Origin of the sequence: Pseudomonas sp. NPDC077451, assembly GCF_044543345.1 — a bacterium.
Classification (GTDB): Bacteria; Pseudomonadota; Gammaproteobacteria; order Pseudomonadales; family Pseudomonadaceae; genus Stutzerimonas.
Genome location: NZ_JBITVX010000007.1, coordinates 1 through 56,675, shown reverse-complemented (window position 1 = coordinate 56,675; position 56,675 = coordinate 1). Strand labels below are relative to the sequence as shown.

Below are 56,675 nucleotides of genomic sequence, written 5' to 3'. Positions count from 1 at the left end.
GCCCGTAGAGTTCCTGGCCTTTATGAAAGACAGGTGTTTCCGGCGAGTTCAGGTATTTCGGCTTGTCATCCCCCAGCACCCGTCCACCAAAGGCAATGACGCGCCCTCGACTGTCGCGGATCGGAAACATCACCCGGTCGCGGAAACGGTCGTAGCTCCGGCCGGTTTCAGCGTTTTCGATTAACAGTCCGGCGTCGATCATGGCCTTCTGCTGAAGGGCATCGCCACCCAGGTGCTTCATCAGGTTGTCCCAGCCGGGCGGGGCAAAGCCGAGGCCGAAATCCCTAGCAATGACACCTGACAAGCCGCGTCCTTTCAGGTATTCCACCGCGGCTTTGCGCGCCGGGTGACCCTTGAGGGACTGTCGATAGTAATCGGCGGCGGATTCGAGCAAGGGATAAAGCGGCGAGTCCACGGGCTGGCGTGGTTTGCGCCCCGGTCCGCTTTCTTCGCGCGGCACTTCCATGCCGGCGCGCTTGGCCAGCTCCTCGACCGCCTGGGGAAATTCCAGGCTGTCGTGATCCATGATGAAGCCGAGCGCGTTGCCGCCAGCGCCGCAACCAAAGCAGTAGTAGAACTGCTTGTCCGGGCTGACGCTGAATGAGGGGGTCTTTTCCTTGTGAAACGGGCAGCAGGCGGTGTAGTTCTTGCCCGCTTTTTTCAGTTGGATGCGCGAACTTACCACCTCGACGATGTCGGAGCGGTTGAGTAGGTCATCAATGAATGATTGCGGGATCAAGCCGGCCATAGGGGTATGAGAATACGCTCGCAGTGTTCAGGCCGGAATGAAAAAAACTCCGGCATTTCGCCGGCTGGCGAAGCGGAGTCTCCTTCAAATGCAAAGCCCGGCATTGGCCGGGCTTGATGCAGCGTCAGCAGTACTGGATCAGTACAGGCGAACGCTACGGCGCTGTTCGCGCTGCACTTTCTTAGCGTGACGCTTGACTGCGGCAGCAGCTTTACGCTTGCGCTCAGCAGTAGGCTTTTCGTAGAACTCACGGCTGCGGACTTCGGCCAGAACACCGGCCTTTTCGCAAGAACGCTTGAAGCGACGCAGAGCTACGTCGAATGGTTCGTTCTCTTTAACTTTAACGTTGGGCATCCAGGACGTACCTTCACTTGTTTACCGGTTACAACGCGCTTCGGCAAATATCGCGAGCACGCTGGTTTTAAGGGTTGCGGATGTTAACGCCTTGACGCGTGGAATGCAAAGCCCCCTTATCGAAAAGCGCTGGTCGGTCGCTGGCCCCGGCGATTAATATGCGCGGCTTCATTCGCTTCTTTGGAAAGGTCGTGCCCATGCTGGTTCTGGGGCTGGAAACTTCATGTGACGAGACCGGTGTTGCACTGTATGACAGCGAGCACGGCCTGTTGGCCGACGCGCTGTTCAGTCAGATCGATCTGCACCGCGTCTATGGAGGCGTGGTGCCAGAGTTGGCGTCGCGTGATCACGTCAAGCGGATGTTACCGCTGATCCGTCAGGTGCTCGAAGAGGCCGGACGCGAATCCAGCCAGATCGACGCGGTGGCGTATACGGCCGGCCCCGGCCTGGTGGGCGCGCTACTTGTTGGCGCTTCTTGCGCGCAGGCGATGGCGCTTGCCTGGAGTGTGCCGGCAATCGGCGTGCACCATATGGAAGGACATCTGCTGGCGCCGATGCTCGAAGAGCAACCGCCGGCGTTTCCCTTCGTCGCGCTGCTGGTTTCCGGTGGGCATACCCAGTTGGTCCGGGTAGACGGCATTGGTCGCTATGAACTGCTGGGCGAGTCGGTGGACGACGCCGCTGGCGAGGCTTTCGACAAGACGGCCAAGCTGATGGGGCTGCGCTATCCGGGCGGTCCGGAGATCGCAGCGCTTGCCGAGCGCGGCACGCCAGGTCGGTTCACTTTTCCCCGACCAATGACAGATCGGCCCGGGCTGGATTTCAGTTTCAGCGGCCTCAAGACGTCCACCCTGACGACCTGGCAGCAACGTCAGAGTGCCGGCGATGATGGCGAGCAAACCCGCTGCGATATCGCTTTGGCGTTTCAGCAGGCCGTGGTCGATACGCTGACCATCAAATGCCGGCGCGCGCTGAAGCAGACGGGGTTGCACAGCCTGGTCATTGCCGGTGGTGTGAGCGCCAACATTTCGCTGCGCCAGAGTCTTGAAGCGATGCTCGCTGAGCTGAAGGGGCGCGTGTTCTATGCTCGGCCACGTTTCTGCACCGACAATGGGGCGATGATCGCCTATGCTGGCTGCCAGCGTTTGCTTGCTGGTCAGCACGAAGGCCCTGAGATTTCGGTACAGGCGCGCTGGCCAATGGAAACGCTTCCGGCGATTTGACGCCGGTTAGCTTAAAAATGTCGCTCTCTGCCTTTAGACAGGTCGCGCAGGTTGTTACGGTGACGCCAGGCGACGAGCGCGGCCAGCAATGCCATAGGCCAGAGCGCCGTCGGTTGCATCCAGGCAAGAAAGGGCAGGCAGAGCGGTAGTGCGACCAGTGCGGCCAGTGAACTGGTGCGTGACAACGTGAAAACAGCCAGCCAGATGAGCAGCGCCAGTAATGCCGTTGCTGGATGCAGGCCAAGCAAGACGCCAGCGGCTGTGGCCACGCCTTTGCCGCCACGAAAGCGGAAATACAACGGATATGAGTGGCCCAGTACTGCGGCGAGACCGATCCAGGCTTGTTGCTCGATGGCCAGGCCTAGCGCTGCGGCGAGCAGCACTGGCAGCAAACCCTTGAGTAGGTCACCGAACAGGGTGCTGATGGCCAGGCCTCTACCGGCCAGTCGCAGCATGTTGGTGGCGCCGGGATTGCCGGAACCGCCGGCGCGTGGATCGGGTGCGCCGGTCAGGCGGCTGAGTAGAATGGCGAATGAAAGCGAGCCGGTCAGATAGGCGAGCAGTGCTAATTGCCAGAACATGGCATTCATCCGGGGCAAGGAGCTCCTGAGTCTAACGGCCTGTCATGAAGTTGTCGTGCCGAGGGAGAACGTTGCGTGGATACAGTTTTCATCGAAGGGCTGGAAGTGGATACGCTGATCGGCGCCTATGATTGGGAACGCGGCATTCGACAATGCTTGCGGCTGGACCTGACCCTCGGCTGGGACATCCGTCCCGCCGCCCGGAACGACGAACTGGATAAGGCGCTGGACTATGCCAAAGTGACTGCCGCCATCGATTGTTTCGCTCAAGCGTCACGCTTCGAGCTGGTAGAAACCTTTGCCGAACGCCTGGCTGCTGCCCTGATGAGTGAGTTCGGCATTCCCTGGTTGCGGCTACGGGTGACCAAACCGGGCGTCAACCCGCGCGCAAAGGCGTTGGGTGTGGAGATCGAACGCGGATGCCACTGACTCGCGTACTGCTGGGGCTCGGCAGCAATAGCCGCCGTGAACGGAACCTGACTGCCGGTCTCGATGCGCTGGAAAAGCTGCTCGGAGACATGCGCTGTTCACCCGTTTTTGAAAGCCTTGCAGTGGGCTACAAGGGTGACCATTTCTACAACCTTGTGGTCTCCGGTAGCACCGAGCTGCCCCTGATGGAGCTGGACAGACGGCTCAAGTTCATCGAAGCGGACAACGGTCGCTACGCGCCGGACCGCAAAGGTCTACCACTGGATATCGATGTGTTGATGTATGGCGATCTGCAGGGCAATTTTCATGGCTTGCAACTGCCGCGGCCGGAGACACTTAAAAACGCTTTCGTGCTCTGGCCGCTGGCCTTGCTGTCGCCGGACGTGATGCATCCCGAGGCCGGGCGGTGCTTCGCTGAATTGTGGCGGGAATCGGTCATCGAGCAGCAGCTGTGGCCCGTGCGTTTCCAGTGGAAGGGCGAGGAGTTGACGCCAGCGTCGTTGTTGTCCGCCGCGGACCCGCGCTGAATTCGTCTTGCGAAGAGCGCGGGTTCCTCGCGTTTGCAGCACGGCAAGCGCTGATCAGTTGGCGTTGTCTTGATAGAGGCGTTGATATTGGCGGACAGCTTCCAGTCGTTCGCGTTTAAGTGCTTCTCCTAGTTCTGCGCCCTTGTAACCCTGTTCAATAAGCGGTTTCACCTGTACCGCGCGGACATGCTCGGCGGCTCCGCGCAGGTATTCGGCCTGGGGATAGGCGTGCCCCTCGTGACCGCTCTGCGCGTCCATAGCGCAGCAGGCGACGAACTGCTCGAAGCGTTCCGGGCGGCGGTAGATGTCGAAATGCTGCAGCAAGTCGAACAACGTCTGCGCCGGCAGTGACATGGCCTGATGGCCGAGCGAGTAGAATTCGCCGACCAGTCTGGCCAACTCCTGGCAGTCCCGCGGCACTTTGTAACGCGTGCTGACGATGTCAATTGGCGATGTTCTGGCTGTTTCCGAACTCGGCGCATCGAGGTCAGCTGTCTGTCCCAGCGGCATCAGCAGACAGGCCCAGCGCACTGTTAGGGGCTGAGCATGAGCGGCGCATCTGTGTAGCACCTCGAGCGTGTGTTTGCCGGCCTGGGTACCATCCTCGAACGGTAACGTCTCGTCGAATAGCCGGTCGATTTCCGGAAACAGCTCCTTCAAGGCGTCGCAGTCGCGTAGAACCTGCAGGAACACGTCAGGGCGAGGCTCCATCAACGCGCGGGCGATTTCCTTCCAGCTGCGTTCCGGTGTCAACGCCAGTAGTTCCCCTGATTCGGCGAGCTGACGCATCAGCGCCCGGGTTTCGGGCGCCACGCTAAAGCCGAGTTCGGCATAACGCGCGGCAAAGCGCGCCACGCGCAACACCCTTAAAGGATCTTCGGCGAAGGCGGGGGATACGTGCCTGAGCTGGCGGGCTGCGAGGTCGGCCTGGCCGCCGTAGGGATCGATCAGCTGGCCCCGCTCATCCTCGGCCATGGCGTTGATGGTCAGGTCGCGGCGGATCAGGTCTTCTTCGAGTGTCACTTCGGGGCTGGCATAGAAGGTGAACCCGCCGTAACCGCGACCGCTCTTGCGCTCAGTGCGGGCCAGTGCGTATTCCTCACCCGTGACCGGATGGAGGAACACGGGGAAATCCGCGCCCACCGGGCGAAAGCCCTTGGCCTGCATCTCTTCGGCACTGGAGCCGACGACCACCCAGTCCACCTCGGTCACAGGACGCCCCAGCAACCGGTCACGTACCGCTCCGCCGACTTTATAGATTCGCATGCAGTCCTCCATTGCGGCGGAGGATAAACGAATGCCCCGAAGCAGCAAGCTGCGACTGCTCTCGGGTATTCGATCTGAAGTGATGTGTAACCGTCAGATGGGTGGCAGCGCCAGGTTCATACCGGGGTACTTGGCCTCGACATCCGCCTCGACTCTCGGCGGCATGTGGTGCGTGGTGATCAGCTTGTCATCCTGCATCGATTGCAGGTGCACATCGAACCCCCAGAGCCGATGGAGGTGCTTGAGGACCTCATCGGTGGAGCCGCCCAAGGGTTTGCGGTCGTGCTGCTGGTGGCGCAGGGTCAGCGAGCGATCGCCGCGGCGATCGACGCTCCATACCTGCACATTGGGTTCACGATTGCCGAGGTTGTATTGGGCTGCAAGCAATTCGCGGATGGCGTGATAGCCATTTTCGTCATGGATGGCGGGGACCAGCAGCTCGTCCTTGTGGTCATCATCGAGGATGCTGAACAGCTTGAGGTCGCGGATGACCTTGGGCGACAGGAACTGCAGGATGAAGCTCTCGTCCTTGAAGTTGTTCATCGCGAACTTGACCGTGGTGAGCCAGTCACTGCCGGCAATATCCGGGAACCAGTGTTTGTCTTCCTCGGTGGGGTGCTCGCAAATTCGCCTGATGTCCTGGTACATGGCGAACCCCAGCGTGTAGGGGTTGATGCCACTGTAGTAAGGGCTGTCGAAACCGGGCTGATAGATCACGCTGGTGTGGGACTGAAGAAATTCGATCATGAACCCATCGGTCACCAGTCCTTCGTCGTACAGGTCGTTGATCAGCGTGTAGTGCCAGAAGGTCGCCCAGCCTTCGTTCATGACCTGCGTCTGGCGTTGTGGATAGAAATACTGTGCGATCTTGCGCACGATCCTCACCACTTCGCGCTGCCAGGGTTCCAGCAGCGGCGCATGCTTTTCGATGAAGTAGAGAATGTTTTCCTGCGGTTCGACCGGGAAGCGCTGGTCTCGCTGGCGCTCATCTTCTTTCTCACCAAATTTGGGAATGGTCCGCCAGAGATCGTTGATCTGCTTTTGCAGATGCTCTTCACGGTCTTTCTGCCGCCGCCGTTCCTCCTCGGCTGAAATCGGATAGGGACGCTTGTAACGATCGACGCCGTAGTTCATCAGTGCGTGGCAGGAATCGAGCAGGTCCTCCACCGCGTCGATGCCGTGGCGCTCCTCGCACTGCATGATGTACTGCTTCGCAAACACCAGGTAATCGATGATCGAACTGGCGTCGGTCCAAGTGCGGAACAGGTAGTTGCCTTTGAAAAAGCTGTTGTGGCCGTAACTGGCGTGGGCGATCACCAGCGCCTGCATGGTGATGGTGTTCTCTTCCATGAGGTAGGCGATGCAAGGATCGGAGTTGATCACGATCTCGTACGCCAGGCCCATCTGCCCACGGGTATAGGATTTTTCCGTGCTAAGGAAATGCTTACCGTAAGACCAGTGGTGGTAGCCCAGCGGCATGCCTACGGAGGCATAGGCATCCATCATCTGCTCGGCGGTGATGACCTCGATCTGGTTGGGGTAGGTGTCCAGCGCATAGCGCTCGGCGATGCGGCCGATCTCACGGTCGTAGGTACGGATCAGGTCGAAGGTCCATTCCGAGCCGGTGGAAATGGGCTGTCGTTTCATGCTGCTTACCTCAGCTAGCCATGCGCCGCTGGAATAGCTCGCGGAACACCGGATAAATGTCCCCCGCCGTCACCAGCTGCTGCTGGGCGAACGAGTCGCCGAAGGCCTCGGCCACTTGGTTGTATTCGTACCACAGAGCCTGATGTTCGCGAGGGGTGATTTCGACGTAGGAGAAGTACTGGACGAACGGCATGATCTGGTTGATCAAAATGTCCCGGCAAACCGGAGAGTCGTCGTTCCAGTTATCGCCGTCCGAGGCCTGTGCCGCATAGATGTTCCACTCGTTGGCCGGATACCGCTCGGCCATGATCTCTTGCATCATTTTCAGGGCGCTGGAGACGATGGTGCCGCCGGTTTCCCGGGAGTAGAAGAACTCTTCTTCGTCGACTTCCTTGGCGCTGGTGTGATGGCGGATGAACACCACCTCGATCTTGTCGTAGTTCCGCTTGAGGAACAGGTACAGCAGGATGAAGAAGCGCTTGGCGATGTCTTTGGTGGCCTGGGTCATGGAGCCGGACACATCCATCAGGCAAAACATCACCGCTTTCGAGCTTGGGTTGGGATGTTTGACCAGTAGGTTGTACTTGAGGTCGAAGGTGTCCAGAAAAGGCACGCGATGGATGCGCGCGCTGAGTCGTTCGATTTCTTCCTCGGCTGCCTGGATGTCGGTGAAGTTGGCGGGCTCCTCCAGCTTGAGCCGTGCCAGCTCAGCTTTTACCTCGCGCAGTTTGGCGCGGCTGCTTCCGGACAGGGCAATCCTGCGCGCATGGGCCGAGCGCAACGTGCGAACGATATTGATCCGAGACGGATTGCCCTCGTTGCTGATGCCGGCGCGGACGGTCTTGAAGGTATCGGTGCCGGTCAGGTGCCGCTTGACCAGGTTGGGCAATTCCAGATCCTCGAACATGAAGTCGAGGAATTCTTCCTGGGTAATCTGGAACACGAAATCGTCCATGCCTTCGCCGCTGTTGCTGGCCTGGCCAGCCCCTTGGCCGCCGCCACCGCCTTTTGGGCGAGGGATGCGCTCACCGGCGATGAACTCCTTGTTTCCGGGATGCACGATGGTTTGCCGACCGCCACGACCGTGGTGAAGGATCGGCTCATCGGTATCTCGGCCGGGAATACTGATCTGTTCGCCGTGTTCCATGTCGGTAATGGAGCGGCGTCCAACGGCCTCCTCTACGGCTTTCTTGATGTGTCCTCGGTATCGCTGCAAGAAGCGCTGGCGATTGACCGTGCTCTTGTTTTTGCCGTTCAGACGGCGGTCGATCACGTAACTCATACGAGCCCTCCGGGCTGAGCTGGAAGTCGGGAGCCGCGAGCCGGAAGCGTGCTGCTTTGGCTTCCAGCTCCGGCTCCAAGCCCTCAGCTGCTCTTACTGCGATTTACGTACGCGCAGATACCATTCCGAGAGCAGGCGAACCTGCTTCTCGGTGTAGCCGCGCTCGACCATGCGCACGACGAAGTCGTTGTGCTTCTTCTGATCTTCCTTGCTGGCCTTGGCGTTGAAGCTGATGACCGGCAGAAGATCCTCGGTGTTGGAGAACATTTTCTTCTCGATCACCACGCGCAGCTTCTCGTAGCTGAGCCAAGACGGATTCTTGCCGTTGTTGTTGGCGCGGGCACGCAGCACGAAGTTGACGATCTCGTTGCGGAAGTCCTTCGGATTGCTGATGCCGGCTGGCTTCTCGATCTTTTCCAGCTCTTCGTTGAGCGCCATGCGGTTGAGGATCTCGCCGGTTTCCGGATCCCGGTATTCCTGATCCTGAATCCAGAAGTCCGCATAGAGCACGTAGCGGTCGAAGATGTTCTGGCCATATTCGCTGTAGGACTCGAGGTAAGCGGTCTGGATTTCCTTGCCGATGAAGTCAACGTAGCGCGGCGCCAGGTACTCCTTGATGAAGCGCAGATACCGCTCGCGCACCTCGGCTGGGAATTGCTCCTGCTCGATCTGCTGCTCCAGCACGTAAAGGAGATGCACCGGGTTCGCGGCGATTTCATGGGGATCGAAGTTGAACACCTTGGACAGGATCTTGAAGGCGAAGCGGGTGGAAAGCCCATTCATGCCCTCGTCGACCCCGGCCGTATCGCGATATTCCTGCATCGACTTGGCCTTGGGGTCAGTGTCCTTGAGGTTCTCACCGTCGTAGACCCGCATCTTGGAGTAGATGTTGGAGTTTTCCGGCTCCTTCAGGCGGCTCAGGACAGAGAACTGCGCGAGCATTTTCAGCGTATCGGGCGCGCAGTGGGCTTTCGACAGCGAGCTGTTGAACAGCAGCTTGTCATAGATCTTGATCTCGTCGCTCACCCGCAGGCAGTACGGCACCTTGACGATGTAGATGCGGTCGATGAAGGCTTCGTTGTTCTTGTTGTTGCGGAAGGTGTGCCATTCCGACTCGTTGGAGTGAGCCAACAAGATGCCGTTATACGGGATAGCGCCGAGGCCCTCTGTGCTGTTGTAGTTACCTTCCTGAGTGGCGGTCAGCAGCGGGTGCAGCACCTTGATCGGTGCCTTGAACATCTCGACGAACTCCATCATGCCCTGGTTGGCGCGGCACAGCGCGCCTGAGTAGCTGTAGGCGTCGGCGTCGTTCTGCGGAAACTCTTCAAGCTTGCGGATATCGACCTTGCCCACCAGCGCCGAGATGTCCTGGTTGTTCTCATCGCCCGGCTCGGTCTTGGCCACCGCGATCTGATTGAGGATCGAGGGATAGAGTTTGACCACGCGGAACTGGCTGATATCGCCGCCGAACTCCTGCAGGCGCTTGGTGGCCCAGGGCGACATGATCGAGCTGAGGTAGCGACGGGGAATGCCGTAATCCTCTTCGAGGATCTGTGCATCTTCAGCCGGGTTGAACAGCCCCAGGGGCGATTCGAACACCGGCGAACCCTTGATCGCATAGAAGGGTACTCGCTCCATCAGTTGCTTGAGCTTCTCGGCGAGCGATGACTTGCCGCCGCCTACCGGACCGAGCAGATAGAGAATCTGCTTCTTCTCTTCCAGGCCCTGCGCGGCGTGGCGGAAATAGGAAACGATCTGGTCGATGCAATCTTCCATGCCGTGGAAGTCTTCAAAGGCGGGATACCGGCGTATGACTTTGTTGGAGAAAATCCGCGAAAGTCTCGAGTCGGCAGAAGTGTCGATCAGTTCGGGCTCGCCAATCGCCATCAACAGGCGTTCGGCTGCAGTTGCGTAGGTTCCCCGGTCTTCCTTGCACAGGTCGAGGTATTCCTGAAGCGAATACTCTTCCTGACGGGTTGCTTCGAATCGTTGCTGGAAATGGCTGAAAATGCTCATTGACTTCACCTCGGACGATGCTCGGAGCCGGTGTTGTCATCATGCATTCAGGTACGGCCGCCTTACCGGCCTGTGGAGTTCCCCCGAACACCTGATGGTCGAAACTGAGGCCCGGTAGCCGCTGCACGGCTTCCACCTGTTTGGATGGCCTGCACTGAAGGATAGTTCGGATTCGGCAAGTTCAAGGGAGGAGAGGTGTTATTGCCGCTGCGTTTCGTCGGAAGGGAGGCTCAAGGCCGCATTATCTGCGGCCTAGGCTGGGGTGATTTTTTTAGGCGGGATCGCCTTGTTCAGTCTCTTGCGGAAACGCTTGTCGCCAAAGCTCGAATCCGCCGTCAAGGCTGTAGACGTCTGAAAAACCCTGGCCTACCAGATAGGCGGCTGCGCTCTGGCTGGAGTTGCCGTGGTAGCAGACGACTATCAGCGGTTGGTCGAGATCAGCGGTAGCGATGAAGTCTGGCAAGGATTGGTTGTCCAGATGTGTCGAGCCGGTGACGTGACCATTGGCGAAGCTGTTCGGGTCGCGGATGTCGACGATCACGCCGCCTTCGCTGCGCAGCGACTGCGCCTGCTCGGGTGAAATACGTTTGAACTCGGTCATGGCTTGGCCTCACAGTCGCAGCTGTACAGTTCGTTGCTGTCCACATTCATCAGTGTCATGGAATTGCCCCATACGCAGCCGGTATCCAGCGCGTAGACGTTCGGCTCGTCGCAATTGCCTTCCAGCGCGGCCCAGTGGCCGAAAATGATCTTTTCGCCGCGGGTTTTGCGAGTGGGGTGGCTGAACCAGGGCGCGAACCCGGCGGGTGCTGAGTCGAGGCCTTCTTTGGCTTCGAGATCGAGGGTGCCGTCAGCTTTGCAGAAGCGCATCCGGGTGAAATAGTTGGTGATCAGACGCAACCTAGGGATGCCGTGCAGCTCCTTGCTCCACTTGGCCGGCTGGTTACCGTACATGCCGTCGAGGAAGGGTTGCAGCATGGCGTCATCGCGAAGCGCCTGTTCGACCTCGGCCGCACGGCGCAGGGATTTGCTTAGTGTCCATTGCGGTGGGATGCCGGCATGAACCATGGTGACCTGGCGTTCGGCATCGTGGTGGACCAGTTTCTGCTGACGCAGCCAGAAGATCAGGTCGGCTCGGTCGGGCGCATCGAGGATCGGCTGAAGCGTGTCGGACTTCTTCAGCCGCTCGACCTTGTGCGTGACGGCCAACAGATGCAAGTCATGATTACCCAGAACGGTGACACCCGAACTGCCCAGGTCTCGCGCGAAGCGCAATGCTTCCAGCGATTGTGGGCCGCGGTTGACCAAGTCGCCAGCCAGCCACAGGCAGTCGCGTGATGGGCTGAAGTCAACTTGCTTGAGAAGGCAGAGCAAGGGTTCGAGGCAACCTTGCAGGTCGCCGACAGCATAGGTAGTCAATGCAGGGCTCCCGGTACGGCCAGCCGAAACGGCGCGATCGTGGCATCGAAGCGGTGCCCGTCCTCGGCAAGCATTTGATAACTGCCCTGCATTGTGCCGACGCGTGAGGCCATCAGCGTGGCGCTGGTGTAGACATGGCGATGGCCGGGGGCTAGTACCGGCTGCTCACCCACCACGCCTTCGCCGCGCACTTCCTGCACCTGACCGTCTCCATCAGTGATGATCCAGTGGCGTGACAGCAACTGCGCTGTGAGCTCGCCCTTGTTTTCGATGGTTACGGTGTAGGCAAAGGCAAAACGGTTTTGGTCTGGCTGTGACTGGTCTGCGAGGTAGGCCGGGCGGACATTGACGTCGATCCGGTAGCGGAGGTCTTCAGGCATGGTGTGCTCCTTCGCGTAGGTCGCTTTCAGCCGCGGGCAAATAATTGATCCGATAGTCTTACGAACGCGGCGAGGTCCAGCTGTTCCGGGCGCAGGCTGCCATCGACGTCGGCGGCGGCGATCGCATCTGCGTCCAGTAGCCCCTTGAGGGTGTTGCGCAGCGTTTTGCGGCGCTGATTGAAGGCCTGACGAACCACGGTCTCCAGCTGCCGGTGATCGCGCGCCGGGTGCGGCAACACTTCATGCGGGACCAGGCGCACGATGGCCGAGTCGACTTTCGGCGCCGGGTTGAAAGCGCCAGGGCCTACGTTGAACAGATGTTCGACGCGGCAGTGGTACTGCACCATGATCGACAGCCGCCCCCAGTCGCCACCACCTGGCTCTGCGGCGAGGCGCTCGACCACTTCCTTCTGCAACATGAAGTGCATGTCGCGGATCAGGCTGGCGTGATCGAGCAGGTGAAAGATCAGCGGCGTTGAGATGTTGTACGGCAGGTTGCCAACGATGCGCAGGCTGTTTGGCTCCGAGCTTAGCTGGGCAAAGTCGAATTTCAGCGCATCGCCCTGGTTCAGGGCGAAGTTCTCGCGGTCGGCGAATTTCTGTTGCAGGATCGGAATCAGGTCCAGGTCCAGCTCGACCACGTCTAGGTGCGCGCCGCTGTCCAGCAGGCCTTCGGTCAGTGCGCCCTGGCCCGGGCCGATCTCTACTATCCGCTCGCCCGGCTTGGCATGAATGGAGCGCAGGATGCGATGGATAACGCCCGCATCGTGAAGGAAATTCTGGCCGAAACGCTTGCGCGCGCGGTGTTGGTAGTTCTCGGACATATACAGCAGTCTCAGGAGCAGCTGGAAGCGTGAGGCTTGCAGCTGGGAGCGAAAAGGCCCGCAGTTTAGCAGCTGCGGTAGCTGAGGCGAGTGCCCCCGCCGCGGGCCATTGCGGTTCGGAGGCGCGCTGGAAAGTCCGGAAGCGGTTTTTTGTCGACTCGATACCGCTGTTCCGGCCGCTGCGGCCGCCACGCCGATCTGTTTCAGGTGTATGCCTTACGCCCGAACAGGGTGTGCTGCGTGCTGCTTTTAGCTGCCGCTCATCTCATACGCCGTTTCCAGCGCGACTTGCAGGCTGCCGGTGTCGATTCGGCCAGTGCCTGCAAGGTCCAGCGCGGTGCCGTGATCGACCGAGGTGCGTACGATCGGCAGCCCCAGCGTGACGTTGACGGCTGCGCCAAAGCCCTTGTACTTGAGCACTGGCAGCCCCTGATCGTGGTACATCGCCAGCACCGCGTCGCAGTGTTCGAGGTGTTTGGGCGTGAACACTGTATCAGCCGGTAGCGGGCCGATCAGGTCGAGCCCGTCGCGTCGCAGGATTTCCAACGTTGGCTCGATGACCTCGATTTCCTCGCGGCCCAAATGTCCGCCCTCACCAGCATGTGGGTTGAGACCACAGACCAGAATCCGGGGATGGGCAATGCCGAATTTTGCTACCAGGTCGTTGTGCAATATGCGCGTCACACGCTGCAGCCGCTCGGCAGTGATGGCCGCCGGCACCTCCTTGATCGGCAGATGGGTGGTGACCAGTGCAACCCGTAACCCACGTGTGGCTAGCATCATGACGACCTGCTCTGTGCCGGTCAGCTCCGCGAGAAACTCGGTGTGTCCTGAAAACGAGATGCCTGCCTCGTTGATGACGCCCTTGTGCACCGGCGCAGTGATCATGCCGGCAAAGCTGCCATCAAGGCATCCGTTACCGGCACGTGTCAGCGTCGCTAGCACATAGTCTGCGTTCGCCGGGTTGAGCTGGCCGCTTATGGCCGGCGCAGCGAGCGGCGTGTCCCAGACATACAGGCTATTGGCGGTTGCCGGCTGGTTCGGCCAGCTGCCCGGGGCAACGTCGATCAGGGTGATGTCCAGTCCAAGCTCGGCTGCTCGGGCGCGTAGCAGCTCGGCACTGGCGATGGCGACCAAGGCGTGAGGGTGGCTGTCGCGTGCGAGCAGCAAACAGAGGTCCGGACCAATACCGGCGGGCTCGCCGGGCGTCAGGGCGAAACGTTTGGTGGTCATCTCTAGGCCTTTGGGCTGATGAAATGAAGCGGGCCGGCCGATTGGCCGGCCCGCTGAGGCGTCGCTGACGAACATGTCACCGCGAAATCAGAGCTTGATCTCAACGTAGGCTTCGTCGCGAATCTGGCGCAGCCAGTTCTGCAGCTCTTCTTCGTACTTACGGTTGCGCAGCAAAGACAGGGCCTGTTGCTCGCGGAACTCTTCGCTGGCATCTGTGGCGCGGCGTCCGAGCACTTCTAGGATGTGCCAGCCATACGGCGTCTTGAAGGGTTCGGACAGCTGCCCACTGGCGGTGTTGGCCATGACTTCCCGGAACTCCGGAACCAGCGAGCTGGGGTCGATCCAGTTGAGGTCTCCGCCATTCAGCGCCGAGCCTGGGTCTTCGGAGAAGTTCTTCGCCAGATCGGCAAAGCTCTCGCCGGCCTGGATGCGGTCACGCAGTCGCTGGATCAGACGTCGACTTTCTTCTTCGCTGCGGATTTGACTCGGCTTGATCAGAATGTGGCGAACATGGACCTCGTCACGTACCTGAGTATCACCGCCCCGCTTGTCGAGCACTTTTAGCAGAATGAAGCCCGGCGGGGTACGCACCGGCCGGGTGACGTCGCCGACCGACATGCTGCTGACCTCGGTATCGAATGGCGGTGGCAGCTGAGCGGCCTTGCGCCAGCCCATATCGCCGCCTTCCAGTGCGTTTTCACTGGCCGAACGCGAGACAGCCAGTTTGGCGAAGTCGGCGCCTTGCTGAAGTTGCTGGTAGGTATCCATCGCAGTTTTTTCAGCCGCCTGGATCGTCGCCGAATCAGCTGACTCCGGCACCGGGATTAGGATATTGGCCAGTCGGTATTCTTCTGACAGCTGCAGTTTGCCGAGGTCTGAAGCCAAGAAGTTCTCCACCTCTTGGTTCGATACCTGAATACGCTCTGCAATCCGGCGCTGGCGCACCCGGCTGATGACCATTTCGCGGCGAATCTGCTCACGAGCGGTGTCGAGGCTCAGGCCGTCACGCTCGAGGGCCGCGCGAAACTGGTCCAGGGTCATGTTGTTGCGCTGGGCGATGGTGCTCATCGCCTGGTTCAGCTCTTCATCGGAGATACGGATGCCCGAACGTTCACCGATCTGCAGTTGTAGATTTTCGGTGATCAGCCGTTCCAGCACCTGTTGTTGCATAACGTCCGCAGGCGGCATTTCCGCGCCGCGTTTCTCGATGGTCTGCTGCACTTCGCGGGTCCGTTGGTCCAGCTGGCTTTGCATGATCACGTCGTTGTCCACGATCGCGACGATACGGTCGAGCTGTCGAACTTCGGCCGACGCGTACAGCGCAGCAGTTGCGCTGCCCAGCAATAGGGCGCCCGCCAGCAGGGGGCGCAGACAATCAGAAAGCTTGATCTTCACGTTCACGGTAACCTTGTATGCCTTCGTCGAGGAATGTCTCGGTCGAGCTGCCGAACAGGCCGCCGAGTCCCTTGAGGACGATTTGCAGGAAGATGCCGTTGTCCGGCTCATCGTTCTGCGATGGGTTGAGACTGGTTTCGTCGTAATCGATCCAGTAGCGGTTGATCAGACGCAGCTTCCAGCAGCAGCTGTCGTACTCGAAGCCACCAAAGGCCTCCAGTGTCCGATTGCGACTGTAGTCGTGCTGCCAGCGTGCGATCACGCTCCACTGCGGCAGGATCGGCCAGATAGTGGAGATATCGTGCTGGTTGATCTTGTAGTAATCCTCGATGTACTCAGGCGTACCCGGCTCGCCGAAGTCGCTGCCAGACGTCCATTGGCCAGTGGCCTGGTCGAATCGCACCGTGTCGTTGCGATAGCGGTAGCCGAAGTTGACGATCTTTCGCGGGTTGTCAGCCGGCTGGTAGTGGAACATGGCGCTGCCGGACTGCGTCTGGCTTTGGTCCGGATCCCAGTTGAACGTCGAGGTGAAGCGCCAGTCGCGGTTGTAGCGATACATGTACTCGAGGGCGTAGGGCGATACGTCAGAAGACGAGCCTGGACGATCCTTAAGATCAGGTAGCTGCACTTCGCGATCGCGGAAGTAGATGATCTGGCCAACGCTCAAGCGCTGACGCTCCATTCCGTTCGGCTCGATCCAGCGACTTGTAACGCCCAGCGAAAGCTGATTGGCATCGCCGATGCGATCCTTGCCGGAGAAGCGGTTTTCACGCCACAGCGAGGAGTAGCTGAAGGTGTTTTCACCGGTATCGAACACAGGAATATCATCCTGGTCTTCTTCCGGTACGTACAGGTAGAACATCCGTGGTTCGAGGGTCTGACGGTAATCCTTGCCGAACCACTGAGTGTCGCGGTCGAAATACAGGCCGCTGTCGACGCTGAAGATCGGTACGCTGCGATCAGGCGAGTCGTTGAAGTCGCTCACCTGGCGACGGCCGGTATTGTCCAGCGTCAGGTCGTACTTGGTGTGCGCGTATTTCAGCGATGGCCGGACGAAGCCCCAGCTCCAATCGAGCGGCAGGCTGACGCCGGGCTCAATGTGGAGACGCTCGCCCTCGGCACGGTTCAGTCCGGCAAGCCGCGCGTCATACCACAGCTGCTCCGGCGTGCCCGTGTTGCCATCCTGATCCGTGAAATAACCACTGCGCAGGCTGCGCTGGAAACTGACGAATTCGGTGTCGTAGGCAAAACGCAGGCCGCCTGGCTGGAACGGCAATGCGCCGTTTAACGTCAGCTGCGGCAGGCGCTCGTAGGGTGTGATGTCGGCAATGGTTGCACGCTCGTAAGCGTGCACGTTCAGCTGAGCCGTGTAGGACGGCGCGCGGTAAGTCAGGGTGCCGCGCTGATCTAGGTGATCCGGCTGATCGATGCCCAGCTGGGTATCCAGGTCCTGGAAATAGTAGGGATCGCTGATGTCGGTGTAGTCGACCTCTGCCAGCCAGCGCGTGTCCAGGCCGGTACGGTGTTGCCAGCTGTACATCCAGCGCTGGTCCTCGTACTCAGACTGCAGCTTGCGCTCGTCGTTGCTGTCATCCAGGTAGGCGGCGCCAAACTGGCCTTCGCTGCGACGGGTCAGGTAACGGAACTCACCTTCCATTAGCAAGCCGCGATCGGTCATGTAATTGGGGTAGAGCGTGGCGTCGAAATTCGGCGCCAGATTGAAATAGTACGGTGTGATCAGCGACAAACCCGTATCGCTGGATGAACTGATGCTTGGCGCCAGGAAGCCGGACTGGCGGCGGTCATCGATCGGGAAATAGATGTAAGGCGTATAGAACACCGGCACACCCTTGACCCGCAGCGTGACGTTGGTCGCCGAGCCGAAGCCGGTGGCCGGGTTGAGGGTGACGTTGTTGCCTTGCAGATACCAGTCGTTATCGCCGGGTTCGCAGCGGGTATAAGTCCCGTCCTTGAGGCGGATGATCGCGTCCTCGGTACGCTTGGCATAGAGTGCACTGCCGCGGACCTTACCTTCGTGAACCACGTATTCGGCGTTTTCGACCTGCGCTTCACCTGTGTCGAGGAACAGTTCAGCGCGGTCACCGACCATCAGTGCGCCGCCGTCACGCAGACGGACATTGCCTTTCAGCTCGCCGCGGTTCTCCAGCTGGTACAGGCTCGCCTCGTCGGCTTCGGCCTGGATGCTGCCCTGGCGAAGTACCACGTCGCCGGCCAGCGTGGCGATTTCCTGCTGCTGCTCGTAACGGGTTGCTTTGGCCGATACGTAGGTCGGTGCCTCGCTCATCGGCGTGTCGTCGAACTGACCGGGGCGGTTTGGTTCAACATAGGTACCGGCACAGTACGGACCTGTCTCGGCCAGCTGTGCATTGGTCAGCTGATCGCGCGGCACCCAGTCCAGATGACTGTAATCGGCACTGCGCGAGGTCAGTGCCCGGCCCTTGCTTTCGGTGACCAGTTTTGTGGTGGCCGCCTGGCGCTCGGCTTTGCTGGCGCTGGGCTTAGCGCTAGTGGTCTCGCCAGCAGACGTGCCACGATGAGTCGGACGTGGTGGCAGGGTCGGGCTGGCGGCATCCGCTGCGCAATTCCAACCCCCGCCGGCGCCTGGTTGGCAGGCGAACTGTTCGGCTGCGATAACCATGGGCGCCGTTACAGGTTGCAGTGCGAGCAAGCCGCCAGTTACCAATAGAGGGAATTTTTTACGAAAAGCGGGATATTTGACTGCCATCTTGTTTTTTGGTCCGTGCTTGCGGCGAGCCATCGGCCGGGCTGGGCCGCACGCCTCTCGATGGGCTGAAAGTCGGGTAGCCCCGTTCCGTTAACCGGAATCGGGGCCCCCTAAGAACCGTACGTGCGCCTTTCAGCGCATACGGCTCAAGCCTTAAACAAAGCCTCCGAAGAGGCCGGTTTGCACACTGTCAAACCACGAGCATGAAGTTGTTGGTGGCAAATGGGGTGCAATAGTACCCGGTTCCCCAAGGAGTCTCCACCGCCTTGTGAACGGTAGATAACGTGATGGTCGTGCCATCCGGTCTCTTTGGTAATCGGTTGATTGCAAAGCAAACACAGTCCCTTTTGACTCTGGAACAGGCTGGTCACTTGCTTACGGTATTTCAGCTTTTTCAGCATCCGCTCCATTCGCAGTTTCTCGCCCATTTCTTCCATTGAAAGATCGAAGGGGTTGTAGTCCCCGCTCACCTTCTTGTGCCGCTCGATCGGTGTGCTCGCAAGCGAGTACAACGCGATCTCCCGTTTTGTCCCACCTTCGTCTAGTACCGTGGTGGCGAACATCCAATTTCTATCACCGACGGCCCGGAAATACCTCTTCCTGATCCATTCCAATGACTTGTTCGGATGTCGCCGTTTAGCCCAACGCCAGAGCTTCAAAAACACTTTGCTATCCATGCGGCTGTACGCCTGCTTGGCCACCACTGGCTGGTGATACAACGCCCAGCCTCGCAAGATAGGATTCAACAATCGGATTAAATCCTCCTGCCTTGCCGTCTTGCGAGTGTCGATGACTTCCTTCACCTTGCCGTAGAACGCCTTGACGTTCTTCTTGCTCGGCTTGATCAGGAGCTTCCCGCTGTACTTGCGGAAGTTCCATCCCAGAAAGTCGAAGCCTTGGTCGATATGGACGATCTGCGTTTTCTCAGGTGACAACCGCAGCCCGCGTTCCGCCAGGAACTGCTCTACCCAAGGTTTGATCTCGTTTTCCAGAATCTCCGGAGAGTTACCAGTTATCACGAAATCGTCCGCATAGCGCACCACGTTGACCTTCAGCTTCTTGGCCCTTGTCACGCCCAGATATTGCTTGAGCTGTGATTCCAAGCCATCGAGCACCATATTTGCCAATGTCGGCGAGATGATCCCGCCTTGTGGCGTACCGGCATCCGTTGCCTGTAGCTGGCCCTTGTTAATCACGCCAGCCTTCAACCATTTCCGAAGAACCACCTTGTCCGTAGGGACGTTGGCGATCAACCAGTCATGGTTGATGTGGTCGAAGCAGCCGAGTATGTCCGCCTCCAGAATCCATTGGACCGAAGCCTTCTTGGACAGGCAGACGAACAGCTGCCCCATCGCATCCGCCGTCGAGCGTTCGATCCTGAAGCCGTAGCTGTTCGGATCGCCCTTGGTTTCTGCAATGGGCGCCAGTGCCAGCAGATACAACGCCTGCATAGCTCTATCGGTCATGGTCGGGATGCCCAACGGGCGTTCCCTTCCATTGGACTTCGGAATGAACACACGCCGTAAGGGCCGTGGTTGATATCCCCGCCGCTTCAACCCATTTGCCGCTTTCCATTTGGCGTCGGGTGTATCCCAGAGCACGCGGTCGACTCCCGCCGTGCGCTTACCCTGGTTTTCAGTGACTCTCCGTACGGCCAGATGTCTGGCCGACTTCGAGCGGGTCAGCATTCTCTGCAGGGCTTTCACCCTGCGCCATTTGCCTTCCCGACAAGCCTTCGCAATCCGTATCTGCATTCCCCGGACATTCCGCTGAACCCGACACCAGTCGATGTCGTGCCACTGCTGCGGAGTGCCGGAAAGCGCAGACTCGGCCTGTTGGCTGAGCTCTTTCATGCTGCTTTCCTCTCAAGATGGTTGAACCACCCCGAGCGGAAGACACACGCCGGTCCCTGACGGGGAGCGCATATCCCGCCAGGGTTGGTTTGGTAAGACTCGATGGAGCCGAGCCTGAAGTTCGTTGAGATTAGGGTCAGTCAGACGTCATGCGACGAAAGACCACGCAGAAGTCTGCCCGGTTTCCCGTGGGGAGATGTTTCAACCCCTATCCGAACCATTACAGTCCGGCATTCGCTTTCTCTGCGATCCCATACCCGCACCGCCAACAGCTCACCTTGCGGCTCACCTGCCACGAGGGCAGCGATACGGGCTTACCACGTTCCCTATCTGTCACACGACTGGGTTAGGACCTGCCTTTTCACCGGAGGCGGTAATGGCGACGTATCCCCACATCCCACGGAGATAACCGGCCTCGTACCTTTTGGTTCATGCCTATCAGCAGCTTTGGCACGTTTATCCTTACGGTGTTTATCAGCAGTTCACTTGTGTTGTCCGTGCCAGCCAGCCTAGCGCCTCAACCCGATACTGCTCCGAGCATCCACGGCTTGCCTCACGGCAGAACCGCGCCCTTGCGGGGGCTACATTGTCGGGAAAGCTTCATACCCCACCGTTGCCAGTGACGCATGTTTCCCTAGGCTACCGTTGGTCGCACAACGAGTCCGCTACCATTCCCAATGAGGAGTGATTGGACAATGACAGATAGAGCTTTCGCTCATATCTCCGGTGCAGGGGCAAGAACTGCGGAAGCAGCTTGCTCAGGTGGGTATTCCTCCTCATTTAAGGCAGGAGGAACCCCAGCGGGAGTTCTCCCCGCGTGGGTATAGGTACTACAGCCGAAGCTAGAAGTGCTTTTGTCTAAAGTTATTTATCTCGCGCTTGATATCAGGCAGCAAGGCGTAGAGGCCTGTGCCGCCCATTGAAACGAAAATCAGAGCAAGAATGATCAAACCAGACGTTTGCTGATCCATTTCGACCTCCTACAAGTAGGCATCCATCATTTATTTCAATGACCGCTCATGCTTCCGGACGCTCAACGAGCTTAGGTTGAGTCAGTCGCCGCTGCGACCCGTAGCATTTCAGACTCTGCTACGTGGGTATGTTTTGTTTCCCAGAATTAGGCTCTGAGCATTGGAATCCTTGCGGAATCCGCCGAGATGACACGACACCTCGGACCCGGAGACACGCTACGCGTGTCGCACAAGATGCTGGATAATAAAGCATGACCCGCTTATCGGCTAGCGCCGTGGAGAGCCCCTGATATGCCGCAACATGATCAACGTCTGCTGGACCTCAACGCCTGGCTGGAGCCCCATCTACAGGCGCTTTTCGCTCGTCGCGGCTGGGGCGACGTGCCCGAGGTGTCGCTGGTTGCTGCCAGTAGTGACGCCAGCTTTCGTCGTTACTTCCGTTGGGAGGCAGGGCAGCACAGCTTTATCCTGATGGACGCACCACCGCCTCAGGAGAACTGCCAGCCGTTCGTGAGCATCGCGGCAATACTGGCCGAGGCTGGCGTGCATGTGCCCGAAATCCTCGCGGCCGACCTCGAGCGGGGCTTCTTGCTGCTCAGCGATCTGGGTCGGCAGACCTACCTGGACGTAATCGACGGCGAGAATGCTGACGCGCTCTTTGCTGACGCCATTTCGGCACTGCTGACGTTCCAGGCCAACGCCGACCAAGCAGTACTGCCTTCCTATGACGAAGCCCTGCTGCGCCGAGAGCTGCAGCTATTCCCTGAGTGGTATGTGCAAAGGCATCTGGGCCACAGCTTCACTGCGGATGAGCAGCGGCTGTGGGATCAAACCTGCCGTGTGCTGATCGACTCGGCGCTGGCCCAGCCAACAGTGCTGGTGCACCGCGACTATATGCCACGCAACTTGATGCTCAGCGAGCCGAACCCCGGCGTACTGGATTTTCAGGACGCTGTGATTGGCCCGGTCACCTACGACATCACCTCGCTGTTCAAGGATGCCTTTCTCAGTTGGCCGGAAGGGCGAGTGCTTGGCTGGCTGCAGGGTTACTGGGATTCCGCGCGTGCACGGGGGATACCGGTGCAGGAGAGCTTCGCCGAGTTTCATCGCGCCAGCGATCTGATGGGCCTGCAGCGCCACCTCAAGGTCATCGGTATCTTTGCGCGAATCTGTCACCGTGACGGCAAGCCACGCTACCTGGCCGACGTGCCGCGCTTTTTCGCTTATCTCGACATCGTGCTGGAGCGCCGCCCTGAACTGGCCGATCTCAAGCGGCTGCTGCAAGGGTTGCCGCAGGAGCCCGTTGCATCATGAAGGCGATGATCTTGGCGGCCGGAAAGGGCGAGCGCCTCCGGCCCCTGACCTTGCACACACCCAAACCGCTGGTCCGCGCGGGCGGAGTGCCGCTGATCGAGTACCACATCCGGGCGCTGGCCAAGGCCGGTATCGACGAGCTGGTGATCAATCACGCCTGGTTGGGTGAACAGATCGAGGCGTACCTCGGTGACGGTCGGCGTTTGGGCGTCTGCATCCAGTACTCAGCCGAGGGCGAGCCACTGGAGACCGGCGGGGGGATTCATCGCGCTTTACCGCTGCTGGGGGCGGAGCCTTTTATCGTGGTCAATGGCGATATCTGGACCGACTATGACTTTGGTGCGCTGAAGCGGCCACTCGAAGGCTTGGCGCATTTGGTGCTGGTGGACAATCCAGCACATAACCTCAAAGGTGATTTCAGCTTGATCGACGGCTGCATTGGCGACGGGGACACTGCGACGCTGACCTACAGCGGCATCGCCGTACTCAGCCCACAATTGTTTAGCGGGTGCAGTGCCGGTGCGTTCAAGCTTGCGCCACTGCTGCGCCAGGCGATGGCCGTTGGCAAGCTGAGCGGTGAGCATTATCGCGGACGCTGGATTGACGTTGGGACGCATGAGCGTCTGGCTGAAGTCGAACGCACGCTCGAGGCACAGCGCTGAATGTTCTGGCCAATCACGTTGCTAGGCGCACTTGCAGGGTGGCTGCTGGCGAGCATTCCGGGCGCCCTGTTGGGTGCACTGATCGGGCAGGTGCTGGACCGTCGCTTCGGGCTCGACTCCTGGGCGAGTGTTCGCCAACTGCTATCAAGGGCCAAACCGTTGATGCAGGGCAGCGACTTGCTGTTTTTCCTGCTCGGACGCTTGGCGAAAAGCAGCGGGCGTATCAGCGAGGCTCACATCCAGGCCGCCCGCAGTGAGATGCGTCGGCTGCAGTTGAACGCTCCTCAACAACGCATGGCAATTGACGCCTTTTACCGTGGCAAATCTAGTGGGGACGGGCTACGCGAGCCCTTGCAGCGATTAAGGGGGCGGCAGGATGAAGCGAAGGCGCTCCTGCAAGCCTGCTGGCGCATGGCCAGGGCCCAGGGGCAGATCGATGCGCGTGAGCATGAGTTGATCATGCTCTGGGGAAAGTGGATGGGCTGGGATTCGGTGGCCGTGGCGGCGCTGGACCAGCAAGGGGGGCGCCGCCAGGGCGCGCCGAGCAATCCCGGTGGGGCCTACGAGCAGGCATTGCGGTTGCTGGGAGTCCGCGCCGACAGCGAGCCGCAGGCAATCAAAAGGGCCTATCGGCGCCTGCTCAGCAAGCACCACCCGGACAAGCAGGCCGGTGCCGGCGCAACCGCCATCGAGGTGCGCGAGGCAACCGAGCGGACCCGCGAACTGCACCATGCCTACGGTTTGATTCGCGAGCGGCGGGGCTTTCGTTAGTGCGAGCCGGTCGGCGCTTATATTTCTCGCTTGAGCCAGCCGCGGACTCGCCGAACGAGCACTTCCTGATCGGAGGGGCGATCGCCGGTCTGTTGGGGTAAGCCGACTTGGCGATAGGCCGGGTGCTGGATTCGGCGGCTGGCGTTCAGTCGCTCGCGAGCTGTCTGTTGCTCGCTCCCTGCGTCCTTGTAATAGAAGTCGCCGGTGGCCAGCTTGAGGGTCGGCACCAGCTGCGCAAGCGGCTCGTCCTGTCCTTCCGGTTGGCGCGGCTGGATCACCAGCAGATGCCTGACATCCGCTGGCGCCTGTTGCTGAAGATAGCGGGCCGCCCAATAGCCGCCTGTACCCTGGCCTAGCAGCACAATCGCTGCGGGTTGTTTGCTGCGGGCGAAGGCCAGGGCTGCCTCGATGCGTGCAGCGATCTGCTCGGCCTGCTCAGGCTCGGGCGCGGCCGTTTCGGCCGGATCTGGCGCGTCGCCGTCGTCGGCTGCCGGTTCGTCAGGCACTGCTGCGGCTTCTTCAGGCAAATATCCGGCTTCGCTTGGCGGCGTGTCTTCGGTGGGCTGTTCGGGCTCGGGTTCGTCGGCCGGTTGTTCGGGCGCTTGCTCATTGACTGGCGGTAACAGCAAGCCCGGCGAGTCCGGAAGGCTCAGGCTCAGGGTGTGCCAACCGTGGTCCGGCAGGCCACGACGCAGCGGGCCGATGCCGCGCGGCCAGTTGGTGCTTTCGCCCTCGCCAGGCAACAGAACGATGACACCCTTGGGCTCAGCCACATTGGCGGGGCGCCAGAGCGCAACGAAGTCGTCCTTGTCCGCGTTCAGGCTGATGAACTCGCTGGGCGGCAGTTGGCGCAACAGGTCAGCGGCCATGGTCGCGCTGCGAGAGGGCAGCGGCGGGCGATCGATAGCCACCGGAGCCGGCGTGGCTTCCGGTTCGGCAGGCTCCTCAACGGCGTTGACCAAAGAACTGGTGACGATGGTGAACAAGGCGACCGCCAAACCAGTTGAAACGCGAGCTCGAACCATGGGCTTTCCTGATAGACGCCGGCCTGGCGCTGCCGTGGTGCTGGCGCAGGCGGTGCAGATGCACTACAAAAGCGTTTTCGGCACGAATGCCGATCTCGTGAGGCTTATGGTGTCATTTCTGCTGCGTTGTTGCTGCCTGTTGCTTGCGCTGAACGCGATGACCGTACAGGCCTCGAGCGTGCCGCTGAGCGATGCGCAACAGGAGTGGCTGGCGGCACACCAGCAGTGGCGTGTGGGTGTCGTGATGGCGCCGCCTTACGCCGAGTATGACCAGCGCCAGCGTCGCCTGTCCGGCTTCCACGTGCAGTTCATTGAGCGGCTGGCCGCCAGCCTCGGCGTCACCCTGCAATGGCATCGATTCGTCGACGAGGCAGCATTGACTGATGCCATGCGCGCCAACGAGATCGACCTCGCGCCAGGGCTGCGACAGACTCGGGAAGGGCTGCGCATCTGGCGCTACAGCGATCCGTTTCTGAGAGTACCAAGGTTGATTATCGGCGACATAAACGGCCCCCGTGCGATCGATCTAGAGCGTCTGGACAGCAATGATGTGATCGCCCTGGAGGGGCCCGGCGCGGTGGCCGACTACATGCGCAGCAACTACCCGAGCCAGCCGGTGCTGGAAGTCGGTAGCCAGTTCGAGGCACTTCGTCAGTTGCTTGAGGCACGCGTGCGTTTCGCAGTGGTTGATGAGCCGCTCTACGGCCGGCTCTCGCAGCGGGCCGAATACGCATCGCTGGATGTCGTTGGTGATCTGGGCAATCCATTGTTGCTGCGCATTGGTTCCCGCCGCGACAGCCCGGTGATGAGCGCGGTCATCGATCAGGCGTTGCGCAACTTTCCCGCTCGTGAGTTCAGTCAGTTGCAGGAGCACTGGCTGAAATCGCGCAGCATCGACCAATCCCGCCGCATCAGTTACTGGCGCAGCCTCAGCCTACTGTTGACGTTGATGCTGGTGGCTACCGTGACCATGCTGGTCTGGCAGCGCCGCCAGCAGGGGCTTCTGGAGAGCCGGTTGAAATCGGCGCGGCGAGACATCGAGGCGCGCGCCGCGGCCGAAGAGGCGCAGCGGTTGACTCAGTTCTGCCTCGATCACAGTACGGTCGGCATTCTCTGGTTGAACTGGGACAGCCATGTTCGATATGCCAACCAGGCTGCCGTCGAACTGCTCGGGTATGCCTCGGACAGTCTTCTCGACCAGCCCTTGCAAGCGCTGGAACCGGGAATGAGCATGGACGACTGGCTGCAGCTCTGGCGTGACGCCCGCAGCGGTGTGGAGGACCACCGGGTTCACGAATGTGAATGGCAGCGTGCCGACGGCAGCCGGTTCCCCGCCGCAGTGACCCTGAGCTTCCTGCGATTCGGCAGTAAGGAATACCTGGTCGTGTTCCTCGCTGACATCACCGAGCGCCGCCGCGCCAGTGCCGCGCTGCAGGAAAGCGAGGTGCGCCTTAAGGCCATGGCCGGCAACGTCCCTGGACTGGTGTTCCGCCTCGAACGGCAGGACGCCGGTGCGCCGGTCAGCATCGCCTACATCAGCGAGGCCAGCGAGCGCCTGGTTGGCTACTCGGCTGAGCTGTTGTTGCAGCCCGGACGCGGTATCCGCAGCCTGGTCCATCCCGATGACGAGCCGGGTTACTGGAGCAGCCAGCAGCAAGCCCTGGACAGCATGAGCGACTGGTACTGGCAGGGGCGGATCCTGACTCGTTCCGGCGAGATTCGCTGGGCCGATATCCGTGCGTCGGTACGGGGCCAGCTGGAGGGTCGGCAGGTCTGGGACGGTATCGTCTGGGATATCACTGACAACAAGCGGATTGAGCTGGAGCTGGACGCCTCGCGTGCGCAGTTGCGCAAGCTGGCGGCGCACGTCGAGACCGTGCGCGAGGAGGAAAAAGCCCACATCGCCCGCGAGGTCCATGACGAGCTGGGGCAGATGCTGACGGTACTGAAGTTGGAAATCTCCATGTGCGAGATCAGCTTCGCCGAGCTCGATGCCGGCCTGGCGGCCCGTTTGCAGGGCATGAAGCGGCTGATTGCGCAGCTTTTCCAGCAGGTGCGCGACGTGGCGACCGCCCTGCGCCCGCCGATTCTGGACGCCGGCATCGCATCGGCCATCGACTGGCAGGCGCGGCGCTTCGAGGAGCGCACTGGCATCGCCTGCCTGGTGGAAGTGCCGGAATGCCCGCCGCAACTCGGTAATGCCAAGGCCATCGGCTTGTTTCGCATCCTTCAGGAAGCCCTGACCAATGTCATGCGTCACGCCAATGCACAAACCGTGAGCCTCACCCTGCAGCAGCAAGGGGATATGCTGTGCTTGAGCATCAGCGATGACGGCCAGGGGTTCGTGGTTCAGCAGAGCCGCCAGGGACCCTCATTCGGTCTGGTTGGTATGCACGAGCGAGCGCAGATGCTCGGCGGCACGTTGCTGCTGGAAAGCCAGCCGGGCGAGGGGACCTCGATTCACGTCTCGGTGCCCCTGGATGTCCCAGCCGCGCCTGCGGTTCTGATCAGTACATTGGAGAGCTAGCGCCATGATTAGGGTAATCGTCGCCGAGGATCACACCATCGTTCGCGAGGGCATCAAGCAGCTGATCGGATTGGCCAAGGACATGCAGGTGATCGGTGAGGCGGGTAACGGTCAGCAGCTGCTCGACCAGTTGCGGCTGACGCCTTGCGATGTGGTGCTGCTGGACATCTCCATGCCGGGCATCAACGGACTGGAAGCCATTCCACGGATCCGTGCATTGAGCCAGCCGCCGGCGATCTTGGTCCTGTCGATGCATGACGAGGCACAGATGGCGGCGCGTGCGCTGAAAATCGGCGCTGCCGGTTATGCCACCAAGGACAGCGACCCGGCGCTGTTGCTGACCGCGGTGCGCAAGGTCGCTGCCGGCGGCCGTTATATCGATCCGGAGCTGGCTGATCGAATGGTCTTCGAGGTCGGGCTCACTGATTCCCGGCCACCCCATGCGCTGCTGTCCGAGCGTGAGTACTCGGTTTTCGAGCGCCTGGTACATGGCGACTCGGTCAACGACATCGCCGCCAAGCTTGCGCTCAGCAGCAAGACCATCAGCACGCACAAGGCGCGCCTGATGCAGAAGCTGGTCGCCCACTCAGTGGCCGATCTAGTGCGCTATGCCATGGAGCACAAGTTGGTCTGAGCTCGCCCGACCGCCGCCGTGCACGCCTCAACCCAGTGGACTTTGCGCTATGACAGCTGCTCAGTCAGGCCGCTGGCGCAGCAGCCCTTGTAGGGCGATCCCTACATCGGTCTCTCCGTTTGACTGAGTTCAATCACTCCGCTGCGCTGATGTTCGCGGACTGCGCAGGCTCCTAACCTGTGGTCACGGAACAACGGAACACAGGTGCGGCATGCTCGATTCCCAAGCGAACGAAGTACTGGTCAGCTTTCGTGGCATCCAGAAGAGTTACGACGGCGAAGCGCTGATCGTCAAAGACCTCAACCTGGACATCCGCAAGGGTGAATTCCTCACGCTGCTGGGCCCGTCCGGCTCCGGCAAGACCACCAGCCTGATGATGCTGGCCGGCTTCGAGACGCCGACTGCCGGTGAAATTCTGCTCGGCGGCCGTTCGATCAACAAGCTGCCGCCGCACAAGCGCGACATGGGCATGGTGTTCCAGAACTATGCGCTGTTTCCGCACATGACGGTTTCCGAGAACCTGGCGTTCCCGCTAAGCGTGCGGGGCATGGCCAAGCTCGACATCAAGGAGCGAGTCAAGCGCGCCCTGTCGATGGTGCAGCTCGAAGGCTTCCGTAATCGCTACCCGGCGCAGCTGTCCGGTGGTCAACAGCAGCGTGTGGCCCTGGCCCGTGCCCTGGTGTTCGAACCGCAGCTGGTGTTGATGGATGAACCCCTGGGGGCGCTGGATAAGCAGTTGCGCGAGCAGATGCAGATGGAGATCAAGCACCTGCACCAAAGCCTTGGGGTCACTGTGGTCTACGTCACCCACGATCAGGGCGAGGCGCTGACCATGTCAGATCGGGTCGCGGTATTCCATCAGGGCGAAATTCAGCAGATCGATGAGCCGCGGGCGCTCTACGAGCGGCCAGCGAACACCTTCGTCGCCAACTTTCTCGGCGAGAACAACCGGCTGCCGGCACGCCTGGTCAGCCGTGACGGCGACAACTGCACCGTTGAATTGGGCCGCGGCGAACGGGTCGAGGCCCTTGCGGTGAAGGTCGGTGCGCCGGGTACACCGGTCAACCTGTCGATCCGCCCGGAACGGGTCCGCCTCAACGGCGCCAGCGCCAACTGCCCGAATCGCTTCACCGGGCGGGTGGCCGAATTCGTCTACCTGGGCGATCACATCCGCATCCGCCTCGAGGTCTGTGGCATCAGCGATTTCTTTGTCAAGCAACCAATCGCCGAGTTCGATCCCGCCCTGGCAGTTGGCGATGTCGTGCCGATCGGCTGGCAAGTGGAACACGTCCGTGCGCTGGATCCGCTGCAAGCGGCATAAGCAGGGACGAGCAAGCAAGAAAGCTGTCTTCAACCGCATCATGGAGCGAATAACAATGCTGAACTCTCTGAAACTGACCGCCCTTAGCATCGGACTGGTATGCGCTGCCCAGGCCTCGGCGGAAAACCTCACGGCCGTCACCTTCGGCGGGGCTAACAAGCAGGCCCAGATCAAAGCCTTCAACGAGCCGTTCGAGGCCAAGACCGGCCACAAGATCATCGCCGGCGAGTACAACGGCGAGATGGCTAAGGTGAAGGCCATGGTCGATACCAACAGCGTGTCCTGGCACCTCGTGGAAGTCGAATCACCGGAGCTGTCGCGCGGCTGCGACGAAGGGCTGTTCGAGGAAATCGATCCGTCGGTGGCGGGTAATCCGGATGACTTCATCGAGGGTGCCATACAGCCTTGCGGTGTCGGCTTCTTCGTCTGGTCCACGGTGCTGGCCTACAACGCCGACAAGCTTGCCAGCGCGCCGACTGGCTGGGCGGATTTCTGGGATACCGAGAAATTTCCCGGCAAGCGCGGCCTGCGCAAGGGGGCCAAGTACACCCTTGAATTCGCCTTGATGGCTGATGGGGTTGCGCCGAAAGACGTGTACACAGTCCTGGCGACCAAAGAAGGCCAGGACCGGGCCTTCAAGAAGCTCGACCAGATCAAGCCCAGCATTCAATGGTGGGAAGCCGGCGCGCAGCCACCGCAGTTTCTGGCCTCCGGTGACGTGGTCATGAGCAGCGCCTACAACGGTCGCATCGCCGCGGTGCAGGACGAGAGCAATCTCCAAGTGGTTTGGGACGGTGGCATCTACGACTTCGATTCCTGGGCGATGCCCAAAGGTGCGAAAGATCAGAAGGCGGCGCTTGAATTCGTCAGCTTTACCTTGCAACCGCAGCAGCAGAAAGCCTTCTCAGAAAACATCGCCTACGGGCCGGCGAACAAGAAAGCGGTCGAACTGCTCGATCCCAAGCTGTTGAAGAACATGCCCACGACACCCGAGAACATCGCCAACCAAGTGGCTATGAACGTCACCTTCTGGGCCGACTACGGCGAGCAACTGGAACAGCGCTTCAACGCCTGGGCTGCGCGCTAAGCAAGCCTGGCACCCCCTCGCATGGCCGGCCCTGAGGCGGGCCATGCGCCGCCGGAAACTGAAACTTTGCGGAGTCTGTCATGGCGACTGCCATCTCCTTGCCTGTTCCCGATATCGCCGAGCCCAACCTGAAGCGTCGGCTGGCGCGTGCCGAGCGCATGAACCGGTTGAAATCCAAGGCGCTGATCCTGCCATTGCTGGTGTTCTTGCTGTTGACCTTCGTGCTGCCAATCGCCTCGTTGCTCTGGCGCAGCGTCGACAACCCGGAGGTGGTGGGAAGTCTGCCGCGCACGGTCGAGGCGATCGCGGCCTGGGATGGCCGCGGCCTACCGGAGGAATCGGTATACCGGGCCCTCAGCGAAGACCTGCTCGAGGCGAGGCAGAATCAGTCGCTGGGCGATCTATCCAAACGCTTGAATATGGAGCAGGCCGGTTTCCGCAGCCTGATGACCAAGACGGCCCGCGCGCTCCCATTCAAGGAATTGCCAGCGTCCTATAAGGAAGCGCTCGAGACATTCGATGAGCGCTGGGGCGACCCTGCCTATTGGCAGGTCATCCGTCGTAACGACAGTGCGCTCACACCCTACTACCTGCTGGCTGCCCTCGATCACCGCATCGACGACATGGGCGAGCTGGCACCGGTCTCGCCTGATCAGGCGGTGTACCTGGATATCTTCGCCCGCACGTTCTGGATGGGCCTGGTAATCACGGCGATCTGCCTGGTGCTTGCCTATCCGCTCGCGTATTTGCTGGCCAATCTGCCAGCGCGCAAGAGCAACCTGCTGATGATCATGGTGCTGCTGCCGTTCTGGACCTCCATCCTGGTGCGCGTCGCCGCCTGGATCGTGCTGCTGCAGTCGAGCGGCCTGATCAATGGTGCGCTGTTGAAGATGGGCCTGATCGACGAGCCGCTGCAATTGGTATTCAACCGCGCCGGCGTGTACATCGCCATGGTGCATATCCTGCTGCCATTCATGATCCTGCCGATCTACAGCGTGATGAAGAACATCTCGCCGAGTTACATGCGTGCGGCGATCTCGCTGGGCTGTCATCCCTTCGCCAGCTTCTGGCGGGTGTATTTCCCGCAGACGCTGGCCGGCGTCGGTGCCGGTTGCCTGCTGGTGTTCATCATTTCCATTGGCTACTACATCACGCCGGCGCTGCTCGGCAGCCCCAACGACCAGATGGTCAGCTACTTCGTCGCCTTCTACACCAACACCACCATCAACTGGGGCATGGCGACGGCGCTGGGCGGCCTGCTCTTGCTGGCGACCATGTTGTTGTATGTCGTCTACAGCTGGCTGGTCGGCGCCAGCCGGCTGAGGCTGGGTTGAGCATGACGGCGCTTACCCGGCAATCAAAGCAAACCATTCGTTCATCTGGGCAGGAGACCGTTCCATGCTGAGCCCCTACATGTCGCCCATCGAGCGGGTCTGGTTCTACACGCTGCGCATCCTTTGTGCGCTGGTGCTGCTGTTCCTGATCGTGCCGGTGCTGGTCATCGTGCCGCTGTCTTTCAACTCAGGCTCGTTTCTGGTCTATCCGCTGCAGGGATTCTCCATGCGCTGGTACGAGGCCTTGTTCAGCTCGGCGGACTGGATGCGTTCGCTGAAGAACTCGATGCTCATCGCGCCGGCCGCCACGGCGCTCGCGATGGTTTTCGGCACATTGGCGGCGATCGGCCTGACCCGCGGCGAATTCCGCGGCAAGGCGTTGGTGATGACCTTGCTGATATCGCCGATGGTGGTGCCGGTTGTGATCGTCGGTGTGGCCAGCTACCTGTTCTTCGCCCCGCTGGGCATGGGCAACAGCTACTTGTCGCTGATTCTGGTGCATGCAGTGCTGGGCGTGCCGTTCGTGATCATCACGGTGTCGGCCACGCTGCAGGGGTTCAACCAGAATCTGGTGCGCGCCGCGGCCAGCCTGGGCGCCTCGCCACTGACCGCCTTCTTTCGCGTGACGCTGCCGCTGATCGCGCCGGGAGTGATCAGTGGTGCGCTGTTCGCCTTCGCCACGTCCTTCGACGAAGTGGTGGTGACCTTATTCCTTGCTGGCCCCGAACAGATCACCTTGCCGAGGCAGATGTTCAGCGGCATTCGTGAAAACCTCAGCCCGACCATCGCCGCCGCGGCCACCTTGCTGATTGGCTTCTCTATCGCGCTGCTGCTGACCCTGGAGTGGCTGCGCGGCCGCTCCGAGAAGATGCGTACCCAACAACCCGCCTGATCCGGACGCTTCCATGACCCTGCAACTCGATCACCCCGGCCTGCTTCGCCAGCAGGCCTACCTAGACGGCGTCTGGTGCGATGCCGACGAGGGCGGCCGGACCGCTATCTTCAACCCGGCCACCGGCGAACTCATCGGCGAGGTGCCCAACATGGGGCGCGCCGAAACCTGTCGCGCCATCAATGCCGCACAGGCGGCACAACCGGCCTGGCGGGCGCTGACTGCCAAGGAGCGCGCCGCGCGTCTGCGTCGTTGGTACGGGCTGATGCTGGAAAACCAGGAAGACCTGGCGCGCATCATGACGGCCGAACAAGGCAAACCGCTGGCCGAGGCCCGTGGGGAAGTGGCCTACGCCGCATCCTTTCTCGAATGGTTCGCCGAGGAGGGCAAGCGCCTGTACGGCGACGTGATTCCCGCCCACGCCGGCGACAAGCGCATCCTGGTGCAAAAGGAGCCGGTCGGCGTCACCGCGGCGATTACGCCTTGGAACTTCCCCAGCGCGATGATCACTCGCAAGGTCGGCCCGGCGCTGGCGGCCGGCTGCGCCATGGTGCTCAAGCCGGCGCCGCAAACGCCGTTTTCCGCGCTGGCGCTGGCCGTGCTTGCCGAACGCGCAGGTATCCCGGCTGGATTGTTCAGCGTGGTCACCGCCGACGCCGGCATGTCTCGCGAAGTGGGGGCCGAACTCTGCGAAAACCCTGTCGTGCGCAAGCTGTCGTTCACCGGCTCGACAGCAGTGGGCATCAGGCTGATGCAGCAATGCGCGCCGACGCTAAAGAAGCTCTCGCTGGAGCTGGGAGGCAACGCACCCTTCATCGTGTTCGACGATGCCGATCTGGATGCGGCGGTCGAGGGCGCGATGATCGCCAAATACCGCAACGCCGGGCAGACCTGCGTCTGCGCTAACCGGATATATGTGCACGACAGCATTTACGATGCATTCGCCAACAAGCTTTGCGCTGCAGTTGCACGGCTGAATGTGGGTAACGGCACGGAGGAGGGTGTCACCACCGGCCCGCTGATCGATGCAGCGGCGGTGGCAAAGGTGCAACGTCATCTGCAGGACGCCCTCGACAAGGGCGCCACCCTGCTGGCCGGCGGCAAGCCGCACGCATTGGGCGGCACCTTCTTCGAACCGACTCTTTTGGGCGACGTCACCGCCGAGATGGCCGTCGCGCGCGAAGAAACCTTCGGCCCGCTGGCGCCACTGTTCCGCTTCAGCGACGAGGCAGATGTTATCCGCCAGGCCAACGACACCGAATTTGGCCTCGCTGCCTACTTCTATGCGCGCGACCTGAGCCGCGTGTTCCGCGTCGCCGAGGCGCTGGAGTACGGCATGGTCGGCATCAATACCGGCGTGATCTCCACCGAGGTGGCTCCGTTCGGCGGCATGAAGGCCTCTGGCCTCGGTCGCGAAGGCTCGAAATACGGGCTGGATGAATATGTGGAAATCAAATACCTGTGTTTGGGCGGCATTTGACCAGACGGCACAAAACAGGCGTGCAAAATAATGCACGGAGTTTTACTGTAATCCGGACGCTCCGGATGGCGCGGCAGTCGATCATCGTATGCTGCCGCGCTCACCTCCTGGCGTTCTTTCCGACCCGTGCCGACGATGAGCGGCTACCGAGGAGCTTATGAGCAAGACCAACGAATCCCTGATGCAACGCCGTGTCGCCGCCGTTCCCCGTGGTGTCGGCCAGATCCATCCGATCTTTGCCGATCACGCGAAGAACAGCAGCGTGGTCGACGTCGAAGGTCGCGAGTTCATCGATTTCGCCGGCGGCATTGCTGTGCTGAATACTGGCCACCTACACCCGGAAATCATCAAGGCGGTGGAAGCGCAGTTGCACAAGCTGACCCACACCTGCTTTCAGGTGCTGGCTTACGAGCCCTACGTCGAACTGTGCGAGAAGATCAACGCGCGGGTGCCAGGCGATTTCGCCAAGAAGACGTTGCTGGTCACTACCGGCTCCGAGGCGGTGGAAAACGCCGTGAAGATCGCCCGCGCTGCCACCGGTCGCGCCGGAGTGATCGCCTTCACTGGCGCTTATCACGGCCGCACCATGATGACCCTGGGGCTTACCGGCAAGGTTGCGCCGTACTCCGCTGGAATGGGCCTGATGCCGGGCGGCATCTTCCGCGCGCAGTATCCCTGCGCGATCCATGGCGTCAGTGTCGATGAGTCGATCGCCAGTATCGAACGCATCTTCAAAAACGACGCCGAGCCGCGCGACATTGCCGCGATCATCATCGAGCCGGTGCAGGGCGAGGGCGGCTTCAACGTCGCACCGAAGGACTTCATGGTTCGCCTGCGCGCACTGTGCGACGAGCACGGCATCCTGCTGATTGCCGACGAGGTGCAGACCGGCGCCGGGCGCACCGGCACCTTCTTCGCCATGGAGCAGATGGGTGCGGTTGCCGACCTGACTACCTTTGCCAAGTCCGTTGGCGGCGGCTTCCCGATTGCCGGCGTGTGCGGCAAGGCCGAACTGATGGATGCCATCGCCCCGGGCGGGCTGGGCGGCACCTACGCCGGCAACCCGCTGTCCTGCGCGGCGGCGTTGGCGGTACTGGAAATCTTCGAGGAGGAGAAGCTGCTCGACCGCTGCAAGGCGGTAGCCGAGAAGCTCACCACCGGGCTCAAGGTGATCCAGGCCAAGCACAAGGAGATCGGCGAGGTGCGCGGCCTCGGCGCGATGATCGCCATCGAGCTGTTCGAGGACGGCGACCATGCGCGTCCGGCAGCGGCGCTGACCTCGCAGATTGTTGCCAAGGCACGGGACAAGGGCCTGATCCTGCTGTCCTGCGGCACCTACTACAACGTGCTACGTGTGCTGGTGCCGCTAACTGCCGAGGATGAGCTGCTCGAACGCGGCCTGGCGATCATCGCCGAGTGCTTCGACGAGCTGACCTGATCCACCCGAGGCGCGTCGGCATCCGCAACGGATGTCAGGCGCGCCGCAACCCCGACCCTCGGTTACAATGCGCCGCATTCCGCCGTGCTACCCGAGGTCGTCATGCAGCCGTTCGCCATCGCTCCCTCCATTCTTTCCGCCAATTTCGCCCGTCTGGGTGAAGAAGTGGACAACGTCCTCGCCGCCGGCGCCGACATCGTCCATTTCGATGTGATGGACAACCACTACGTGCCCAACCTGACCATCGGCCCGATGGTTTGCTCGGCACTGCGCAAGCACGGCGTCACCGCGCCTATTGACGTGCATCTGATGGTCCGTCCGGTGGACCGTATGATCGGCGACTTCCTCGAAGCCGGCGCCAGCTACATCACTTTTCACCCGGAAGCTTCGGATCACATCGATCGATCGCTTCAGCTGATAAAGGATGGCGGTGCCAAGGCCGGTCTGGTGTTCAACCCGGCCACCCCGCTGGATGTGCTCAAGTACGTGATGGACAAGGTCGACATGGTCCTGTTGATGAGCGTCAACCCTGGATTTGGCGGCCAGAAGTTCATCCCCAACACCCTGGACAAGCTGCGCGAGGCGCGCGCGTTGATCGATGCCAGCGGGCGTGAAATTCGCCTGGAGATCGACGGCGGGGTGAACCCCAAGAACATCCGTGAGATCGCTGCAGCCGGGGCCGATACCTTCGTCGCTGGCTCGGCCATTTTCAACCAGCCGGACTACAAGGCCGTGATCGACCAGATGCGCGCCGAACTGGCGCTGGCCCGCTCATGACTCGCCTGGAGCAGCTCTTCGACGGCCAGCTGCCGCGGCTGGTGATGTTCGACCTGGACGGCACCCTGATGGATTCGGTTCCGGACCTGGCCGCTGCGGTGGACAAGATGCTGATGCTGCTGGGCCGTGAACCTGCCGGCATTGCGCGAGTACGCGACTGGGTCGGCAACGGTTCGAAGGTACTGGTACGTCGGGCTCTGGCCGGTAAGTTGCAGCATGACGGCGTGGCCGATGAATTAGCCGACGAGGCGCTGGCGCTGTTCATGCAGGCTTATTCCGGCGGCCACCAACTGACCACGGTGTATCCCGGCGTTCGGGAATGCCTGGACTGGTTGCGCGAGCGCGACGTGAAACTCTCGATCATCACCAACAAACCGGCGCAGTTCATCGAGCCGCTGCTGGAGGAGAAGGGGCTCGCGGGTTACTTCCAGTGGCTGGTCGGGGGCGATACCTTGCCCCAGCAGAAGCCCGACCCCGCGGCATTGTTGTGGGTCATGAGCCAGGCCGGCGTCGAGCCCGATGCGTCACTGTTCGTCGGCGACTCACGCAACGATGTGCGCGCGGCGAAAGCCGCGGCCGTTTCCTGTGTCGCGCTGACTTATGGCTACAACCATGGCGAACCCATCGCCAACGAGGCGCCGACACTGGTGCTCGACGACCTGCGCGAGCTGGTTGCTTCGATTTCGGGGCTGCGCTAGTGTGGCCCCTATCCCGCAACACCCCAAGACGAGATCAGATCGTGGTGGTCACCCGCAAACAATGGATGAATGTCATCAAGGCCCTGGCCCGTTGGCGCTGGCGCGCCTGACATTTCCTGCCGGCTTCGCCCGGTACGTTTGCACAACTCGACCTTATGTAGTTCCCCTCCGACCACGAGGCTGACATGACCCGCGAAGAATTCCTGCGTTTGGCCGCCGAAGGCCACAACCGCATCCCTCTGTCGTTTGAAACCCTTGCTGACTTCGACACGCCGCTGACGCTCTATCTCAAGCTTGCTGACGCGCCCAATTCCTATCTGCTCGAATCGGTACAGGGCGGCGAGAAGTGGGGGCGTTATTCGATTATCGGCCTGCCGTGCCGCACCGTGCTCAGGGTCCATGATCACAACGTTAGCGTGACCACCGATGGTATCGAGACCGAACAGTCCGAAGTTGAGGATCCGTTGGCCTTCGTCGAAGCCTTTCAGCAGCGCTATCGTGTGGCGCCGGTCGAGGGCTTGCCGCGTTTCAATGGCGGGCTGGTCGGATACTTCGGTTACGACAGCGTGCGCTATGTCGAACGCAAGCTGGCGACCTGTCCCAATCCCGACCCGTTGGGCACGCCGGATATCCTGTTGATGGTTTCCGACGCCGTGGTGGTCTTCGACAACCTCGCCGGCAAGCTGCACTGCATCGTGCTAGCCGATCCATCGCAGCCGGACGCCTATGAGGCGGGGCAGGCGAAACTTCAGGCGCTGCGCGAAAAACTGCGCCAGTCGATCACGCCGCGGCTGGGCTTGGACTTCGAGAAGGGCAGCGGCACCGAGCCGACATTCCGCTCCAGTTTTAGCCGCGAGGACTACGAGCAGGCGGTTAACCGCATCAAGGACTACATCCTCGCCGGCGACTGCATGCAGGTGGTGATCTCCCAGCGCATGTCGATTCCCTTCAAGGCCGCGCCGATCGATCTGTACCGCGCGCTGCGCTGCTTCAACCCGACGCCTTATATGTACTTCTTCAATTTCGGCGATTTCCACGTGGTGGGCTCCTCGCCGGAAGTGCTGGTGCGGGTGGAGGAAGGGCTGGTGACAGTCCGACCTATCGCTGGCACCCGCCCGCGCGGCGTCAACGAGGAAGCCGATCTCGCACTGGAGCAGGATCTGCTCAGTGATGCGAAGGAGCTGGCCGAACACTTGATGCTGATCGACCTGGGCCGCAACGACGTCGGCCGCGTGGCCGAGAATGGTTCGGTTCGGCTTACCGAAAAGATGGTCATTGAGCGCTATTCCAACGTGATGCATATCGTCTCCAACGTCACCGGCCAGCTCAAGGCGCCACTGACGGCCATGGATGCGCTGCGTGCGATCCTGCCGGCCGGCACCTTGTCTGGTGCTCCGAAGGTCCGCGCCATGGAGATCATCGACGAACTCGAACCGGTGAAACGCGGTGTGTATGGCGGTGCAGTCGGGTATCTGGCCTGGAACGGCAACATGGATACCGCTATTGCCATCCGTACCGCAGTGATCAAGGACGGCGAACTGCACGTGCAGGCCGGTGCCGGCATCGTCGCCGACTCGCAACCGGCGCTGGAATGGGAAGAAACACTGAACAAACGCCGCGCGATGTTCCGCGCGGTGGCCTTGGCAGAGCACGGCAGCGACTAACTTCGGCGGGGCCAGGGGTTCATTCGGCGACTGCGACTAAAGTCCTTATTAGCCGTATGGTAATGGCTATTGGCTGGCCATATAGTCGTGGCAGCCGAGCAGGATCGCTTGGCGATCCAACCCCAGCCAATTCGAGCCAGCCATGTCGCTACTGCCGAGTCCCCGCTCATCCGCTGTTCGCCAGCCCTGGCCTTTGGCGTCATCGTTGGTGATTGCCCTCGCTGCGCTGCTGGTGCTGGTCTGGCTGTTATCGAGTCTGGCGGATCTCAACGGCAGCCCGGTGTGGTTTCCGTTACCGCTGCACATCGCTGTCGAAACCTTCTCGATCGTCGTTGCCGCGTTGGTGTTCGCGGTGGCCTGGCACAGCCAGCAGCCAGTGCATCGATCGAATCCGCTGCTCGCCTGCGCGTTTTTGGCCATCGCGCTGCTGGATCTGGCGCATATGCTGTCCTACCGGGGTATGCCCGTCTGGGTGACGCCTGCCTCAGCGGAAAAAGCGATCGCCTTCTGGCTGGTTTCCCGCGTGTTGCTTGCTTTGACGGTGCTCGCGGTGGCGTGCCGTCTGTGCCACCGAAGCATCGCACTGCCGCGGGTCCTGCTGCTTTCATCATCCCTCGGACTGGTTGTTCTGGTGGTTTATCTGCAGCTGTTTCAGCCGCAGCTGTGGCCGCGGACCTTTATCGACGGGGAGGGGCTGACCCGCTTCAAAGTGCAGATGGAGTGGCTGATCATCAGCCTCTTCGCACTGGCGGCTTGGGTGTTCTGGCGGGCTCGAGAGGTTGCAGACCGTGACTATTTCGAGGGCATGCTGGCTGCGACACTGGTCTCGATTCTCGCCGAGCTGTGCTTTACCGCCTACTCCAGCGTGAACAGCTTCTACAGCTTGCTGGGGCATCTGTACAAGATCGTCTCCTACGGCTTCATCTATCAGGTGGTATTCGTGTCGAGTGTGCGTGCGCCGTACGCGCGGTTGGCGATCGAAATGGGCGAGCGGATTGCTGCGCAACAGCGCGCCGACTACATGGCGCACTTCGACAGCCTGACGGGACTGCCCAATCTGACCCAGCTGGAAGAGCGGACACGTCAGGCAATGGCCAGCGCTTTCAAGCTCAAGGGGGCAGTTGCGGTGCTGTACGTCGATCTCGATCATTTCAAGATGGTCAATGATTCGTTCGGGCGCACTTTCGGTGACCAGCTGCTCTGCACAACCTCGGTAAGACTGCAGCAGGTATTGCCCGATAGCGCCATGCTGGCACGTGCCGGCGGTGACGAGTTCGTCGTGTTGTTGGCGGATCTCGAGAATGCCGAGGGTGCGTCGGCTGTGATCCAGCTTGTCCTCGACGAATTGGCCGAACCCTTCATGATCGCGCGCCAGCAGATAGTGGTGTCGATTTCCATTGGCGTCGCGGTCGGCCCGAACGATGGCATGGACTTTCCCTGCCTCCTGCGCAACGCTGAGATGGCTATGTACAAAGCCAAGGAAGCCGGGCGTCGGACCTGGTGCTATTACAACGCTGCCCTGGATACCGAAATGCGTGGGCGGCTGTACCTGATCAACGGCCTGCGGCTTGCTCTCGAGCGAGAGGAGTTTTTTCTGGAGTATCAGCTGCAGCTGGACCTCGCCAGTGGCAGGGTAGTGGGCGCTGAAGCCTTGTTGCGCTGGCAGCATCCGCAGTGGGGGTTGGTCGCCCCCGGGCAGTTCATTCCTGCAGCGGAACAGAGTGGTCTGATCGTCGATATCGGAGAATGGATAATCCTCGAGGCGTGCCGACAGGCTGCAAGCTGGCAGGCTGAAAAGCTGAACATTCCGCGTGTCGCAGTGAACGTCGCTGCGATGCAGCTGCATCAGGGGTCGCTGGAACAGACCGTTGCCGCCGCCTTGGCGCAGACCGGTCTGCCGGCTTCGTCGCTGGAGCTCGAGCTGACCGAGTCCAGCCTTGTTGATAACACCGAGCAGGTGATGATTGCACTGGCAGGTCTGAAGGCCCTGGGAGTTACGCTGTCCATCGATGATTTCGGCACCGGGTATTCGTGTCTGGCGTATCTTCGGCGGTTGTCGGTGGACACCTTGAAGATTGATCGCTCCTTTGTCAGCGATCTACCCAACGAAGACGGCCATGCCATCGTCGCCGCTATCATCCACATGGCCGAATCGCTCGGGCTGAACACGCTGGCAGAGGGGGTCGAGGACGAGGCCACTGCAGTGGAGCTGCGTCGACTTGGCTGCCGGCAGGCGCAGGGTTTTTTTTACGCTCGGCCAGTTCCGGCATCCGCATTACCCGCCGCTATCGCTTCGCTGCCGGTATAGGGCGCCCGGCTTGGCTGTAGCGGGCAAGCGATGCTCTGGTATAGTCCGGTTGAAATCGTGGCCTGGCATGGGCTACTTTGCGCTGTCAGCTCTGCGAGACCTTTTCCGTGAAATTCAGCAGCACCCTCCTGATGCGTCTGTTCAAGGCCCATGCCCGCTGGCGTTGGCGCGCCTGATCCTCGTTGCTGGCTCCGTGCCGGAATACCCCGTTCACACCTGTATTACCGATCATTGTGCCGAGTCGCTATCGCGCCGGTTCGGGCCGTCATGGCAGGTGGTGGATCAGCCTCAAGCCCTAGGGTGACGCAAATGCTGCTAATGCTGGATAACTACGATTCCTTTACCTACAACGTCGTGCAATACCTCGGCGAACTCGGTGCGGACGTCAAAGTGGTGCGCAACGATGAGTTGAGCGTCGCCGAAATCGAAGCACTGAACCCGGAGCGTATCGTCGTATCGCCCGGCCCATGCACGCCGAACGAGGCGGGGGTTTCACTCGACCTGATCCGCCATTTCGCCGGTAAGCTGCCGATTCTGGGCGTTTGTCTCGGCCATCAGAGTATCGGGCAAGCGTTTGGCGGCGAGGTCGTGCGGGCGCGTCAGGTCATGCATGGCAAGACGAGTCCGGTCGCTCACCAGAACGCGGGCGTGTTCGCCGGCCTGAACAATCCATTAACGGTGACGCGCTACCACTCCTTGGTGGTCAAGCGCGAAACGCTTCCCGACTGTCTGGAAATCACTGCCTGGACGCAACTGGAAGATGGCACTGTCGACGAGATCATGGGCCTGCGGCATCAGACGCTGAACATTGAAGGCGTGCAGTTTCACCCTGAGTCAATCCTCACCGAGCAGGGGCACGAATTGTTCGCCAATTTTCTGAAACAGACCGGAGGCGTGCGCTGATGGATATCAAGGAAGCCCTCAACCGTATCGTCGGTCAGCTGGACTTGAGTACCGATGAGATGAAGGCGGTGATGCGCCAGATCATGACCGGTCAGTGCACCGATGCGCAGATTGGCGCGTTCCTCATGGGCATGCGCATGAAGAGCGAAACGATCGACGAGATCGTCGGCGCCGTACAGGTGATGCGTGAGCTGGCCGAACCGGTGCATTTCGATACCCATCGATTGGTGGACACCTGCGGTACCGGTGGCGATGGGATGAACATTTTCAATGTTTCAACTGCCGCAGCCTTCGTGGTCGCCGCCGCGGGAGGCAAGGTGGCCAAGCACGGTAACCGTGCGGTGTCGGGCAAGAGTGGCAGCGCCGACCTGCTCGAAGCGGCCGGTGTTTACCTGGATCTCACGCCCGAGCAGGTTGCGCGCAGCGTCGATGCAGTGGGCGTCGGCTTCATGTTCGCGCCAGCGCATCACGGCGCGATGAAATTTGCCGCCGGCCCACGCCGTGAGCTGGGCCTGCGCACGCTGTTCAACATCCTCGGCCCGATGTCCAACCCCGCTGGCGTCAAGCATCAGGTGCTTGGCGTGTTCAGCAAGGAGCTTTGCCGGCCCATGGCCGAGGTGCTGTCGCGCCTGGGAAGCCAGCATGTGTTGGTGGTGCATGCGCAGGATGGGCTTGACGAGATCAGTCTGGCGGCCCCGACCTATGTCGCCGAACTGAACAAGGGCGAGATCACCGAATACCGTATCCAGCCTGAAGATTTCGGGATCAAGAGCCAGAGCCTGATAGGTCTCAATGTCGAGGATGCACAGGGTTCGCTGGCGCTGATTCGCGACGCACTGGGACGGCGCAAAACGGACAATGGGCAAAAGGCTGCCGACATGATCGTCCTCAATGCCGGTGCTGCGCTTTACGCGGCCGATATCGCCAGCAGCCTGAAGCAGGGCGTAGAGATCGCCCACGATGCGCTGCATACAGGCTTGGCGCGAGACAAGTTCGAGGAGCTGGTGTCCTTCACCGTGGTGTTCAAGCAGGAGAGTTCGCAATGACCAGTGTGCCGACGGTTCTGGAAAAGATCATCAGGCGCAAGCGCGAGGAAGTGACTGAGCGTCGCGGCCGGGTCGGGCTGGCTGAACTCGAAACAATGGCGGCGGCAGCCGACCCGGTCCGCGGTTTTGCCCGCCGGCTGCAGGAGCAAGCGCGTAACAAGCAGCCGGCCGTGATCGCAGAGATCAAGAAAGCCTCGCCAAGCAAAGGGGTGCTGCGGGAAGATTTCGTGCCGGCGGACATCGCCCGAAGCTACGAGGCGGGTGGCGCCAGCTGCCTTTCGGTACTGACCGATATCGATTTCTTCCAGGGGGCAGACGACTACCTGAAGCAAGCGCGCGCGGCATGCAAACTGCCTGTCATCCGTAAGGACTTCATGGTCGACCCCTACCAGATTATCGAAGCCAGAGCCCTGGGCGCGGACTGTATTCTGCTGATCGTCGCTGCGCTGGAGGATGGTCAGATGGCGGAGCTGGCTGATGTGGCAAAGGCTCAGAATCTGGACGTATTGGTGGAGGTTCATGACGGAGCAGAGCTGGAGCGCGCGCTGCGCCTCGATACGCCTCTGGTCGGGATCAACAACCGTAACCTTCACACCTTCGAGCTCAGTCTGGAAACGACTCTCGATCTGCTGCCGCGCATCCCTAGAGACCGTCTGGCGGTTACCGAGAGCGGCATTCTTCATCGTGCCGACGTTGAGTTGATGGAAATCAACCAGGTATATGCGTTTTTGGTGGGAGAGGCTTTCATGCGAGCCGAGCAGCCTGGGGTCGAGCTGCAGCGTTTGTTCTTCCCCGGACGCGCGAGCCTACGGTCGTCGGTCGATCCCGAATGAGCCGCGTGAATAATAAAGCCGGTTAATAGCCGGCTTTACTATTGGCGTGACGGGTGGCTCAGCGAGTGCCGAATACCACCATGGTCTTGCCTTTCACGTGTACCAACCCTTGTGATTCCAAGCTTTTCAGTACACGTCCGACCATCTCCCTCGAGCAACCAACGATGCGGCCGATCTCCTGGCGAGTGATCTTGATCTGCATGCCATCGGGGTGCGTCATCGCATCGGGCTGCTTGCACAGGTCGAGCAGAGTGCGGGCTACGCGACCGGTTACGTCGAGGAACGCCAAATCACCCACCTTGCGCGTCGTATTGCGCAAGCGTTCAGCCATCTGGCTGCCGAGCGCATAAAGAATATCGGGGTCTTGCTGGGTCAGTTCACGGAACTTGGCATAGCTCAGTTCTGCTACTTCACATTCAGTCTTAGCGCGAACCCATGCGCTGCGTTCCTTTTCCGAGCCTTCTTTCTCGAACAGTCCCATCTCGCCGAAGAAGTCGCCGGAGTTGAGATAGGCGATGATCATTTCACGACCATCGTCGTCTTCGATCAGGATCGTGACCGAACCTTTAACGATGAAGAAAAGCGTTTCGCTACGGTCACCGGCATAGATGATAGTGCTCTTGGCGGTGTAGCGTCGGCGATGGCAATGTGCGAGTAGTTTGTCGATGTTCTTGATCTTGGGCGTAAGTGTAATAGCGACCATGCTGTAGTCCCGGAAGATGTGTCCAATAGGAGGCAGTTCTTATTATGTATGACTGAGTTCTGTTATCAGGCTTAGCGAGCTTAACAGACCCGTTCGGGTCGACAATAAAACTGCGACACGAATATCAACTTTTGGGCATTCATTTCGTCGGTTTACCGCCTCCAGTGACCGCCTGTGGTCATGCTAAGCTTCGCTCCTTTTCAAGCGGGGTCTATCGATGAAAGCGCGCATTCAGTGGGCTGGCGAGGCAATGTTCCTAGGCGAGTCCGGCAGCGGTCATGTCGTGGTCATGGATGGTCCACCAGAAAATGGTGGACGCAATCTAGGTGTCCGTCCGATGGAAATGCTCTTGCTGGGCCTCGGCGGCTGCAGCAACTTTGATGTCGTGAGCATCCTGAAAAAGTCGCGCCAGGCAGTGGAAAGCTGTGAAGCCTTTCTTGAGGCGGAGCGCGCTGATGAGGATCCGAAGGTGTTCACAAAGATCCACCTGCGCTTCGTTGTTAAGGGACGTGGATTGAAGGACGCGCAGGTCAAACGTGCCGTGGAACTGTCTGCCGAGAAGTACTGCTCCGCCTCGATCATGCTCGGCCGCGCGGGTGTGGAAATCAGCCATGACTATGAGATCGTCGAGCTGGGCTGACGTCAGTCCAGCGAACTTCGTTGACTCGACTCGACTCGACTCGACAGCGCCGGGCGCCACCGAAGCCGGCATCTGATTAGGGCTACCAAAATTGGCCGGGCGGCATCGACCGGCATAATGCGCCCCCGTTTTAGCGGGGCGTTTTGCTCGGAAAACTCAGCCTCGACCGCAAATGCGAAGAGGTGTATGCCGTCCTACACAGTTACAGGGGTATCCGACGGGCGCGCTCGATCACGCGGTGCGCCGCATCGGAGAGAGTCTCCAATCGTTAAAAGTAAGCTCAGCTCCACGGGTTCAACAACCTGACCAAGTCCTTGTGCTTCAATATTTACGACATCTGCTATGCCGAAACACAGGAAGACCAGCAAGGATATGTGAAGTACATCGACGAGCAGTATGACGCGCAGCGGCTAACGCAGATTCTGACTCGACGTGTCGACATGCGGCGTTGTATCACCGCTCAAAGCCCTCAACTATCTGATCCATCGGTTCGATTCGGATAGTGTCACCGTTGATTATCGGGTTCGCGGCTTTACTCGTGACGTCGAAGGCAAGAAGCACTTCATCGACCATTAAATAAACTCGATTCAGAACTATCTCTCCGAAGACACCCGGTCGGCCTACCAGATGACCGATGTGAACCTGTATCAAGAGAACCTCTTCCACACCAAGATGCTGTTGAAAGACTCCGAGCTGGAGAATTACCTATTCGGGGACGCCACTTGCAATCTTTCGCCATAACAACGTGGACAGATGGAGGAGGGGCTGCGCCATGAAATGCTGGAGATTTTCTATGCGCGCAATAGGCCGAGCTAAGATAGAGGTCTTCTGAAAGCAGAAGGGCGCCATGTAGGCGCCCTTCTTCGTTAGGATCGGGTTAGATCCGGTAGGTGGTTTTAGTCATCACCTTGGCCATCAGGCTCATGCCGAACTTCACTGGCCCTGGGAAGCGCAAGCCCCCGGCATCCAGAGCGGCAGTCGAGTGCTGCGCTTCGTCCGTGCGCATCTGCTCGAGTATTGCCCGGGACTTCTCGTCGTCGTGTGGAATCTGCTCAAGATGTTCATCCAGATGTTTGCAGACTTGATCCTCGGTGGCGGCGACGAAGCCCAGGCTGATCCGGTCGCTGATCAGGCCAGCGGATGCACCGATGCCGAACGACAATCCGTAAAAAAGCGGATTCAGAACGCTGGTGTGACTGCCCAGCTGGTGAATGCGCTGTTCACACCAGGCCAGGTGGTCGATTTCTTCAGCTGCAGCTCGCTCCATCGCCTCCCGTACTCTCGGCAACCGTGCCGTCAGTGCCTGCCCCTGATATAGGGCCTGCGCGCAGACCTCACCTGTGTGATTGATGCGCATCAGGCCGGCAACGTGACGCGCTTGGCTGTCGCTCAGCTCGGCCTCGTTCTTTAATACGGCGGGAGTCGGTCGCTGAGGTTGGCCGCTGAACGGCAGCAGCGTCCGTAACGCGGCATCGGCCTGCAGCAGCAGACGGTCGGCAGGTGAGTATTGGCGTTGGTTGGGCATGTCGCCTCCAGATGATTCGGAGCAGGCGTGGACAGTGGGTGGTGCGTTTGGCTAGCGAGTGTTCAGCCGGGGGGCCAATGCATCTGACGCTGGCCGAGCACATGCATATGTATGTGATGGACCGTCTGACCGCCAAGGTCGTTGCAGTTCATGACAACCCGAAAGCCTTCCTGGCAGCCCTGCTCTTCAGCGAGACGCTGCGCGGTAAAAAGAATATGCCCAGCAAGGATCTTGTCGTCGTCTTCGCTCAGATCATGCAGGGTCGCGATATGTTTTTTCGGGATTACCAGGAAATGTACCGGCGCCTGGGGCGCGATGTCATTGAAGGCGATAACCTGTTCGTCTTCATAGATCTTCTGCGCAGGGATAGTCCCGGCCACGATCTTGCAAAATAGACAATCCACGGCGTTTCTCCAGAATTGATCAGAAAGCAGTGTAACAGGCGATTTTCGGACTGGTCAGCTGGCACGGAGCATAGCGAATGAAGAATGATATCCACGACTTGGCTCTGGTGCTCGAATCAAGGCTGCGATTGGTGCTGATCGAGTCCTGGGACGAGCTTCGGGTGCTCGAAACCCTGAGCGGATTGGCTGTGAGCCGGGGTATGACGTTGCATGTTTGGTCCGTGACGGAAGGCTTGCGGCATCTCGCGTTCGGTGGCGAGGCGCTGGATGCCGGCGAAAGCTGTTCAGCTGAGGTTGCATTGAGACGGGTCAAGCACGATCCCCTTGGCAATCTGTATGTGTTCTGCGATCTACATCCGTTTCTCGATGAGCCACGTTCGGTGCGTTTGTTGAAGGAAATCGCGATGGCGCAAGGGCCTTCTGCGCCCACGCTTGTGCTGGTTTCCCACGCCCTCAAGTTACCTCCGGAGGTTCAGCGCTACGCGGCTCGATTCAGTCTCACCCTGCCGTCCGAGGAGGAGCTGCTGAGCATCGTTCGGGATGAAGCGACCGTCTGGAGCGAGCGTAATCGAGGCGCCCGCGTACGTACCGACAATCGCACTCTGCAGCAGGTTGTGAAGAATTTGCGTGGGCTCAGTCATGCCGAAGCTCGCAGCTTGGCGCACAGCCTGATCTGCGACGACGGCGCGATCACACAGGAAGATCTGCCGGAGCTCAATCGCAAGAAATTTGAGTTGTTGGATATGGAAGGCGTGCTCGGCTTCGAATACGAAACAGAGCGTTTCGCTGATGTTGGAGGGCTGCAGAACCTTAAGCGATGGTTGGTGCAACGTCAGGCTGCCTTTGTGGCAGGCAGCGGATCGGATAGGCCGCGCGGGGTGATGCTTGTCGGCGTGCAGGGTGGCGGTAAGAGCATGGCAGCCAAGGCGGTCGCTGGGCTCTGGGGGTTGCCACTGCTGCGCCTGGATTTTGCTTGCCTGTACAACAAGTTCTTCGGTGAAACCGAGCGCAATCTGCGCGAGGCGCTAAAACTGGCCGAACAGATGGCGCCTTGCGTGTTATGGATGGACGAGTTGGAGAAGGGGCTCGCGACGGGCGAGATGGATGGCGGCGTCAGTCAGCGAGTCCTAGGCACCCTGCTGACCTGGATGGCTGAGCGTGAAGCGCCGGTGTTTATGGTTGCGACTGCCAATGCGGTGGATCGGCTTCCGCCAGAACTGCTGCGCAAAGGCCGCTTTGACGAGCTGTTCTTCGTCGACCTGCCCGATACATCAACGCGGGCTGAGATCTTTCAAATTCATCTGGCACGGCGTGAGTTGAAAGCCGATCAGTTCGATCTGGAAGCACTTGCGGTGGCCTGTGATGGTTTCTCCGGTGCGGAGATCGAACAGGTGGTCGTATCGGCCGTCTATGCTGGTCAGGCCCAATCTCGCGAACCGGATCAGGACATGCTTCTGCACTGCGTCCGGGCGACCGCACCGCTTTCGGTGGTGATGGCCGAAAAGCTGGACGAGCTTCGTGGTTGGGCTTCGGGGCGAGCCGTGCTGGCCTGACTGGCGTGCTGCTCCCCGGTGAGCGCTACAGCTTACTGGTAGGTTGGCAAGACGATGGCGGCCAGGACGCCGATCACAGGCACAAGCAGCCAGAGCGCCGCGAGAATTTTTACCGCCCGGCTATTCGGTGGTTGTGGCGGGCCGAAGCGATTCACGCCAGGGTTGCCGGGCATCAGCAATACCACCAGTGGCAAGACGGTGCCAATGATCGGCACCAGATAGAGCAACATAAGCCAGCCGGACCAACCCAGGTCATGCAAACGCTGCACGCCAATCTGAATACTTACGAGCAGGAAGCCGATGCCGAATACGCCGGTAAGAATCACACCGAGCACGACTGAGGCGGCGGACATCATGCCTGCTACTAACATTAGGCTCAGCGCCGCAGCCGTCAGCGCCATTGTCCAGGCCAGATAGCGCAACCGGCCAATTCTGCCTTGTGTTGTAAATACTTTTAGCTCGCCGTACTCCGCAGTCGGGGTGCCCACTTCAGCGCGGGGCGGAGCGTACGGATGCGCAGCGCTGTTACGTTGCGCTGGCGTTTCGCCCAGCTGTGTCTGGCGTGCCAGGTACTTCTGGATAACGATCCCGCAGCTTTGGCATTCGATAGCGGCTGGCTGAGTGTGGCCGCATTTGGGGCAGGCCATCTGCTCACTGGCGATAGGGACCTCGCTCGAAGGTGCCGGCGCATAGTCAGCGATTGTGAGCGTCAGACCTTTTGCTGCTTCGGGTTCCTTGCGTGCCTGGATGCCGGCACGCTGCAGCGCTTGCACGTATCGGTCAGCTTCCGGAGCGCTCAGGTTACGCTTGATATGTACTGAGCCACGACCAAACAGGCGCTCGACTTTGTCGGCGTCGCTTTTAAAGAGTCGGGTCAGGTTGCTCTTGGCCGTATCGAGCGATACGCCCGGTACAAGTTCACCGTCGAAAACGATTCGGAATTGATCAGTGCTCATCCAGCGTCCCTGTTGCCGGTTTTCGCGCAAGCCTAAATGGCGGGTGAACGGCCAACAAGCGTCGCCAACCAGAGTTGCACGAGGCTTGTGGCAATTGAGAGATGCGTCACGGTTGGCGCAGCCAGCGATGCGACAGCTGCGCTGCGTGATCGTGGGCGGCACGGTATTCCCGATCCAGCCGGGCAATCAGTTCTTCACTGGTCGGCAGGTCTCGTATTTCCCCCACGCCCTGGCCCGCCGACCACACGGTTTTCCATGCCTTGGCCTCATCGCTGACAGGCTTGAGCTTTTCTGCATAATTCATTTCGCCTTTGTTTTTCAGGCGCTCCTCGTCGTAGCCGGCTTGCTGCAGGCTTTGACGAAGGAAGCTAGCAGGTACGCCTGAAACCGCTGCGGTGTGAATGATGTCCGCTGCATGTGCCTGCAGAAGCATCTGCTTGTATTCATCCGAAGCCTGGCTTTCGCGGGTGGCAATGAAGCGCGTCCCCATATAGGCCAAGTCCGCTCCGAGGAGCTGCGCCGCGAGTATCTCGTGACCATGGTTGAGGCAGCCGGAGAGCAGCAGCGTTTTGTCGAAAAACTGGCGAATTTCTGCCACCAAGGCAAAGGGACTCCAAGTGCCAGCGTGCCCGCCTGCGCCTGCTGCCACCGCTATCAGACCATCAACCCCAGCATCAGCAGCTTTCTCAGCATGGCGCCGTGTGGTGACATCATGGAAAACCAGCCCGCCGTAGCTGTGAACGGCGTCCACCACTTCTTTCACGGCGCCGAGACTGGTAATGACAATCGGCACCCGCTGCTCCACGCATATCGAAAGATCAGCCTGGAGCCGAGGATTGCTGTGATGCACGATCAGGTTAACCGCATACGGCGCGGGTTTATGGGCGCCCGACAGGTGCTGGTCTATCTCCTGTAGCCAATCCCGGAAACCGCTGCTTTCTCGCTGATTCAGTGCAGGAAAGCTGCCGACCACACCGCTGGAGCAACATGCTGCCACCAGTGCTGGGTTTGATACCAAGAACATGGGAGCGGCGACCAAAGGCAGACGAAGGCGCTCTTCGAGCAGTACGGGCAATGACATGGCAGATTCCTTGAGTCGGTTTCAGAATGGTTTGATTACGACCAGAATGACGATAGCCAGTAGCAGCAATACCGGAAACTCGTTGAACCAGCGATAGAACACATGACTGCGAGTGTTTTCGTCGCGTGCGAATCGTTTTAGCTGAGCGCCACAAATATGGTGATAGCCGATCAGCAGGACAACCAGTGCGAGCTTGGCGTGTAGCCACCCTCCGCTGAACAGCGCAGGGTTAAGCGCAATCATGCCAATGCCGAAAGCCAGCGTGGCGACCATCGAGGGAATCATAATGCCGCGATAGAGTTTGCGTTCCATGACCTGGAACCGCTCTCGACTGATCGCGTCCTCGCTCATGGCGTGATAAACGAACAATCTCGGCAGATAGAACAGCCCCGCGAACCAGCAGACGATTGCAACGATGTGCAGGGCTTTCAGCCAGAGATAGAGCATTCGGAAGTTCCTTCGGTTCAGAGTCAGCCCGATAGTAGTGGCTAGAGGGCCCGCGCGTCATCTCGGTGGTTGGCCCTGAGCGCAGGCGCCTTTATCATCAACGTTCTTTATCGTTCCACTGCGAGAGGCAGCTCATGGTCAAGGTCGGAATCGTTGGCGGCACAGGCTACACCGGGGTCGAGTTGCTGCGTCTGCTAGCCCAGCACCCTCAGGCGGAAGTGGCTGTGATCACCTCTCGCTCCGAAAACGGGGTCAAGGTGACGGATATGTATCCGAATCTCCGAGGCCATTACGACGAGCTGGCCTTCAGTGTGCCCGACACCGCAACGCTAGGCGCATGCGATGTAGTCTTCTTCGCCACTCCTCATGGCGTGGCCCATGCCCTGGCGGGAGAGCTGTTGGATGCCGGTACTCGGGTTATCGACCTCTCCGCGGACTTCCGCCTGCAAGATGCGGATGAGTGGGCCAAGTGGTATGGCCAGCCACATGGGGCGCCTGACCTGCTGCCCGAAGCGGTTTACGGGCTGCCGGAAGTGAACCGTGAACAGATCAAGGGGGCGCGCCTGATTGCTGTGCCCGGTTGCTATCCCACGGCAACCCAGCTCGGCTACCTGCCGTTGTTGGAGCGTGGCCTGGCCGACACATCTCGGCTAATAGCCGACTGCAAGTCGGGCGTTAGCGGCGCCGGACGGGCAGCGAAGATCGGCTCGTTGTTCACCGAGGCGGGCGAAAGCATGATGGCCTATGCCGTCAAAGGTCACCGTCATCTACCAGAGATCACCCAAGGGCTGCGACGTGCCGCCGGGGGTAATGTGGGGTTGACCTTCGTTCCCCATTTGACGCCGATGATCCGCGGCATTCATGCCACTTTGTACGCGACGGTTGCCGACACCTCGGTGGATCTGCAAGCGCTTTACGAGCAACGTTACGCTAGCGAGCCTTTTGTCGATGTGATGCCTGCAGGCAGTCATCCGGAGACGCGCAGTGTTCGTGGTGCCAACGTATGCCGTATCGCAATCCATCGTCCTCAGGATGGAGATCTGGTGGTCGTGCTGTCGGTCATCGATAACCTTGTTAAAGGCGCCTCCGGTCAGGCGCTGCAGAACATGAACATCATCTTCGGGCTGGATGAGCGGCTCGGCCTAGGCAATGCGGCTTTGTTGCCCTGAACTGGCTGTCAGTGAAATCGCTTGAGATCAGCATCGTATCGGCCCGTGATCGATGAATACGTGATCGATGAATAGTTGACCAATTTTGTAGGACAAGCCGATAATGCGGCGTCAAGCAGTAACGTGCGTTCACGCGCCAGGAGAACCAAATGAGTGTCGAATCCTTCACGCCCACCGCGATCCAGTTCAGTCAGGGCGCCGCGAGCAAGGTGAAGAGTCTGGTCGATGAAGAGGGCAATCCGCGGCTGAAGCTGCGTGTCTTCGTCACCGGCGGCGGTTGCTCTGGTTTTCAGTATGGTTTTACGTTCGACGAAGAGCTCGCGGAAGACGACACCATCATTGAACGTGAGGGTGTGAGCTTGGTGGTGGACCCGATGAGCTACCAATATTTGGCTGGTGCTGAAGTCGACTATCAGGAAGGCCTGGAGGGGTCACGCTTCATCATCAAAAACCCGAACGCTACGACAACCTGCGGTTGCGGCCAGTCGTTCTCGATCTAAGATCTCTTGCAGCAAAGAGACACCGTGCCTTGGCACGGTGTTTTTGTTTCTGAGCCAGGATGGTGACGGGCCGGTATGACCGTGCGACGCGAACAGCTCACGCGGGATAGATGGCGCCAAGGATTCGCAGCCCGCGAGCGCCTGTCACGCTTGGACGGTTGGCGGCGATACCCTCTATGCAGCAGTGCGCTAACCAGGCGAATGCCATGGCTTCTAGCCAGTCCGGTTCTACTCCGTAGCTCGTGGTGCTCGCCAGCTCGCATGTTGGCAGCAATGCTCGCAGCCTTTGCATCAGCGCCGTGTTGTGTGCACCGCCGCCGCAGACCAGCACATCCTCTGCGTCAGGTTGGGCCGCCATGAGCGATTCGCTGATGCTGCGGGCCGTCAGTTCGAGCAGGGTAGCCTGGACATCTTGAGGAGCGAGGTCGGGGAACGATGCGAGGTGAGTGTCCAGCCAGGGCAGGTTGAATAGTTCCCGTCCGGTGCTCTTTGGGCCATGAGTAGAGAAGAACTTGTCGCTTAACAGTAGCGTCAGCAACTGGTGATTGACATGGCCGCTGGATGCCCAGTTTCCGTCGCGATCATAGGGTTGCCCCTGGTGGCGATTTATCCAGGCGTCGAGCAGCACGTTGCCTGGACCGCAGTCGAAACCGCGTGTCGGCGTGCCCGAATGTAGCAAGCTTACGTTGCTGAACCCCCCAATATTGAGCACCGCTCTGATCCGTTCTGCGTCGCTGAACATGGTTTCGTGGAAGGCGGGTACGAGCGGTGCGCCCTGGCCACCGGCTGCAATGTCACGCCGACGAAAATCAGTCACAACGCTGATGCCGGTTAGTTCGGCGAGTAGAGAAGGGTGCCCGATTTGGATAGAGAAGCCGCGTTGCGGCTCGTGCCGCACGGTCTGCCCATGGCTACCGATCGCACGAATGGCTGAGGGGACGAACTGCGCTTTGTGAAGTAGTTGATGTACCCCGGTGCTTGCGAGTTTGGCCCAAGCCTGTTCAGCAATGGCTGCCCGAGCTAGTTCGTCAGAAGCGGACGTACACAGATCGAGCAGATCCTGTTTGAGCTGCCCCGGCATAGGCTCGTAATGTGTCTCCAGCAGGGTCGTTCGTTGACCCTGTTCAATCAGAGCGAAGTCAAGGCCATCCAGACTGGTACCTGACATGACCCCGATGTAGAACGACATCTACTCGCTCTTCATTGCCAGCATGGTTGCGCGCTCTTCGTCCATGCGCGCCATCAGGGGATTGCTGAGCTGCAGGAAGCGCTGTTTTTCATTCTTCGCAATGGGGTCGGCCATTGGCAGTTTTAGGCCCAGCGGATCGACATGCACGCCATCGACCTGAAATTCATAATGCAGGTGCGGGCCGGTCGACAGGCCGGTCGTACCGATATAGCCAATGATTTGGCCCTGTTTGACCGAGGAGCCGTTGCGTACGCCTTTGGCAAATCCCTGCATGTGAGCGTAAAGCGTGCGGTAACGATTACCGTGTTGAATGACCACGGTGTTCCCGTATCCTCCTTTACGGCCAGCGAGAAGCACTTTGCCGTCTCCGGCACTCTTGATAGGCGTGCCGCGCGCTGCGGCGTAGTCCACGCCTTTGTGCGCGCGGATCTTGTTTAGGATGGGGTGTTTGCGACCGTTGGAAAAGCGTGAGCTGATGCGCGCGAAGTCTACAGGTGTGCGAATGAACGCCTTGCGCATACTTTGGCCGTCAGCGGTGTAATAGCTGCTATTACCCTGCTTGTTGGTATAGCGAACAGCTGTATAGCTCTTGCCGCGATTGGTGAAGCGGGCCGCGAGAATGTTGCCTGTTCCAACGCGGACGCCGGCAACAGTTTTTTGCTCGTATATCACCTCGAATGAATCGCCTTTACGTATGTCCATGGCGAAATCGATGTCGTATCCGAACACGTTGGCCAGATCCATCGTCAAGTTGTGACTGAGTCCTGCGCGCTTCGCAGCTAGGAACAAGCTGCTCTCTATGCGGCCATAGGCGTAAGCAGTACTCACGTCCGGCTTGAGCTGTTCCTTCTTGAATACGTAGCTGGTGCCAGATCGCTCCAGTTGCACGCTTTCCAGCTTGTTCAACTGGCTGCGTAGCTGGGCTAGGTTGCCCTGGTCATCCAGTTCAAACTCCAGGCGCTGGCCAACCTTCAGGCGAGCAAATTGCTTTGCCTCTTTGCTGCTGGCCAAGACGTCGTGAACGGTTGCTTGAGGAAGGCCAACCTTTGCAAATACCGTCGACAGCGTATCCCCGTTCGCCACGACCACTTCTTTCGACAGAGGTGTGGCTTTGGTAGCCGCTTCAGCGTCTTCCTGCTGCAACGACTGAAGTTCAGGTTCGCCAGGGGTTTCGGTCCGAGTGAAGGGAGACTCAACCGAAAGGCTAACAAGAGGTTCTTCGCTTGCGGTCTCAAGTTCTGCGGCGGTATCGAGACGCAGATCGAGAAAGGTTTTCTTGGCTTCGACTTCGCGGGATGGGAATACAAGAAGTGCCAGGCTCAGAAGCGCAGCTATACCGCTTGCAGCCAGGAGATGGCTCTTCGGGTAGAGGGGGGCTTTCGATTTTGAATAGGTCATTAGAAAGTCTGGAATGTCTGGCGATATTTTGTACAGAGAAAATATTTGCCTAAAATATAAGCAAAGTGCTGTCGAGGCAACCCTTGAATCCACCGGTCGCGGGCTGGTTCGCGTTCGACGACGTTGAATTTTCCGGGGGTTCTTGTAAGGTTTACCGCCTTATTTCCTGGCGTGGGGCCTCCAATGAAGTCGGTTCAAGAGCAGTTGTCGGTGATCAAGCGGGGCGCTGACGAAGTGCTCGTCGAGGCAGAGCTGGTTAACAAGCTGGAGCGCGGCCTGCCGCTTCGAATCAAGGCCGGCTTCGATCCAACTGCGCCGGATCTGCATCTCGGTCATACCGTGCTTATAAATAAGCTGCGCCAGTTTCAGGATCTCGGGCACCAGGTGGTCTTCCTTATAGGGGATTTCACTGGGATGATCGGCGACCCAAGCGGCAAGAGTGCAACGCGGCCACCTTTGACGCGTGATCAGGTGCTGGAGAATGCGGAAACCTATAAGAGCCAGGTGTTCAAAATTCTTGATCCTGGCAAGACCGAGGTGGCCTTCAATTCCTCTTGGATGGATGGTTTGACGCCGTCCGACTTTATTCGTTTGGCATCGCAGTACACCGTGGCTCGTATGCTGGAAAGAGACGATTTCAGTAAGCGCTACTCGACCAACCAGCCTATTGCTATCCACGAGTTCCTTTACCCATTGGTCCAGGGTTACGACTCCGTTGCGTTGCGGGCGGATGTAGAGCTGGGTGGGACGGATCAGAAGTTCAATCTGTTAATGGGGCGCGAGCTGCAGCGCTCTTATGGGCAGGAGTCTCAATGCATCGTCACCATGCCGCTTCTAGAGGGTCTGGATGGCGTGAAGAAAATGTCCAAATCGTTGGGTAACTATGTCGGGATCCAGGAAGCGCCGGGCGTCATGTATAGCAAGTTGGTGTCGATTCCGGATGCGCTCATGTGGCGATATTTCGAGTTGTTGAGCTTCCGAGACCTGGCGGAAATCGACGAGTATCGGGTCGATGTGTCGCGCGGTGCGAATCCTCGCGACATCAAAATCAAGCTGGCGGAAGAGATTGTTGCTCGCTTTCATGGCGAGGAGGCCGCTGCGACAGCTCATCGCTCTGCTGGCAATAGAATGAAAGAGGGTGAGTTGCCGGAAGATATTCCTGAGATCAGCCTGTGTTCTACAGAAGATATGCCAATCGCCTCGGTCTTGAACCGGGCAGGCCTAGTCAAGAATGCGGCCGTGGCTCGTGATCTGTTGGCTTCGGGTGGGGTGCGGGTTGATGGGCGGGTTGTTGATCGGTCGTTTCTCTTCTGCGTTGGTTCAGTGCACGTCTGCCAGGCAGGGAAAAAAGCTTTCGGCCGTGTTTCGCTTAAGCCGGAATAAAACAACGGTTGACGCGAGTTTCCCAGTGCCTATAATGCGCACCTTCTCCGGCGCAGGCCTTTAGCTAAACCTCTTGTAAATCAAGAAGTTAGCAAAAATGAAGGGTTGCACGGATGGCG

At 60.0% G+C, this 56,675-nt stretch carries 51 protein-coding genes and 1 pseudogene (1 of these 52 running past the window's edge); 27 read left to right on the top strand and 25 right to left on the bottom strand.

What is annotated here, in order from left to right:
* Both dnaG and rpsU read right to left on the bottom strand, forming a co-directional pair.
* Positions 1–748 carry the 5' end (the start) of a DNA primase gene (gene dnaG / locus ACIGHL_RS12945; protein ID WP_128120306.1) on the bottom strand. It extends 1,187 nt beyond the left edge of the window, so only the first 748 of its 1,935 coding nucleotides appear in the window; the start codon lies at positions 746–748; its stop codon lies beyond the left edge, outside the window.
* Between the two features lie 138 nt (positions 749–886).
* Positions 887–1,102 carry a 30S ribosomal protein S21 gene (gene rpsU, locus ACIGHL_RS12940; protein ID WP_003283508.1) on the bottom strand — a complete coding sequence of 72 codons (216 nt, stop codon included), beginning with the start codon at positions 1,100–1,102 and terminating at the stop codon, positions 887–889.
* Positions 1,103–1,299: 197 nt separating this feature from the next.
* Between rpsU and tsaD the strand changes: the two genes are divergently transcribed.
* Entirely contained in the window at positions 1,300–2,325 is a 1,026-nt protein-coding gene (gene tsaD, locus ACIGHL_RS12935; RefSeq protein WP_128120347.1) for a tRNA (adenosine(37)-N6)-threonylcarbamoyltransferase complex transferase subunit TsaD, read from the top strand.
* A gap of 11 nt (positions 2,326–2,336) precedes the next feature.
* Here tsaD and plsY read toward each other — a convergent pair whose 3' ends face one another.
* The gene (plsY, locus tag ACIGHL_RS12930; protein WP_128120307.1) at positions 2,337–2,906 is read right to left on the bottom strand and encodes a glycerol-3-phosphate 1-O-acyltransferase PlsY; all 570 of its coding nucleotides are present in this window, start codon (positions 2,904–2,906) and stop codon (positions 2,337–2,339) included.
* Positions 2,907–2,981: 75 nt separating this feature from the next.
* Between plsY and folB the strand changes: the two genes are divergently transcribed.
* Entirely contained in the window at positions 2,982–3,335 is a 354-nt protein-coding gene (gene folB / locus ACIGHL_RS12925) for a dihydroneopterin aldolase (protein WP_128120308.1), read from the top strand.
* Positions 3,326–3,862 (top strand): 2-amino-4-hydroxy-6-hydroxymethyldihydropteridine diphosphokinase, encoded by a 537-nt coding sequence (folK, locus tag ACIGHL_RS12920; RefSeq protein ID WP_128120309.1) that lies wholly within the window; start codon positions 3,326–3,328, stop codon positions 3,860–3,862. The genes folB and folK overlap by 10 nt, the downstream gene beginning before the upstream one ends.
* A 54-nt stretch (positions 3,863–3,916) precedes the next feature.
* Here the strand turns inward: folK and ACIGHL_RS12915 are convergent, their stop codons facing one another.
* The 13 genes from ACIGHL_RS12915 to ACIGHL_RS12855 form a co-directional block, all read right to left on the bottom strand.
* Positions 3,917–5,128 carry a multifunctional CCA addition/repair protein gene (locus tag ACIGHL_RS12915; RefSeq protein ID WP_128120310.1) on the bottom strand — a complete coding sequence of 404 codons (1,212 nt, stop codon included), beginning with the start codon at positions 5,126–5,128 and terminating at the stop codon, positions 3,917–3,919.
* A gap of 93 nt (positions 5,129–5,221) precedes the next feature.
* Complete coding sequence (locus tag ACIGHL_RS12910; protein ID WP_128120311.1) at positions 5,222–6,775, bottom strand: SpoVR family protein; 1,554 nt, start codon at positions 6,773–6,775, stop codon at positions 5,222–5,224.
* 10 nt (positions 6,776–6,785) lie between these two features.
* Entirely contained in the window at positions 6,786–8,057 is a 1,272-nt protein-coding gene (locus ACIGHL_RS12905; protein ID WP_128120312.1) for a YeaH/YhbH family protein, read from the bottom strand.
* Between the two features lie 93 nt (positions 8,058–8,150).
* On the bottom strand, positions 8,151–10,073 hold the full coding sequence (locus ACIGHL_RS12900) for a PrkA family serine protein kinase (RefSeq protein ID WP_045430704.1): 1,923 nt from the start codon (positions 10,071–10,073) through the stop codon (positions 8,151–8,153).
* Between the two features lie 271 nt (positions 10,074–10,344).
* Entirely contained in the window at positions 10,345–10,674 is a 330-nt protein-coding gene (gene glpE, locus ACIGHL_RS12895; RefSeq protein WP_045430702.1) for a thiosulfate sulfurtransferase GlpE, read from the bottom strand.
* Entirely contained in the window at positions 10,671–11,492 is an 822-nt protein-coding gene (locus ACIGHL_RS12890; RefSeq protein ID WP_127838343.1) for a symmetrical bis(5'-nucleosyl)-tetraphosphatase, read from the bottom strand. The genes glpE and ACIGHL_RS12890 overlap by 4 nt, the downstream gene beginning before the upstream one ends.
* The gene (gene apaG, locus ACIGHL_RS12885) at positions 11,489–11,872 is read right to left on the bottom strand and encodes a Co2+/Mg2+ efflux facilitator ApaG/CorD (protein ID WP_046162875.1); all 384 of its coding nucleotides are present in this window, start codon (positions 11,870–11,872) and stop codon (positions 11,489–11,491) included. The genes ACIGHL_RS12890 and apaG overlap by 4 nt, the downstream gene beginning before the upstream one ends.
* Before the next feature lie 26 nt (positions 11,873–11,898).
* Entirely contained in the window at positions 11,899–12,696 is a 798-nt protein-coding gene (rsmA, locus tag ACIGHL_RS12880; RefSeq protein WP_127838344.1) for a 16S rRNA (adenine(1518)-N(6)/adenine(1519)-N(6))-dimethyltransferase RsmA, read from the bottom strand.
* A gap of 249 nt (positions 12,697–12,945) precedes the next feature.
* Positions 12,946–13,929, bottom strand: coding sequence for a 4-hydroxythreonine-4-phosphate dehydrogenase PdxA (pdxA, locus tag ACIGHL_RS12875; protein ID WP_128120313.1), 984 nt, complete (start codon positions 13,927–13,929; stop codon positions 12,946–12,948).
* An 87-nt stretch (positions 13,930–14,016) separates the two neighbouring features.
* Positions 14,017–15,324, bottom strand: coding sequence for a peptidylprolyl isomerase (locus ACIGHL_RS12870; protein WP_128120314.1), 1,308 nt, complete (start codon positions 15,322–15,324; stop codon positions 14,017–14,019).
* Positions 15,305–18,070 (bottom strand): LPS-assembly protein LptD, encoded by a 2,766-nt coding sequence (locus ACIGHL_RS12865; RefSeq protein ID WP_128120315.1) that lies wholly within the window; start codon positions 18,068–18,070, stop codon positions 15,305–15,307. The genes ACIGHL_RS12870 and ACIGHL_RS12865 overlap by 20 nt, the downstream gene beginning before the upstream one ends.
* Positions 18,071–18,216: 146 nt before the next feature.
* Positions 18,217–19,923: a group II intron reverse transcriptase/maturase gene (ltrA, locus tag ACIGHL_RS12860; protein ID WP_128120316.1), complete on the bottom strand. Its 1,707-nt coding sequence runs from the start codon at positions 19,921–19,923 to the stop codon at positions 18,217–18,219.
* A gap of 842 nt (positions 19,924–20,765) precedes the next feature.
* Entirely contained in the window at positions 20,766–20,894 is a 129-nt protein-coding gene (locus tag ACIGHL_RS12855; protein WP_256449908.1) for a hypothetical protein, read from the bottom strand.
* Between the two features lie 291 nt (positions 20,895–21,185).
* On the opposite strand from ACIGHL_RS12855, the gene ACIGHL_RS12850 reads away from it, so the two are divergent.
* Genes ACIGHL_RS12850 through ACIGHL_RS12840 form a run of 3 tightly spaced genes read left to right on the top strand, consistent with a single transcriptional unit; the run spans position 21,186 to position 23,641 of the window.
* The gene (locus ACIGHL_RS12850) at positions 21,186–22,208 is read left to right on the top strand and encodes an aminoglycoside phosphotransferase family protein (RefSeq protein WP_128120318.1); all 1,023 of its coding nucleotides are present in this window, start codon (positions 21,186–21,188) and stop codon (positions 22,206–22,208) included.
* Positions 22,205–22,870 (top strand): N-acetylmuramate alpha-1-phosphate uridylyltransferase MurU, encoded by a 666-nt coding sequence (gene murU, locus ACIGHL_RS12845; protein WP_128120319.1) that lies wholly within the window; start codon positions 22,205–22,207, stop codon positions 22,868–22,870. Before ACIGHL_RS12850 ends, murU begins: the two co-directional genes overlap by 4 nt.
* Positions 22,871–23,641 (top strand): TerB family tellurite resistance protein, encoded by a 771-nt coding sequence (locus ACIGHL_RS12840; RefSeq protein ID WP_128120320.1) that lies wholly within the window; start codon positions 22,871–22,873, stop codon positions 23,639–23,641.
* A 17-nt stretch (positions 23,642–23,658) separates the two neighbouring features.
* Here ACIGHL_RS12840 and ACIGHL_RS12835 read toward each other — a convergent pair whose 3' ends face one another.
* Positions 23,659–24,666 (bottom strand): alpha/beta hydrolase family protein, encoded by a 1,008-nt coding sequence (locus ACIGHL_RS12835; RefSeq protein WP_128120321.1) that lies wholly within the window; start codon positions 24,664–24,666, stop codon positions 23,659–23,661.
* A gap of 106 nt (positions 24,667–24,772) precedes the next feature.
* Here ACIGHL_RS12835 and ACIGHL_RS12830 point away from each other — a divergent pair, with 106 nt between their 5' ends.
* The 15 genes from ACIGHL_RS12830 (at position 24,773) to trpC (ending at position 43,608) form a co-directional block, all read left to right on the top strand.
* Entirely contained in the window at positions 24,773–27,193 is a 2,421-nt protein-coding gene (locus tag ACIGHL_RS12830; protein ID WP_128120348.1) for a PAS domain-containing sensor histidine kinase, read from the top strand.
* Positions 27,194–27,197: 4 nt separating this feature from the next.
* On the top strand, positions 27,198–27,827 hold the full coding sequence (locus ACIGHL_RS12825; protein ID WP_046162870.1) for a response regulator: 630 nt from the start codon (positions 27,198–27,200) through the stop codon (positions 27,825–27,827).
* 211 nt (positions 27,828–28,038) lie between these two features.
* The gene (locus ACIGHL_RS12820; protein ID WP_216706987.1) at positions 28,039–29,148 is read left to right on the top strand and encodes an ABC transporter ATP-binding protein; all 1,110 of its coding nucleotides are present in this window, start codon (positions 28,039–28,041) and stop codon (positions 29,146–29,148) included.
* A 55-nt stretch (positions 29,149–29,203) separates the two neighbouring features.
* Positions 29,204–30,235 carry an ABC transporter substrate-binding protein gene (locus ACIGHL_RS12815; RefSeq protein WP_127838351.1) on the top strand — a complete coding sequence of 344 codons (1,032 nt, stop codon included), beginning with the start codon at positions 29,204–29,206 and terminating at the stop codon, positions 30,233–30,235.
* Positions 30,236–30,315: 80 nt separating this feature from the next.
* A complete protein-coding gene (locus ACIGHL_RS12810; protein WP_128120322.1) occupies positions 30,316–31,569 on the top strand; it encodes an ABC transporter permease in 1,254 nt (417 codons plus the stop codon).
* A gap of 64 nt (positions 31,570–31,633) precedes the next feature.
* On the top strand, positions 31,634–32,461 hold the full coding sequence (locus ACIGHL_RS12805; protein ID WP_128120323.1) for an ABC transporter permease: 828 nt from the start codon (positions 31,634–31,636) through the stop codon (positions 32,459–32,461).
* A 13-nt stretch (positions 32,462–32,474) separates the two neighbouring features.
* Positions 32,475–33,941, top strand: coding sequence for an NADP-dependent succinate-semialdehyde dehydrogenase (gene gabD, locus ACIGHL_RS12800; protein ID WP_128120324.1), 1,467 nt, complete (start codon positions 32,475–32,477; stop codon positions 33,939–33,941).
* A 157-nt stretch (positions 33,942–34,098) separates the two neighbouring features.
* On the top strand, positions 34,099–35,379 hold the full coding sequence (gene gabT, locus ACIGHL_RS12795; RefSeq protein ID WP_128120325.1) for a 4-aminobutyrate--2-oxoglutarate transaminase: 1,281 nt from the start codon (positions 34,099–34,101) through the stop codon (positions 35,377–35,379).
* Between the two features lie 102 nt (positions 35,380–35,481).
* The gene (gene rpe, locus ACIGHL_RS12790; RefSeq protein ID WP_127838354.1) at positions 35,482–36,156 is read left to right on the top strand and encodes a ribulose-phosphate 3-epimerase; all 675 of its coding nucleotides are present in this window, start codon (positions 35,482–35,484) and stop codon (positions 36,154–36,156) included.
* Entirely contained in the window at positions 36,153–36,854 is a 702-nt protein-coding gene (locus ACIGHL_RS12785; protein ID WP_128120326.1) for a phosphoglycolate phosphatase, read from the top strand. The genes rpe and ACIGHL_RS12785 overlap by 4 nt, the downstream gene beginning before the upstream one ends.
* A 185-nt stretch (positions 36,855–37,039) precedes the next feature.
* Complete coding sequence (trpE, locus tag ACIGHL_RS12780; protein WP_128120327.1) at positions 37,040–38,518, top strand: anthranilate synthase component I; 1,479 nt, start codon at positions 37,040–37,042, stop codon at positions 38,516–38,518.
* Positions 38,519–38,660: 142 nt separating this feature from the next.
* Entirely contained in the window at positions 38,661–40,826 is a 2,166-nt protein-coding gene (locus tag ACIGHL_RS12775; protein WP_128120328.1) for a putative bifunctional diguanylate cyclase/phosphodiesterase, read from the top strand.
* A gap of 309 nt (positions 40,827–41,135) precedes the next feature.
* On the top strand, positions 41,136–41,729 hold the full coding sequence (locus tag ACIGHL_RS12770; protein WP_128120329.1) for an aminodeoxychorismate/anthranilate synthase component II: 594 nt from the start codon (positions 41,136–41,138) through the stop codon (positions 41,727–41,729).
* A complete protein-coding gene (trpD, locus tag ACIGHL_RS12765) occupies positions 41,729–42,775 on the top strand; it encodes an anthranilate phosphoribosyltransferase (protein ID WP_045430659.1) in 1,047 nt (348 codons plus the stop codon). The genes ACIGHL_RS12770 and trpD overlap by 1 nt, the downstream gene beginning before the upstream one ends.
* Positions 42,772–43,608, top strand: coding sequence for an indole-3-glycerol phosphate synthase TrpC (trpC, locus tag ACIGHL_RS12760; RefSeq protein ID WP_216706986.1), 837 nt, complete (start codon positions 42,772–42,774; stop codon positions 43,606–43,608). Before trpD ends, trpC begins: the two co-directional genes overlap by 4 nt.
* A gap of 58 nt (positions 43,609–43,666) precedes the next feature.
* Here trpC and crp read toward each other — a convergent pair whose 3' ends face one another.
* Positions 43,667–44,311, bottom strand: a complete 645-nt coding sequence (gene crp / locus ACIGHL_RS12755; protein WP_045430655.1) for a cAMP-activated global transcriptional regulator CRP — start codon at positions 44,309–44,311, stop codon at positions 43,667–43,669.
* A gap of 217 nt (positions 44,312–44,528) precedes the next feature.
* On the opposite strand from crp, the gene ACIGHL_RS12750 reads away from it, so the two are divergent.
* Entirely contained in the window at positions 44,529–44,951 is a 423-nt protein-coding gene (locus ACIGHL_RS12750; RefSeq protein ID WP_045430653.1) for an OsmC family protein, read from the top strand.
* Between the two features lie 302 nt (positions 44,952–45,253).
* Positions 45,254–45,767: pseudogene (locus ACIGHL_RS12745) on the top strand (hypothetical protein).
* A gap of 61 nt (positions 45,768–45,828) precedes the next feature.
* Here ACIGHL_RS12745 and coq7 read toward each other — a convergent pair.
* Positions 45,829–46,476, bottom strand: coding sequence for a 2-polyprenyl-3-methyl-6-methoxy-1,4-benzoquinone monooxygenase (gene coq7, locus ACIGHL_RS12740; protein ID WP_128120330.1), 648 nt, complete (start codon positions 46,474–46,476; stop codon positions 45,829–45,831).
* A 62-nt stretch (positions 46,477–46,538) separates the two neighbouring features.
* Entirely contained in the window at positions 46,539–46,880 is a 342-nt protein-coding gene (locus tag ACIGHL_RS12735; protein ID WP_128120331.1) for a histidine triad nucleotide-binding protein, read from the bottom strand.
* Between the two features lie 77 nt (positions 46,881–46,957).
* Between ACIGHL_RS12735 and ACIGHL_RS12730 the strand changes: the two genes are divergently transcribed.
* A complete protein-coding gene (locus tag ACIGHL_RS12730) occupies positions 46,958–48,433 on the top strand; it encodes an AAA family ATPase (RefSeq protein ID WP_128120332.1) in 1,476 nt (491 codons plus the stop codon).
* A gap of 32 nt (positions 48,434–48,465) precedes the next feature.
* Here the strand turns inward: ACIGHL_RS12730 and ACIGHL_RS12725 are convergent, their stop codons facing one another.
* From ACIGHL_RS12725 to hemJ, 3 genes are all read right to left on the bottom strand, one after another.
* Entirely contained in the window at positions 48,466–49,389 is a 924-nt protein-coding gene (locus ACIGHL_RS12725; RefSeq protein ID WP_128120333.1) for a DUF805 domain-containing protein, read from the bottom strand.
* A 106-nt stretch (positions 49,390–49,495) separates the two neighbouring features.
* Positions 49,496–50,470: an NAD(P)H-dependent flavin oxidoreductase gene (locus ACIGHL_RS12720; RefSeq protein WP_216706985.1), complete on the bottom strand. Its 975-nt coding sequence runs from the start codon at positions 50,468–50,470 to the stop codon at positions 49,496–49,498.
* 21 nt (positions 50,471–50,491) lie between these two features.
* Positions 50,492–50,917 carry a protoporphyrinogen oxidase HemJ gene (gene hemJ / locus ACIGHL_RS12715; protein WP_128120334.1) on the bottom strand — a complete coding sequence of 142 codons (426 nt, stop codon included), beginning with the start codon at positions 50,915–50,917 and terminating at the stop codon, positions 50,492–50,494.
* 134 nt (positions 50,918–51,051) lie between these two features.
* Here hemJ and argC point away from each other — a divergent pair, with 134 nt between their 5' ends.
* Positions 51,052–52,086 carry an N-acetyl-gamma-glutamyl-phosphate reductase gene (gene argC / locus ACIGHL_RS12710; protein WP_128120335.1) on the top strand — a complete coding sequence of 345 codons (1,035 nt, stop codon included), beginning with the start codon at positions 51,052–51,054 and terminating at the stop codon, positions 52,084–52,086.
* A 149-nt stretch (positions 52,087–52,235) separates the two neighbouring features.
* Positions 52,236–52,586: an iron-sulfur cluster insertion protein ErpA gene (erpA, locus tag ACIGHL_RS12705; RefSeq protein ID WP_045430630.1), complete on the top strand. Its 351-nt coding sequence runs from the start codon at positions 52,236–52,238 to the stop codon at positions 52,584–52,586.
* A 97-nt stretch (positions 52,587–52,683) separates the two neighbouring features.
* Here the strand turns inward: erpA and ACIGHL_RS12700 are convergent, their stop codons facing one another.
* Complete coding sequence (locus ACIGHL_RS12700; protein ID WP_128120336.1) at positions 52,684–53,775, bottom strand: anhydro-N-acetylmuramic acid kinase; 1,092 nt, start codon at positions 53,773–53,775, stop codon at positions 52,684–52,686.
* Complete coding sequence (locus ACIGHL_RS12695; protein WP_128120349.1) at positions 53,776–55,173, bottom strand: peptidoglycan DD-metalloendopeptidase family protein; 1,398 nt, start codon at positions 55,171–55,173, stop codon at positions 53,776–53,778.
* Between the two features lie 183 nt (positions 55,174–55,356).
* Here ACIGHL_RS12695 and tyrS point away from each other — a divergent pair, with 183 nt between their 5' ends.
* Positions 55,357–56,556, top strand: a complete 1,200-nt coding sequence (gene tyrS / locus ACIGHL_RS12690) for a tyrosine--tRNA ligase (RefSeq protein WP_128120337.1) — start codon at positions 55,357–55,359, stop codon at positions 56,554–56,556.
* The last annotated feature ends 119 nt before the right edge of the window (positions 56,557–56,675 follow it).

What these genes read in the sequence shown, in the direction of transcription:
- ACIGHL_RS12855 (WP_256449908.1), bottom strand. Translation starts at nt 20,894, where the DNA reads ATGGATCAGCAAACGTCTGGTTTGATCATTCTTGCTCTGATTTTCGTT.
- hemJ (WP_128120334.1), bottom strand. Translation starts at nt 50,917, where the DNA reads ATGCTCTATCTCTGGCTGAAAGCCCTGCACATCGTTGCAATCGTCTGC.
- ACIGHL_RS12805 (WP_128120323.1), top strand. Translation starts at nt 31,634, where the DNA reads ATGCTGAGCCCCTACATGTCGCCCATCGAGCGGGTCTGGTTCTACACG.
- ACIGHL_RS12835 (WP_128120321.1), bottom strand. Translation starts at nt 24,666, where the DNA reads ATGGTTCGAGCTCGCGTTTCAACTGGTTTGGCGGTCGCCTTGTTCACC.
- gabD (WP_128120324.1), top strand. Translation starts at nt 32,475, where the DNA reads ATGACCCTGCAACTCGATCACCCCGGCCTGCTTCGCCAGCAGGCCTAC.
- ACIGHL_RS12840 (WP_128120320.1), top strand. Translation starts at nt 22,871, where the DNA reads ATGTTCTGGCCAATCACGTTGCTAGGCGCACTTGCAGGGTGGCTGCTG.
- tyrS (WP_128120337.1), top strand. Translation starts at nt 55,357, where the DNA reads ATGAAGTCGGTTCAAGAGCAGTTGTCGGTGATCAAGCGGGGCGCTGAC.
- ACIGHL_RS12850 (WP_128120318.1), top strand. Translation starts at nt 21,186, where the DNA reads ATGCCGCAACATGATCAACGTCTGCTGGACCTCAACGCCTGGCTGGAG.
- ltrA (WP_128120316.1), bottom strand. Translation starts at nt 19,923, where the DNA reads ATGAAAGAGCTCAGCCAACAGGCCGAGTCTGCGCTTTCCGGCACTCCG.
- ACIGHL_RS12905 (WP_128120312.1), bottom strand. Translation starts at nt 8,057, where the DNA reads ATGAGTTACGTGATCGACCGCCGTCTGAACGGCAAAAACAAGAGCACG.
- crp (WP_045430655.1), bottom strand. Translation starts at nt 44,311, where the DNA reads ATGGTCGCTATTACACTTACGCCCAAGATCAAGAACATCGACAAACTA.
- coq7 (WP_128120330.1), bottom strand. Translation starts at nt 46,476, where the DNA reads ATGCCCAACCAACGCCAATACTCACCTGCCGACCGTCTGCTGCTGCAG.
- erpA (WP_045430630.1), top strand. Translation starts at nt 52,236, where the DNA reads ATGAGTGTCGAATCCTTCACGCCCACCGCGATCCAGTTCAGTCAGGGC.
- ACIGHL_RS12700 (WP_128120336.1), bottom strand. Translation starts at nt 53,775, where the DNA reads ATGTCGTTCTACATCGGGGTCATGTCAGGTACCAGTCTGGATGGCCTT.
- ACIGHL_RS12785 (WP_128120326.1), top strand. Translation starts at nt 36,153, where the DNA reads ATGACTCGCCTGGAGCAGCTCTTCGACGGCCAGCTGCCGCGGCTGGTG.
- ACIGHL_RS12915 (WP_128120310.1), bottom strand. Translation starts at nt 5,128, where the DNA reads ATGCGAATCTATAAAGTCGGCGGAGCGGTACGTGACCGGTTGCTGGGG.
- glpE (WP_045430702.1), bottom strand. Translation starts at nt 10,674, where the DNA reads ATGACCGAGTTCAAACGTATTTCACCCGAGCAGGCGCAGTCGCTGCGC.
- ACIGHL_RS12820 (WP_216706987.1), top strand. Translation starts at nt 28,039, where the DNA reads ATGCTCGATTCCCAAGCGAACGAAGTACTGGTCAGCTTTCGTGGCATC.
- argC (WP_128120335.1), top strand. Translation starts at nt 51,052, where the DNA reads ATGGTCAAGGTCGGAATCGTTGGCGGCACAGGCTACACCGGGGTCGAG.
- ACIGHL_RS12825 (WP_046162870.1), top strand. Translation starts at nt 27,198, where the DNA reads ATGATTAGGGTAATCGTCGCCGAGGATCACACCATCGTTCGCGAGGGC.
- trpC (WP_216706986.1), top strand. Translation starts at nt 42,772, where the DNA reads ATGACCAGTGTGCCGACGGTTCTGGAAAAGATCATCAGGCGCAAGCGC.
- tsaD (WP_128120347.1), top strand. Translation starts at nt 1,300, where the DNA reads ATGCTGGTTCTGGGGCTGGAAACTTCATGTGACGAGACCGGTGTTGCA.
- ACIGHL_RS12865 (WP_128120315.1), bottom strand. Translation starts at nt 18,070, where the DNA reads ATGGCAGTCAAATATCCCGCTTTTCGTAAAAAATTCCCTCTATTGGTA.
- ACIGHL_RS12815 (WP_127838351.1), top strand. Translation starts at nt 29,204, where the DNA reads ATGCTGAACTCTCTGAAACTGACCGCCCTTAGCATCGGACTGGTATGC.
- gabT (WP_128120325.1), top strand. Translation starts at nt 34,099, where the DNA reads ATGAGCAAGACCAACGAATCCCTGATGCAACGCCGTGTCGCCGCCGTT.
- ACIGHL_RS12830 (WP_128120348.1), top strand. Translation starts at nt 24,773, where the DNA reads ATGGTGTCATTTCTGCTGCGTTGTTGCTGCCTGTTGCTTGCGCTGAAC.
- plsY (WP_128120307.1), bottom strand. Translation starts at nt 2,906, where the DNA reads ATGTTCTGGCAATTAGCACTGCTCGCCTATCTGACCGGCTCGCTTTCA.
- ACIGHL_RS12775 (WP_128120328.1), top strand. Translation starts at nt 38,661, where the DNA reads ATGTCGCTACTGCCGAGTCCCCGCTCATCCGCTGTTCGCCAGCCCTGG.
- pdxA (WP_128120313.1), bottom strand. Translation starts at nt 13,929, where the DNA reads ATGACCACCAAACGTTTCGCCCTGACGCCCGGCGAGCCCGCCGGTATT.
- ACIGHL_RS12900 (WP_045430704.1), bottom strand. Translation starts at nt 10,073, where the DNA reads ATGAGCATTTTCAGCCATTTCCAGCAACGATTCGAAGCAACCCGTCAG.
- ACIGHL_RS12730 (WP_128120332.1), top strand. Translation starts at nt 46,958, where the DNA reads ATGAAGAATGATATCCACGACTTGGCTCTGGTGCTCGAATCAAGGCTG.
- rpsU (WP_003283508.1), bottom strand. Translation starts at nt 1,102, where the DNA reads ATGCCCAACGTTAAAGTTAAAGAGAACGAACCATTCGACGTAGCTCTG.
- ACIGHL_RS12910 (WP_128120311.1), bottom strand. Translation starts at nt 6,775, where the DNA reads ATGAAACGACAGCCCATTTCCACCGGCTCGGAATGGACCTTCGACCTG.
- trpD (WP_045430659.1), top strand. Translation starts at nt 41,729, where the DNA reads ATGGATATCAAGGAAGCCCTCAACCGTATCGTCGGTCAGCTGGACTTG.
- trpE (WP_128120327.1), top strand. Translation starts at nt 37,040, where the DNA reads ATGACCCGCGAAGAATTCCTGCGTTTGGCCGCCGAAGGCCACAACCGC.
- ACIGHL_RS12770 (WP_128120329.1), top strand. Translation starts at nt 41,136, where the DNA reads ATGCTGCTAATGCTGGATAACTACGATTCCTTTACCTACAACGTCGTG.
- apaG (WP_046162875.1), bottom strand. Translation starts at nt 11,872, where the DNA reads ATGCCTGAAGACCTCCGCTACCGGATCGACGTCAATGTCCGCCCGGCC.
- ACIGHL_RS12750 (WP_045430653.1), top strand. Translation starts at nt 44,529, where the DNA reads ATGAAAGCGCGCATTCAGTGGGCTGGCGAGGCAATGTTCCTAGGCGAG.
- rsmA (WP_127838344.1), bottom strand. Translation starts at nt 12,696, where the DNA reads ATGTCCGAGAACTACCAACACCGCGCGCGCAAGCGTTTCGGCCAGAAT.
- ACIGHL_RS12810 (WP_128120322.1), top strand. Translation starts at nt 30,316, where the DNA reads ATGGCGACTGCCATCTCCTTGCCTGTTCCCGATATCGCCGAGCCCAAC.
- ACIGHL_RS12695 (WP_128120349.1), bottom strand. Translation starts at nt 55,173, where the DNA reads ATGACCTATTCAAAATCGAAAGCCCCCCTCTACCCGAAGAGCCATCTC.
- murU (WP_128120319.1), top strand. Translation starts at nt 22,205, where the DNA reads ATGAAGGCGATGATCTTGGCGGCCGGAAAGGGCGAGCGCCTCCGGCCC.
- rpe (WP_127838354.1), top strand. Translation starts at nt 35,482, where the DNA reads ATGCAGCCGTTCGCCATCGCTCCCTCCATTCTTTCCGCCAATTTCGCC.
- ACIGHL_RS12725 (WP_128120333.1), bottom strand. Translation starts at nt 49,389, where the DNA reads ATGAGCACTGATCAATTCCGAATCGTTTTCGACGGTGAACTTGTACCG.
- ACIGHL_RS12720 (WP_216706985.1), bottom strand. Translation starts at nt 50,470, where the DNA reads ATGTCATTGCCCGTACTGCTCGAAGAGCGCCTTCGTCTGCCTTTGGTC.
- folK (WP_128120309.1), top strand. Translation starts at nt 3,326, where the DNA reads ATGCCACTGACTCGCGTACTGCTGGGGCTCGGCAGCAATAGCCGCCGT.